Annotated in this window: 46 protein-coding genes and 1 pseudogene; 21 read left to right on the forward strand and 26 right to left on the reverse strand. The window is 63.4% G+C overall.

Annotated features, from left to right (window positions below):
• Positions 1-239: 239 nt before the first annotated feature.
• The 5 genes and pseudogenes from fdhD (at position 240) to NKJ01_RS27230 (ending at position 2,717) form a co-directional block, all read left to right on the forward strand.
• A complete protein-coding gene (gene fdhD, locus NKJ01_RS27210; protein WP_352604021.1) occupies positions 240-1,070 on the forward strand; it encodes a formate dehydrogenase accessory sulfurtransferase FdhD in 831 nt (276 codons plus the stop codon).
• On the forward strand, positions 1,060-1,371 hold the full coding sequence (locus NKJ01_RS27215; RefSeq protein ID WP_352604019.1) for a formate dehydrogenase subunit delta: 312 nt from the start codon (positions 1,060-1,062) through the stop codon (positions 1,369-1,371). The genes fdhD and NKJ01_RS27215 overlap by 11 nt, the downstream gene beginning before the upstream one ends.
• A gap of 332 nt (positions 1,372-1,703) precedes the next feature.
• A pseudogene (locus NKJ01_RS27220) lies at positions 1,704-1,832 on the forward strand (carboxymuconolactone decarboxylase family protein); the annotation flags it as partial.
• Between the two features lie 82 nt (positions 1,833-1,914).
• Positions 1,915-2,277 carry a nuclear transport factor 2 family protein gene (locus NKJ01_RS27225; protein WP_352732744.1) on the forward strand — a complete coding sequence of 121 codons (363 nt, stop codon included), beginning with the start codon at positions 1,915-1,917 and terminating at the stop codon, positions 2,275-2,277.
• 125 nt (positions 2,278-2,402) lie between these two features.
• Positions 2,403-2,717 (forward strand): hypothetical protein, encoded by a 315-nt coding sequence (locus NKJ01_RS27230; RefSeq protein WP_023758227.1) that lies wholly within the window; start codon positions 2,403-2,405, stop codon positions 2,715-2,717.
• A gap of 131 nt (positions 2,718-2,848) precedes the next feature.
• On the opposite strand, the gene NKJ01_RS27235 is transcribed toward NKJ01_RS27230, so the two are convergent.
• The 7 genes from NKJ01_RS27235 to NKJ01_RS27265 form a co-directional block, all read right to left on the reverse strand.
• A complete protein-coding gene (locus tag NKJ01_RS27235) occupies positions 2,849-3,334 on the reverse strand; it encodes an ester cyclase (RefSeq protein WP_031259802.1) in 486 nt (161 codons plus the stop codon).
• A gap of 37 nt (positions 3,335-3,371) precedes the next feature.
• Positions 3,372-4,799 carry a gamma-aminobutyraldehyde dehydrogenase gene (locus NKJ01_RS27240; protein ID WP_352732747.1) on the reverse strand — a complete coding sequence of 476 codons (1,428 nt, stop codon included), beginning with the start codon at positions 4,797-4,799 and terminating at the stop codon, positions 3,372-3,374.
• A gap of 103 nt (positions 4,800-4,902) precedes the next feature.
• A complete protein-coding gene (locus NKJ01_RS27245) occupies positions 4,903-5,718 on the reverse strand; it encodes an ABC transporter permease (RefSeq protein WP_352732749.1) in 816 nt (271 codons plus the stop codon).
• A complete protein-coding gene (locus NKJ01_RS27250) occupies positions 5,708-6,673 on the reverse strand; it encodes an ABC transporter permease (RefSeq protein WP_352732751.1) in 966 nt (321 codons plus the stop codon). The genes NKJ01_RS27245 and NKJ01_RS27250 overlap by 11 nt, the downstream gene beginning before the upstream one ends.
• A 223-nt stretch (positions 6,674-6,896) precedes the next feature.
• Positions 6,897-7,895, reverse strand: a complete 999-nt coding sequence (locus tag NKJ01_RS27255) for an ABC transporter ATP-binding protein (RefSeq protein WP_352732754.1) — start codon at positions 7,893-7,895, stop codon at positions 6,897-6,899.
• A 176-nt stretch (positions 7,896-8,071) separates the two neighbouring features.
• Positions 8,072-9,226: an ABC transporter substrate-binding protein gene (locus tag NKJ01_RS27260; RefSeq protein ID WP_352732757.1), complete on the reverse strand. Its 1,155-nt coding sequence runs from the start codon at positions 9,224-9,226 to the stop codon at positions 8,072-8,074.
• A gap of 217 nt (positions 9,227-9,443) precedes the next feature.
• Complete coding sequence (locus tag NKJ01_RS27265; RefSeq protein ID WP_352732760.1) at positions 9,444-10,289, reverse strand: class I SAM-dependent methyltransferase; 846 nt, start codon at positions 10,287-10,289, stop codon at positions 9,444-9,446.
• A 75-nt stretch (positions 10,290-10,364) separates the two neighbouring features.
• Between NKJ01_RS27265 and NKJ01_RS27270 the strand changes: the two genes are divergently transcribed.
• Positions 10,365-10,856 carry a helix-turn-helix domain-containing protein gene (locus NKJ01_RS27270; RefSeq protein WP_352732763.1) on the forward strand — a complete coding sequence of 164 codons (492 nt, stop codon included), beginning with the start codon at positions 10,365-10,367 and terminating at the stop codon, positions 10,854-10,856.
• Here NKJ01_RS27270 and NKJ01_RS27275 read toward each other — a convergent pair.
• Both NKJ01_RS27275 and NKJ01_RS27280 read right to left on the reverse strand, forming a co-directional pair.
• Positions 10,853-11,758: a LysR family transcriptional regulator gene (locus NKJ01_RS27275; RefSeq protein ID WP_352604124.1), complete on the reverse strand. Its 906-nt coding sequence runs from the start codon at positions 11,756-11,758 to the stop codon at positions 10,853-10,855. The two genes, NKJ01_RS27270 and NKJ01_RS27275, sit on opposite strands and share 4 nt — an antisense overlap.
• Before the next feature lie 69 nt (positions 11,759-11,827).
• Entirely contained in the window at positions 11,828-12,604 is a 777-nt protein-coding gene (locus tag NKJ01_RS27280; protein WP_352732765.1) for a DeoR/GlpR family DNA-binding transcription regulator, read from the reverse strand.
• 403 nt (positions 12,605-13,007) lie between these two features.
• Here NKJ01_RS27280 and NKJ01_RS27285 point away from each other — a divergent pair, with 403 nt between their 5' ends.
• Both NKJ01_RS27285 and NKJ01_RS27290 read left to right on the forward strand, forming a co-directional pair.
• On the forward strand, positions 13,008-13,895 hold the full coding sequence (locus tag NKJ01_RS27285; protein ID WP_023758238.1) for a phosphotransferase family protein: 888 nt from the start codon (positions 13,008-13,010) through the stop codon (positions 13,893-13,895).
• Positions 13,892-16,345: a GcvT family protein gene (locus NKJ01_RS27290; protein WP_352603995.1), complete on the forward strand. Its 2,454-nt coding sequence runs from the start codon at positions 13,892-13,894 to the stop codon at positions 16,343-16,345. Before NKJ01_RS27285 ends, NKJ01_RS27290 begins: the two co-directional genes overlap by 4 nt.
• A 1-nt stretch (position 16,346) precedes the next feature.
• Here NKJ01_RS27290 and NKJ01_RS27295 read toward each other — a convergent pair whose 3' ends face one another.
• A complete protein-coding gene (locus NKJ01_RS27295; RefSeq protein ID WP_352603993.1) occupies positions 16,347-16,979 on the reverse strand; it encodes a class I SAM-dependent DNA methyltransferase in 633 nt (210 codons plus the stop codon).
• A 103-nt stretch (positions 16,980-17,082) separates the two neighbouring features.
• Here NKJ01_RS27295 and NKJ01_RS27300 point away from each other — a divergent pair, with 103 nt between their 5' ends.
• Positions 17,083-17,985 (forward strand): phosphotransferase, encoded by a 903-nt coding sequence (locus NKJ01_RS27300; protein WP_352732770.1) that lies wholly within the window; start codon positions 17,083-17,085, stop codon positions 17,983-17,985.
• Positions 17,986-17,992: 7 nt separating this feature from the next.
• Here NKJ01_RS27300 and NKJ01_RS27305 read toward each other — a convergent pair whose 3' ends face one another.
• From NKJ01_RS27305 to ilvD, 3 genes are all read right to left on the reverse strand, one after another.
• Positions 17,993-18,916 carry a DMT family transporter gene (locus NKJ01_RS27305; protein ID WP_352732772.1) on the reverse strand — a complete coding sequence of 308 codons (924 nt, stop codon included), beginning with the start codon at positions 18,914-18,916 and terminating at the stop codon, positions 17,993-17,995.
• A gap of 211 nt (positions 18,917-19,127) precedes the next feature.
• Positions 19,128-20,408, reverse strand: coding sequence for an amidohydrolase family protein (locus NKJ01_RS27310; protein WP_352732775.1), 1,281 nt, complete (start codon positions 20,406-20,408; stop codon positions 19,128-19,130).
• A 69-nt stretch (positions 20,409-20,477) separates the two neighbouring features.
• The gene (ilvD, locus tag NKJ01_RS27315) at positions 20,478-22,322 is read right to left on the reverse strand and encodes a dihydroxy-acid dehydratase (protein ID WP_352732778.1); all 1,845 of its coding nucleotides are present in this window, start codon (positions 22,320-22,322) and stop codon (positions 20,478-20,480) included.
• Between the two features lie 273 nt (positions 22,323-22,595).
• On the opposite strand from ilvD, the gene NKJ01_RS27320 reads away from it, so the two are divergent.
• Positions 22,596-23,066 (forward strand): VOC family protein, encoded by a 471-nt coding sequence (locus NKJ01_RS27320; protein WP_352603983.1) that lies wholly within the window; start codon positions 22,596-22,598, stop codon positions 23,064-23,066.
• A gap of 174 nt (positions 23,067-23,240) precedes the next feature.
• Here NKJ01_RS27320 and NKJ01_RS27325 read toward each other — a convergent pair whose 3' ends face one another.
• Positions 23,241-24,833 carry a peptide chain release factor 3 gene (locus tag NKJ01_RS27325; RefSeq protein ID WP_352732780.1) on the reverse strand — a complete coding sequence of 531 codons (1,593 nt, stop codon included), beginning with the start codon at positions 24,831-24,833 and terminating at the stop codon, positions 23,241-23,243.
• 221 nt (positions 24,834-25,054) lie between these two features.
• On the opposite strand from NKJ01_RS27325, the gene NKJ01_RS27330 reads away from it, so the two are divergent.
• The gene (locus NKJ01_RS27330; protein WP_352732783.1) at positions 25,055-26,128 is read left to right on the forward strand and encodes an NAD(P)/FAD-dependent oxidoreductase; all 1,074 of its coding nucleotides are present in this window, start codon (positions 25,055-25,057) and stop codon (positions 26,126-26,128) included.
• Here the strand turns inward: NKJ01_RS27330 and NKJ01_RS27335 are convergent.
• The 3 genes from NKJ01_RS27335 to NKJ01_RS27345 form a co-directional block, all read right to left on the reverse strand.
• Entirely contained in the window at positions 26,122-27,495 is a 1,374-nt protein-coding gene (locus NKJ01_RS27335) for an amidase (protein WP_352732785.1), read from the reverse strand. The genes NKJ01_RS27330 and NKJ01_RS27335 overlap by 7 nt on opposite strands.
• Before the next feature lie 298 nt (positions 27,496-27,793).
• Complete coding sequence (locus NKJ01_RS27340; protein ID WP_352732787.1) at positions 27,794-28,018, reverse strand: hypothetical protein; 225 nt, start codon at positions 28,016-28,018, stop codon at positions 27,794-27,796.
• A 98-nt stretch (positions 28,019-28,116) separates the two neighbouring features.
• Complete coding sequence (locus NKJ01_RS27345) at positions 28,117-28,359, reverse strand: hypothetical protein (RefSeq protein WP_352732790.1); 243 nt, start codon at positions 28,357-28,359, stop codon at positions 28,117-28,119.
• Positions 28,360-28,680: 321 nt separating this feature from the next.
• On the opposite strand from NKJ01_RS27345, the gene NKJ01_RS27350 reads away from it, so the two are divergent.
• On the forward strand, positions 28,681-29,631 hold the full coding sequence (locus NKJ01_RS27350; RefSeq protein ID WP_352732793.1) for a hypothetical protein: 951 nt from the start codon (positions 28,681-28,683) through the stop codon (positions 29,629-29,631).
• Between the two features lie 141 nt (positions 29,632-29,772).
• Here NKJ01_RS27350 and NKJ01_RS27355 read toward each other — a convergent pair whose 3' ends face one another.
• Together NKJ01_RS27355 and NKJ01_RS27360 are read right to left on the reverse strand one after the other, a co-directional pair.
• On the reverse strand, positions 29,773-30,570 hold the full coding sequence (locus tag NKJ01_RS27355) for a class II glutamine amidotransferase (RefSeq protein WP_352732796.1): 798 nt from the start codon (positions 30,568-30,570) through the stop codon (positions 29,773-29,775).
• Positions 30,571-30,586: 16 nt separating this feature from the next.
• Entirely contained in the window at positions 30,587-30,835 is a 249-nt protein-coding gene (locus NKJ01_RS27360) for a DUF6356 family protein (RefSeq protein WP_023758252.1), read from the reverse strand.
• A 115-nt stretch (positions 30,836-30,950) separates the two neighbouring features.
• Here NKJ01_RS27360 and NKJ01_RS27365 point away from each other — a divergent pair, with 115 nt between their 5' ends.
• The 6 genes from NKJ01_RS27365 to NKJ01_RS27390 all read left to right on the forward strand — a co-directional run bounded on the left by NKJ01_RS27365 (position 30,951) and on the right by NKJ01_RS27390 (position 34,805).
• Positions 30,951-31,421 (forward strand): Lrp/AsnC family transcriptional regulator, encoded by a 471-nt coding sequence (locus NKJ01_RS27365; protein ID WP_023758253.1) that lies wholly within the window; start codon positions 30,951-30,953, stop codon positions 31,419-31,421.
• 78 nt (positions 31,422-31,499) lie between these two features.
• Positions 31,500-31,985 (forward strand): dUTP diphosphatase, encoded by a 486-nt coding sequence (gene dut / locus NKJ01_RS27370; RefSeq protein WP_023758254.1) that lies wholly within the window; start codon positions 31,500-31,502, stop codon positions 31,983-31,985.
• Positions 31,985-32,647 carry an HAD family hydrolase gene (locus NKJ01_RS27375; RefSeq protein ID WP_352732800.1) on the forward strand — a complete coding sequence of 221 codons (663 nt, stop codon included), beginning with the start codon at positions 31,985-31,987 and terminating at the stop codon, positions 32,645-32,647. The genes dut and NKJ01_RS27375 overlap by 1 nt, the downstream gene beginning before the upstream one ends.
• Before the next feature lie 70 nt (positions 32,648-32,717).
• A complete protein-coding gene (locus NKJ01_RS27380) occupies positions 32,718-32,912 on the forward strand; it encodes a hypothetical protein (RefSeq protein WP_352732802.1) in 195 nt (64 codons plus the stop codon).
• A gap of 76 nt (positions 32,913-32,988) precedes the next feature.
• A complete protein-coding gene (locus tag NKJ01_RS27385) occupies positions 32,989-33,792 on the forward strand; it encodes an isocitrate lyase/PEP mutase family protein (RefSeq protein WP_352732805.1) in 804 nt (267 codons plus the stop codon).
• 14 nt (positions 33,793-33,806) lie between these two features.
• Positions 33,807-34,805 carry a proline racemase family protein gene (locus NKJ01_RS27390; protein WP_352732808.1) on the forward strand — a complete coding sequence of 333 codons (999 nt, stop codon included), beginning with the start codon at positions 33,807-33,809 and terminating at the stop codon, positions 34,803-34,805.
• Between the two features lie 7 nt (positions 34,806-34,812).
• Here the strand turns inward: NKJ01_RS27390 and NKJ01_RS27395 are convergent, their stop codons facing one another.
• Positions 34,813-35,517, reverse strand: coding sequence for a sulfate transporter family protein (locus NKJ01_RS27395; protein WP_352732811.1), 705 nt, complete (start codon positions 35,515-35,517; stop codon positions 34,813-34,815).
• Positions 35,518-35,687: 170 nt separating this feature from the next.
• Positions 35,688-36,590 (reverse strand): DMT family transporter, encoded by a 903-nt coding sequence (locus NKJ01_RS27400; protein ID WP_352732814.1) that lies wholly within the window; start codon positions 36,588-36,590, stop codon positions 35,688-35,690.
• A gap of 237 nt (positions 36,591-36,827) precedes the next feature.
• On the opposite strand from NKJ01_RS27400, the gene NKJ01_RS27405 reads away from it, so the two are divergent.
• On the forward strand, positions 36,828-37,820 hold the full coding sequence (locus tag NKJ01_RS27405) for an adenosine kinase (protein WP_352732817.1): 993 nt from the start codon (positions 36,828-36,830) through the stop codon (positions 37,818-37,820).
• 277 nt (positions 37,821-38,097) lie between these two features.
• A complete protein-coding gene (locus tag NKJ01_RS27410) occupies positions 38,098-38,799 on the forward strand; it encodes an antitoxin Xre/MbcA/ParS-like domain-containing protein (protein WP_352732820.1) in 702 nt (233 codons plus the stop codon).
• Between the two features lie 30 nt (positions 38,800-38,829).
• On the opposite strand, the gene NKJ01_RS27415 is transcribed toward NKJ01_RS27410, so the two are convergent.
• Both NKJ01_RS27415 and NKJ01_RS27420 read right to left on the reverse strand, forming a co-directional pair.
• Positions 38,830-39,918: a diguanylate cyclase domain-containing protein gene (locus NKJ01_RS27415; RefSeq protein WP_352732823.1), complete on the reverse strand. Its 1,089-nt coding sequence runs from the start codon at positions 39,916-39,918 to the stop codon at positions 38,830-38,832.
• 182 nt (positions 39,919-40,100) lie between these two features.
• Positions 40,101-42,380, reverse strand: coding sequence for an NADP-dependent malic enzyme (locus NKJ01_RS27420; protein ID WP_352603945.1), 2,280 nt, complete (start codon positions 42,378-42,380; stop codon positions 40,101-40,103).
• Between the two features lie 213 nt (positions 42,381-42,593).
• Between NKJ01_RS27420 and mutS the strand changes: the two genes are divergently transcribed.
• Positions 42,594-45,320, forward strand: coding sequence for a DNA mismatch repair protein MutS (gene mutS, locus NKJ01_RS27425; RefSeq protein WP_352732826.1), 2,727 nt, complete (start codon positions 42,594-42,596; stop codon positions 45,318-45,320).
• On the opposite strand, the gene NKJ01_RS27430 is transcribed toward mutS, so the two are convergent.
• The 3 genes from NKJ01_RS27430 to NKJ01_RS27440 form a co-directional block, all read right to left on the reverse strand.
• Positions 45,321-46,166, reverse strand: coding sequence for an aldo/keto reductase (locus NKJ01_RS27430; RefSeq protein WP_352732828.1), 846 nt, complete (start codon positions 46,164-46,166; stop codon positions 45,321-45,323).
• An 86-nt stretch (positions 46,167-46,252) separates the two neighbouring features.
• Entirely contained in the window at positions 46,253-46,648 is a 396-nt protein-coding gene (gene copM, locus NKJ01_RS27435; protein WP_023762740.1) for a CopM family metallochaperone, read from the reverse strand.
• Between the two features lie 43 nt (positions 46,649-46,691).
• Positions 46,692-49,184, reverse strand: a 2,493-nt coding sequence (locus NKJ01_RS27440) for a heavy metal translocating P-type ATPase (protein WP_502905920.1), incomplete at its 5' end; no start/stop codon positions are given.

Consider the following 49,184-nt stretch of genomic DNA (forward strand, 5'->3'; position numbering starts at 1 on the left):
CGCGGCGGTTTAGCTGGGTCGAGGTTTTCCACAGCAAGAGCATCAATCGCCTCGGTTGGCCCACCCCCACCCCGCCGCGCTTCGCCCGCCACCTCTCCCCCGATCGACGGGGGAGAGGAAAGGCGCGAGCCTTTGCCGGGCGGCACCCTTCCTCTCCCTCCGGAGGGGGGAGAGGTGGCGCTGCGCAGCAGCGACGGAGTGGGGGACGGCTTTTCCGGCAGGCCAGAGGGGCGTGCTGCGTGACCCGCCAACGCCAGCCAATCAGCCAGATTTCCCGTCTCGCGCACCGCGCCAGCGGCACCGCCGCGGCCGACCGCATGGTGCCGGAAGAGACGCCGGTTGCGTTCTCCTTCGCCGGCACCACGCATGCGGTGATGATGGCGAGCCCAGCCGATTTCGAGGATTTCGCGCTCGGTTTCTCGCTAACCGAAGGCATCATTGCGCAGCCCGACGAGATCGAAGCGATCGAGGTCGAGGACCATGGTGCCGGCATCGACATCCAGATCCGGTTGAAGGACACCGCCAACACGCGTTTCGAGGCGCGGCGCAGGCGATTGGCCGGCCCGGTTGGCTGCGGGCTCTGCGGCATCGAATCCATCGAAGAAGCAATGCGCTCGGTCGACGCGGTTGGTGCGTCGAAACTTACACTTGATGCCGACGATATCGCCGCCTCGGTCAAGCTTCTGTCGAAAGTGCAGCCTCTGCACAGCGAGACCGGAGCGGTGCATGCCGCCGGCTTCTATGTGCCCGGCAAGGGCATCGTCATGGCGCGCGAAGATGTCGGCCGTCACAATGCGCTGGACAAGCTGGCTGGCGCGCTGGCCAAGGCCGGCATCGACGGCGCATCCGGTGCTGTCGTGGTGACGTCGCGCGTTTCGGTCGAAATGGTGCAGAAGGCGGCTTCTATCGGCTCGGCCTTCATCATCGCCGTCTCGGCGCCGACCGCATTGGCCATCCGCACGGCGCAAGAGGCTGGCATGACGCTGGTGGCGCTGGTTCGCGGCGACGATTTTGATATTTTCACCCACCCCGACCGGGTGGTTTGCGGAGTTGCCAAGCATGTCGCATGACGAAGAACACATCATGAGCACCAGCGAGAAGCTGGTGCGCATGGCGAACCAGATCGCCGATTTTTTCCATTCCAAGCCGCGCGAGGAAGGCATTGCCGGCGTCGCAGAGCACATCAACAAGTTCTGGGAGCCGAGAATGCGGCGGCAGTTCTTCGAGATGCTGGACGGCGGCGCCGCGGATTTCAACGAGTTGGTGGTTGCTGCCTCCGCCAGGATCAAACGACCGATCACACCAGCCGAGGCCGACATCAGGCTCGGGCTCAAGGCTTCTCCGGCCGACATCGCCGCCTCGCAAAAATAATCGTCGAGCCACGCCGGCGTATATTCCTTATCGCTAAGGTTTGGGCTGCCCCGATCGGCGTTGCTCTGCTATGGTTTACGATCAGAAATCGTCAGGCCGGGCGGAAAACCTCGTGAGGCCGATCGAGACCCGATACGCCCGCAGCGGCGATGTGCGGCTCGCCTATCAGGTGGTCGGGCAGGGGCCGTTCGATCTCGTCTTCGTGCCGGGCTTCATTTCCAACCTCGACCTGCAGTGGGAAGACGAAGGCTATAGCCGCCTCTTGAAACGGCTCTCGGCCTTCTCGCGGCTGATCCTGTTCGACAAGCGCCGTGACCGAGGTGGACCGCGTGGAGGCGGTGGCGATGGCGGCGATCGTGCGCCACTGGTCGACGATGCTCAATGGCAGCCAGGTCGATCTCGCCACCTTCAAGAAGCAGACCGACGACCTGTTCGCCGCCGTCAAGGCGAAGTCGCAGTGAAGAAATCACTGCCCGGCGATGAACGCCGGGCAGCACTTCGACCATCAACCGCCCGTCGGAAGACGGGCCAATGGAGCATGAAATGCTGACCAAGACCCAAACAGTGAATGGCGCGTCGATCAAGAAGGCTATCGAAGGCCGTGATGGCAGGATGCTGTCGAGCTTCTATGCCGACGACGCGCTGGTGCGGGTGATCGACCGCAACAACCCACCGAGCAAGCCGCGTGAAATTCGCGGGCGCGCGGCGATAAGCACGTTCTGGGACGACATCTGCAGCCATGCGATGACCCATAAGGTCGAAACCACCATCGCCGAGGGCGACAACCTCGCCTTCACGCAAGCCTGCGCCTATCCGGACGGCACCAAGGTGTTCTGCGCGGCGACGCTGGAGCTGAAGAATGGGCTGATTGCACGGCAGACCGTCGTGCAGGCATGGGACGAGTAGGTCAACGGCGAAGCTGCCCATCCCGATTGAATCGGGATGGGCTCTGTTTCAGTGCTGGTGCCTGATCCCGATCGGATTCCACTTTTCTGGATCATGCCCCGGCCGCAACCCCGGAGGAGAAGACAATGTTCAGCGCCAGATGGCAGATCGACGCCAAGTTCGGACACAAGCAGACCGTGCTCGACCTGTTGAAGAAATGGGAACGCGAGATCGGCTCGCAGGTCGGACTCGCCGACCTTGAGTTCAAGATTATGACCGGCTCGATCGGCGCCCGGGAAGCGACGGTCGAGTCGCACCACCAGGTCGAGAGCCTGGCCCAATTGGAGGCTTTCTTCGCCAAGATCGGCAAGATCGACGCGCACGCCAAGTGGGGCAAGGAGATGGAGCCCTACGTCGTGTCAGGCACCAGCCTGTGGAATATCTACCGCATCGTGGAGTAGTGCTCTCTTCTCGCCGCTTACGGGAAGAAGATGCCGGCAGACAGATCGGGGCAGAGGCCAGCTTTTAAAGGTTGGCCCTGCGTCATACCGGTCCTTCGAACCGTTCTTCCTGCTCCCCACGAACGGTGCCTCTACATCAGGCCAAGCTGCTTGTAGAAGCCGAGCGCGTCATAGTAGTCACTCTGGGTGGCTATCTTGCCGTCCTTGATCGAGAACATCGAAGCGCCGGTGAAGGAAAATTTCTTGCCGGTGGCGGCCGTGCCATCGGCCCAAGCGCCTGTGTTGGTGCCGGAAAACTCCCATTCGAAGGAGACGCGGTCGCCTTCCACCACAGGCGCGCCCTTCATCGTCCAGACGGCATCAGGAACGGCCTTGAGGAAGTTGTCGATGACGCCGGTCTTGGCGGTTTCCTTGCCTTTGACCGGGGTGCCGACCGAGGCATCGTAGTAGATGACGTCGTCGGCGAAATAGCTGGCGGCCTTGGTCGAATCATGGGCATTCCAGGCGGCGAGATAGGCTTCGACGACCGATTGGGCGGTGTCGGCAGCAAAGGATGGCCCAGTGGCCAACAGTGCTCCAGCGATGGCTGCGGATGACAGAAACTGGCGGCGATGCATGGTCATTCCTCCTTCTGAGTGCTTGCATTTCCAAGCGCTAGCTATGCGCAACCATCACGTGCCGGACGGCGGTGTAGTCCTCGAGCGCGTAGAGCGACATGTCCTTGCCGTAGCCGGACTGTTTCAGTCCGCCATGCGGCATCTCGTTGGTCAGCATGAAATGGGTGTTGATCCAGGTGCAGCCATATTGCAGGCGGGCAGCCGTCGCCATAGCGCGGGACACGTCCTTGGTCCACACCGAGGATGCAAGGCCATAGTCGCTGTCATTCGCCCAGTTTACCGCCTCGTCGACTTCGGTGAAACGGGTGATCGAGACGACCGGCCCGAACACTTCGCGTCGCACGATCTCGTCTTCCTGCAGGGCGCCGGCAACGACGGTCGGCTGGTAATAGAATCCGGAGCCCTCGCCCGGTTTGCCACCGGTGGTGATCTCGATGTGCTTCAGTTCCGAGGCACGCTCGACGAAGCTCGATACACGGTCGCGCTGGCGGCGCGAGATCAGCGGCCCGATCTCGTTTTCGGTGTCGTCTGGGCGATTGTACTTGATGGTCGAGACGGCTGAGGACAGATCGGCGACAAGCTTGTCGTAGATCTTCTTGCCGGCATAGATGCGGCAGGCGGCGGTGCAGTCCTGGCCGGCATTGTAGTAACCGAAGGCGCGCAGGCCGTTGACCACCGAGCGGAGGTCGGCATCGTCGAAGACGATGACCGGCGCCTTGCCGCCGAGTTCGAGATGGGTGCGCTTGACCGACTTGGCGGCCGCCTGCAGCACCTTCTTGCCGGTGGCGACGTCGCCGGTGATCGAGATCATGTTGACCTTGGGATGGTTGATCAGCGTGTTGCCGACGCTGTCGCCGCGGCCGAGCACGACATTGACCACGCCTTCCGGCAGGATCTCGGCAAGGATCTTCGCCAGTTTCAGGGCCGTCAGCGGCGTCTGCTCGGACGGCTTGAAGACGACGGTGTTGCCGCCGGCGATCGCCGGCGCCAGCTTCCAGGCCATCATCATCAGCGGGTAGTTCCACGGCGCGATGGAAGCGACGATGCCGATTGCGTCGCGGCGGACCATTGAGGTGTGGCCGGGAATGTATTCGCCGGCGACGACGCCCGGCATCGAGCGCACGGCGCCGGCAAAGAAGCGGTAGCAGTCGACGATCGCCGGGATTTCGTCATTGAGCACGGCATTGATCGGCTTGCCGCAATTGAGCGCCTCGAGCGTGGCGAACTCCTTGGCGTCGGCCTCGATGCGGTCGGCGATCTTAAGCAAATAGCCGGAGCGCTGCGCCGGCGTGGTGCGCGACCACAGGAAGAACGCCTTTTCGGCCGCCAGTACCGCCGCCTCGATCTGTGCCTGGCTGGCCTCGGGCAGGTTGAGGATGGTCGCCCCGGTCTTCGGATTGAGGATGGGTTCCTCGGTTTCGGTGCCCTTCTCGAATTTCGAGCCGATCAGCATCTGGGTTTCCATCGGGTTCTCCTTGAACAGGAGCGAGTAGCGAATAGCGAGCAGCGAGCAGGTCTTGGCAGTCGGTTTCCCTATTCGCTATTCGCTACTCCCTATTCGCTGTTTTTCATTTCCCGCTTCCAGCGATCTGGTCGCTGTCGCGGGTGAGGTAATAGGCGGCAAGGATCGGCAGCAGCGTCACCAGCACCACGACCATGGCGACGACGTTGGTGACCGGGCGCTGGCGCGGACGGATCAGCTCTTCAAGCATCCAGATCGGTAGCGTCTGCTGCTGGCCTGCGGTGAAGGTGGTGACGATGACCTCATCGAAAGACAAGGCAAAGGCCAGCATGCCGCCGGCCAGCAGTGCGGTGGCGATGTTGGGCAGCACGACATGGCGGAAGGTCTGGAAGCCGTCGGCACCAAGATCCATCGACGCCTCGATCATCGAGCCTGATGTGCGGCGAAAGCGGGCGACGGCGTTGTTGTAGACGACGACGACGCAGAAGGTGGCGTGGCCTAGCACGATCGTCCAAAACGAGAACGGGATGTCTGCCAGCGAAAAGGCCGAGCGCAGCGCGATGCCGGTGATGATGCCGGGCAGCGCGATCGGCAGGATGACCAGCAGCGAGATGGTTTCGCGGCCGAAGAATTTTGTCCGCGACACAGCCGCCGAACAGAGCGTGCCGAGGACGAGCGCTATCGCCGTCGAGATGGCCGCGACCCTGACCGACAGCGACAGTGCCTGCCAGACGTCGGGCCGGTTCCAGGTAACGGCGAACCATTGCGTCGTCAGCCCCGGCGGCGGCCAGACGAAACTCTTCTCTTCGGTGGTGAACGCGTAGACGAAGATCAGCAGGATTGGCAGGTGCAGGAACAGCAGCCCGCAGGCGGCGGCCACCTTCAGGCTGAGAGGCGCGGATTGCGAGCCATCAGAGCGCATCGAAGGCCCCCATGCGCTTGGCGCCCCAGAGATACAATCCCATGATGACGATCGGCACCACGGTGAAGGCGGCGGCGAGCGGGATGTTGCCGGCGGTGCCTTGCTGCGAATAGACCGCCTGGCCGATGAACAGCCGCGAGGTGCCGATGATCTGCGGGATGATGTAGTCGCCGAGCGTCAGCGAGAAGGTGAAGATCGAACCGGCGACGATGCCCGGCAACGCCAGTGGGAACAGCACGTTGCGGAAGGTCTGTCCCGGCGAAGCCCCCAAGTCGGACGATGCCTCGACCAGATTGCCGGGCACGCGCTCGAGCGCCGCCTGTACCGGCAGGATCATGAAAGGCAGCCAGACATAGACGAAGACGATGAAGGTGCCGGTGAACGACACCGACAGCGAATTGCCGCCAACGACCGGCAGCGACAGCCAGGCGTCGAGTACCCACGACAGATGCAGCTTGGCGAGCAGCCAGGTCAGGATTCCTTCCTTGGCCAGGATAAGCTTCCAGGCATAGATCTTGACCAGGTAGCTCGACCACAGCGGCAGCATGATGCCGAGGTAGAACAGCGCCTTCCAGCGGCCGCGCGCATAGCGCGCCGCGTAGTAGGCGATCGGGAAGGCGACGACGGCCGAGGCCAGCGTGACCAGAGCCGCCATCGTCACCGTCCGCAGGATGATGTCGAGATTGGCGGCCTGGAACAGGTCGGCATAGGTCTTCAACGTGAACTCTCGGTTGATGAGGCCGGAAAACTCGTCGATGGAGAAAAAACTCTGCGCCAGGAGGGCGAATAGCGAGCCGATATAGACGATCCCGAGCCACAGCACCGGCGGCAGCAGCATGAGCAGCAGCAGGACCTTCGGCTTGCGCCAGAAAAGATCCGACAGCGCGCCTCGCAAGCCGCCGCTGCCCGGCAGGATGGCGGGGGTGGGATTGGAGTTGAGCGCGGCGATTGTCATCGGGCCGCTCTGTATTGCGGGAGATCATGAGACAGGTAGCGCTCTACGGCGCCCCCCTCTGTCCTGCCGGACATCTCCCCCTCAAGGGGGGAGATTGGCTGTCCATTCGGGTTTCGCCAATCTCCTACGTGGCAGAATTGGCGAGGCCGGGAAGCTACTGATCTCCCCCCTTGAGGGGGAGATGTCCGGCAGGACAGAGGGGGGCGCTTCGCGCAAACCTTCATCATGCCGGCTCATCCATCAGGTGCAGATGCTCGCGGTTGAAGGTGAGCACGACCGTCTCGCCTTCCCCTGGCAAGGCCGTGCCGGCCGGCACGATGGCGTGCAACCGCAGCCCGTCGGCGTCGAGTGCCAGCTTCGTCGTGGCGCCGAGATAATTGGTCGAGACGAGGCGGGCGGACACGCCTTCACCACTGGCCGCTCGTCCGACGCGAATGGATTCAGGGCGCAGGCTGCCCCAGCGATGCTGGCCGGAATAACGCTGGACGAAATCCGGCGGCAGTACATTGGATGAGCCGACGAAATCGGCAACGAAGCGGGTCTTCGGCCGCTGGTAGATATCCTCCGGTGTACCGATTTGCATGATCTTGCCGTCATTGAAGACGGCGACGCGGTCGGCCATCGACAGCGCCTCGCCCTGATCGTGGGTGACGAAGACGAAGGTGATGCCGAGGGCCTTCTGCAGCGACTTCAGTTCCTCCTGCATGTTCTCGCGCAATTTGAGGTCGAGCGCGCCAAGCGGCTCGTCGAGCAACAGCACCCTGGGCTGGTTGACCAGCGCGCGGGCGAGTGCGACGCGCTGGCGCTGGCCGCCGGAAAGCTGGCCGGGGCGGCGAGCGCCATAGCCGGGCAGCCGCACCAGAGCCAGAGCCTCTTCCGCAGCCTTGTGCCGTTCAGCCTTGCCGGCGCCCTTGACCATCAGCCCGTAGGCGACGTTGTCGAGCACATTCAGATGCGGGAACAGCGCATAGTCCTGAAACACGGTATTGACGTTGCGTCGATAGGGCGGCACGCCTTCGGCGCGTTCGCCAAAGATCGAGATCGAACCGGAGGTCGGCTGCTCAAAACCGGCGATGAGGCGCAGACAGGTGGTCTTGCCGGAACCGGACGGCCCCAGCATGGCGAAGAATTCGGCCGGCGCGATCTCGAGATCGACCGCGTCGACGGCGCGAACGCTGCCGAAATGGCGCGAGGCTTTCTGGAAGGAAACGGCTGATGTCATGGTGCTGTCAGTCTGTTGCATGCTTGATGTGTTGATATCGCGCGACGTCCTACCTCCCCCTTGTGGGGAGGTCGCGGCGGAGCCGCGGGTGGGGGTGATCTGGCGCGAGCGGCCGAGCAGGCCCCCACCCCGACGCTACGCGTCGACCCTCCCCACAAGGGGGAGGGTAAGAGCGCTTAACGACCGCCGATGACGCCAATATAGTCCGACACCCAGCGGTAATAGGGCACGCACTGGTCGTTCTGGGTGGTGCATTTCGAGACCGGAGTCTTCCAGAACTTGATCTTGCCGAAATTGTCGTAGCCGTTGGTCTTGCAGCCTTCGTCGGTCAAAAGCTCATTGCCCTTACAGGCGGCTGGCACAACGGGCAGCGAACCAAACCAGGCCGAGACATCACCCTGCACCTTGGGCGACAGCGAATGTTCCATCCACATATAGGCGCAATTGGGATTGGCCGAATCGGCTTCCATCATCGTGGTGTCGGCCCAACCGGTGGCGCCCTCCTCCGGAATGGTCGAGGCGATCGGCTTCTTGGCGGCGATCAGCGTGTTGACCTGGAAAGGCCACGAACCGGAAGCGACGACGCCTTCGTTCTGGAAATCGTCGACCTGGATAGCTGCGTCATGCCAGTAGCGGCCGACCAGGGTGCGCTGGACGCGCAGCAGGTTGAGCGCTGCCTTGTACTGGTCCTCATTCAGTTCGTAAGGATCCTTGATGCCGAGTTCCGGCTTATGGAACATCAGATAGTTGGCCGCATCCGCAATGTGGATCGGCCCATCATAGGCCTGCACGCGCCCCTTGTTGGATTTGCCATCCGGCAGCTTCATTTCCTCGAAGACGACACTCCAGCTCTTGGGAGCCTCCTTGAATACGTCGGTGTTGTACATCAGGACGTTGGGACCCCACTGGTAGGGAACGCCGTAATGGACGCCGCCGACGGTAAACCACGGCGCGTCCTTGAGGCGCTCATCGACCGTTTTCCAGCTCGGGATGAGGTCGGTGTTGATTGGTTGCACGCGCTTGCCGGCAACGAGACGCAGCGAGGCATCGCCTGAGGCGGTGACAAGGTCGAAACCACCCTCGTTCATCAGCGAGACCATCTCGTCGGAAGTATTGGCCGTCTTGACGTTTACCTTGCAGCCGGTTTCCTCCTCGAAAGAGGTCACCCAGTCATAGCCCTTGTCGGTTTCGCCGCGTTCGATGTAGCCCGGCCACGCCACGATGTTGAGCTGGCCTTCGCCCTTGCCAAGTTCCTTGACCTGGGCGACGGCCTGGCCGGAGAAGGTCAGCGCGATCGTCAAGGCAGTGCATGACTTGAGGAATGAATTCATCGTCGATCTCCCATTTTGGCGCCTGACTGCGAAAGCCGGTTTTCGGTCCTCGCCAGGGGTCACGCGCAGCCTGAAAAGTCAGTTCGTCCATTTGGACTTGATGCCGCTCTGATGGCGGCTTGTCCCTGCAATCGGAAAGTGCTGTGAAAAACCCGGTTTCGCAAATTGATTTATCAGAAAGGCGATATCGGTTTTACCGATAGCCAGACGCCCCCCTTCAAGCCAGCGCCGTCACCAGCCAGCAGGCGGCATTGAAGCGAGCCTCACCGTCCTCTATGAAAGGCGCGAACGCGGCAGGCAACACCGTAGTGATTTTTTCGGCCGTTGCCCGGTCAACCTCGCGCAGCGCGGCGCCGACCGACCCTAGCCGGGTGACGTACGTCATCAGATCGTCTTGGGCGATCTGACACAGGACGTCCGCCTGTTCGACTTCGATTGATGCCCAGCCGCTCGCGTCAAGGATCCGCTTCACCTTGGCGCCGTCGGCAAAGGCAAACTGCCCCGGCGCATCGGGGTCTGGCGCGGGTGCGGGCGGCAGGAAAGGCGCAGCCGCTCGCGCAGCGGTCGTCATGAAATCATTCTCGACTGGACTGCGCCAAGCAACAAAGGCGAGTTTGCCACCGCGCCTTGCGGCCCGTCTTATGTTGGTGAACGCGGCCACGGGATCATCGAAGAACATGACACCAAAGCGCGAGACAACAGCGTCGAAGTGCCCAGATTCGAATGCATACGCCTGGGCATCGCCCACTTCAAAACTTGCGTTTGCTACCTCTTCCCGCCGCGTGCGCTCCGTCGCCAGGGCGACAAGCGGCTGCGAGATGTCAAGCCCAACACAACGTCCGTCGTTGCCCACGAGGCGCGCCATCGCCAGAGTTGTAGCGCCGGCGCCGCAGCCGATGTCCAGGACATTGCCCCCTTCCCCGGGATAGCCGGCATCGACTACCAGCCGCTCGAACGGCGCCAGTACCTCGTCGAGGATCGGCTGCATCTCGACCCAGGCCTTTCCGCTGACATCATTCCAGAGCGCGGCTTGCCGTGTGTTTGGCTGCGCGGATTGTGGCATAACGGACCTCACTTGCTGTTGCTCTCACCGCTCGTCGTGAGCACTCTACGAGTTCAAGCCGACTTGAGGTCAAGCATGAAAGATATGGATATTGCCGAAGTGTCACGCCGCACCGGCGTGCCCGCCTCGACACTTCGCTACTACGAGGAGAAGGGCCTCATTGCCTCGATCGGCCGTCGCGGCCAGCGCCGCTTGTTCGACCCGGCCGTCCTGGAACGGCTCGCCTTGATCGCGCTTGGACGCGCCGGTGGATTTGCACTGGACGAGATTTCCGCGATGCTGACGCCCGACGGCCTGCCGAAAATGGATCGAGGGCGCCTGGATGCCAAGGCGAACGAACTTGACCAAACCATCCAGCGCCTGACCGCGATCCGAGAGGCTTTGCGTCACGCCGCCCGATGTCCGGCAGCCCGGCCGATGGAGTGTCCGACGTTCCGCCGCGCCGTCAGGCTTGCCGGCGCCGGCCGCTTCGAGGTTGCTCCAATCGGGCCGTTCAAGGCGGAGGCGGTCTCTGTCACAAGGCGCGAGCGCAGGACTGGCGACGTCAACTGGAGTAGGCCACACTAGCGGCGGACCGTCCGTTGCGATTGGGCAAGGCCGATGAAATCACGCGCCGCCTGCGGCAGGCCGGAACCGCGCCGCCAGACCATGCCGACCTGCACCACCGGCAAGGAGCCCGAAATGTCGCGCGATTCGATGCGGTCGCCTTCGAGCGACCAGGGCCGGTAGACGAGGTCGGGCAACAGCGCCACGCCGGCACCGGTCGCGACCAGACTGCGCACGGCTTCGACGGAACGCGTGCGGAAGGCGACATGTGGCTTGGCGCCGATTGCCGTCAGCAGCTTGCCAGTATTTTCCTCGATCTCATCGACGGTCAGCATAATTAGCGTTTCGGAGGCAATGTCGCCAATGCTGATGATGTCTGCGCTGACGAGCGGGTGGCCGAGCGGCAGCCACAGCCGATAGGCCGAGACTTCGAGGATTTCCGACTGCAGCGCGGTGCGGTCGCGCAAATTGGAGGTGACCATGACGGCAATGTCGAGCTTGCCGCCGATCAAGAGATGCTCGAGGTAGTCGCCATTATCCTCGATTGCCGAGACCTCGACGCCGGGATAGGCGCGGCGGTAGCGGGCAAGCAGATCCGATAGCACGTAACCTGCGACGAGCGAGGTGACGCCCAGCTGCAGCCGACCGCCTGCCACCGTTTGCTCGCCGGAGAAAGAACGGCGCGCGTCGGACACATCGGCGAGGATCTTGGTGGCGTGGCGCAGGAACTGATGACCCTTGTGGGTTATGTTGAGGCCGCGCGGATGGCGTTCGAACAGTTCGACGCCGAGATCGCTTTCGAGTTCCTTGATCGCTTCGGTGACCGACGACTGTGAGATCGAGAGGTTCTGCGCGGCACCCGAGACCGTGCCTTGCTCGGCCACGGCGATGAAGAACTGCAACTGGCGGATGGTGAAGGCCATAGCCGGACTAAACACGGCGGAGGCGGCGGTGGGAAGTGCCGGCCAAACCGTCGGCATAAGTTGGCTGGATCAGAACCCGCTCTCCGCGCCGACGATGCTGAGCCGCGCGCCGGCCTGCGCCAAGGCCGCGGCGATGTCGTGCGGCGGCGACCGGTCGGTGGCGATCTCGGAAAAACTGTCGAAGCCGCAGACCTGGACCAGACCGAGGCGGCCGAACTTCGAGTGATCGGTGATGACGAGCGAACGCTGACCGCGCGACAGCACCATGCGCGCGAATTCGGCTTCTTCCAGGTCATAGTCCATGACCCCCATCACCGCATCGATGGCACCGGTGGAGATGATGGCGTGGCTGACCGAGAAGCGGCTGACGAAGTCAATGGCCGAGGCGCCGAAGGCGGCGCCGGAATCGCTGCGCAGCTCGCCGCCGGCCATGTAGACCTTATTGCCGTTGATGGTGGCCAGCGTGCGGGCGATATCCGATGAGTTGGTGACGACCGTCAGGCGCCGATGGCCGAGCAGCTCGCGGGCCAGGAACGAGGTTGTCGTGCCGGTGTCGAGCATGATCGATTCGCCATCGCGGATGGTGCCGGCGACCATGCGGGCAATGATGCGCTTGGCATCGGCATTCTCACGCATGCGCCGCTCGAACGGCGCTTCGCCTACCATCGACGGCAGGCCGATGGCGCCATGCATCTTGAGGACGGAGCCGTCGCCGGTGAGAGGCTTGACGTCGCGGCGCACGGTCTCGAGCGACACGCCCAGCCGGTCGGCCAGGCTGGCGATGGTGACAGTGCCTTCTTCCTGCAGCAGCCGCAGGATCTCGCCGTGGCGCTTGGATTGAGCCATTTGGTTCCCCGAACTGAGACTCTGACCGATTTTAAGGTAATTCAAGCGTTTTTAAAGGAGCCATCTTAGGTTTCGGGCAAAACACCCAAAAAAGGTCACATCTTTTTCTTGACAACCGAGCAACCCGGGCGTGAAGTCAAGACAGGGTTCGGAGCTGCAACGGGAGGGTGATGGCAGATCCGCAACTCACGCACCAGGCCGTTTGTAACGTGCCGGGCGCGAGGAAGTTTCAGATCCGCGGGGGCGGATGCCGGGCTCAAAGACCTGGCCAAGGGGCTCGTCGGTGCGGTGCGGGATACCGATCCTGGCATCCCGCACCGACGAGATTTTTTCCGTTTCTCCCCGCCATCGTCGCTCTGTCCATGGCACCTTATCGAACCCCCAGCAAACCAGGGATGATTCCGTGACCGCCGAAGAACGCATCCGCGACCTGCCCTGCTGGACCGGCGGCATCGAAATCGCACCCCTACCCGGCGGTCTGAGCAACGCCAACTATGTGGTCACGGATGCGGCCGGCAAACATGTCGTTCGCTTCGGCAAGGACTATCCGTTCCACCATGTCTTTCGTGAGCGCGAGGTGATGACCGCGCGGGCGGCCCATGCCGCTGGTTTCGCACCGGCCGTCCTCCATGCCGAGCCGGGCATCCTGGTGACGGAGTTTCTCGGCGCCAAAACCTTGCAGGCGGAGGATGTGCGCACCAGTCTCGGGCGTATCGCGGCGCTCATGCGCGCCTTCCATCGCGAGATGCCCAATCACGTCTCCGGCGCCGGCTTCATGTTCTGGGTGTTCCATGTCATCCGAGACTATGCGCGCACGCTTGAAGAAGGCGGCAGCCGCAAACGCAGCGACCTGCCGCGCCTGCTGACGCTGGCTGACGAGCTGGAGCGCGCACAGAAACTGCTGCCGATCGTCTTTGGCCACAACGATCTGCTGCCGGCCAACATTCTCGACGATGGCAACAGGCTGTGGCTGATCGACTTCGAATATGCCGGCTTCAATACGGCGATGTTCGATCTCGCCGGCGTAGCCTCCAACGCCGGGATGAGCGACGAGGAATCCTTCGCCTTCCTGACCGCCTATTTCATGAAGGAACCGGATGAGGCGATCCGCCGCTCGCACGCGGCTATGCAATGCGCTTCGCTGCTGCGCGAGGCGATGTGGAGCATGGTGTCCGAGCTCTACCTCGACGCGCCCGGCATCGACTACGTCGCCTACACCGAGGAAAACCTGACGCGGCTCGACGCCGCGCTGGAAAACTACAGAACGAAGTACGGGACACAGAAATCATGACATTGCCCAGCCAGGCCGCCATCGTCGTCATTGGCGGCGGCATCATCGGCTGTTCGACAGCGTATCACCTGGCGCGCGACCACAAGGCTGATGTCGTGTTGCTGGAGCAAGGCAAGCTGACCTCGGGCTCGACCTGGCACGCCGCCGGCCTTGTCGGCCAGCTGCGCTCGTCAGCGTCGATCACCCGTGTGCTAAAATACTCAGTCGACCTCTACAAGGGACTGGAGGCCGAGACCGGCCTCGCCACCGGCTGGAAGATGACCGGGTGCCTCAGGCTCGCCACCAATGCCGACCGCTGGACCGAGTACAAAAGGCTGGCGACGACGGCGAAAAGTTTCGGCATGGACATGCAATTGCTGTCCCCGGCGGAGATCAAATCCATGTGGCCGCTCATGGAAACTGGCGATCTCGTCGGAGCCTCCTGGCTGCCGACCGATGGCCAGGCGAGCCCCTCCGACATCACGCAGTCGCTGGCCAAGGGCGCGCGCATGCATGGCGCGAAATTGTTCGAGGATGTCCGCGTCACCGGTTTCGAGATGAAGGACGGCCGCATCACGATGGTAAAGACCAGCAAGGGCGACATCGCCTGCGACAAGGTGGTCAACTGCGCCGGGCAATGGGCACGGCAGGTCGGCGCGATGGCCGGCATCAACGTGCCGCTGCAGCCGGTGAAGCACCAGTACATCATCACCGAGAAGATCGATGGGCTGGCGACCGACGCGCCGACCATTCGTGACCCGGACCGGCGCACCTATTTCAAGGAGGAGGTCGGCGGGCTGGTGATGGGCGGCTACGAGCCGAATCCACAGGCCTGGACGACCGATCTCCCCGGGGGCGACGTACCCAATGATTGGGAGTTCAGACTGTTCGACGACGATTACGATCATTTCGAGCAACACATGATGCAGGCGATCGCGCGTATGCCGGCGCTGGAAACCGTCGGCGTCAAGCAGATGATCAACGGCCCGGAGAGTTTTACGCCGGACGGCAATTTCATCCTCGGCACTGCGCCCGAATGCGCCAACATGTTCGTCGGCGCCGGCTTCAACGCCTTCGGCATCGCATCGGGCGGCGGGGCCGGCTGGGTGCTGGCGCAGTGGGTTGTCGACGGCGAAGCGCCACTCGACCTGTGGGTCGTCGATATCAGGCGCTTTTCCAATTTGCACCGCGACCGGCAGTGGGTCCGCGACCGCACTCTGGAAGCCTATGGGAAACACTATACGATCGGCTTTCCGCATGAGGAGTACGTCAGCGGGCGGCCTCGTATCGTCTCGCCCCTTTACGACAGGCTGAAACAGCAGCGCGCCGTGTTCGGCTCGAAGCTCGGCTGGGAGCGGCCTAACTGGTTTGCGCCCGAAGGTGTCGAGCCCCAGGACATCTATTCGATGGGGCGGCAGAACTGGTTCGCCGCGGTCGGCGACGAACACCGGCACGTGCGCGAAAAGGTAAGCATCTTCGATCAATCGTCCTTCGCCAAATACGAGCTGAGCGGGGCTGACGCGCTCAAGGCGCTGGACTGGATCTGCGCCAACGACGTCGGCAAGCCGGCCGGCCGGCTGACCTATACGCAGCTTCTCAATACACGCGGCGGCATCGAGGCCGACCTGACGGTGGCGCGGCTGGCGGAGGAAAAGTTCTACATCGTCACAGGCACAGGTTTTCGCACACATGATCTGTCATGGATCAGCGACCATATCGGCCAAGGGCTCAGTGCCACGCTTGTCGACGTCACCGAGGATTTCGGCACGCTTTCGCTGATGGGCCCTCGGGCGCGCGACGTGCTTTCGGCGGTGACCGGCGCGGACGTGTCGAACGCGGCATTCCCATTCGGCCATGTGCGTGAGATTGCCGTCGCCGGTCACACGGTTCGGGCGCTGCGCGTCACCTATGTCGGCGAGCTCGGCTGGGAACTGCATGTGCCGATCGCGGCCACCGGCGAAGTCTTCGACTGCCTGATGGAGGCAGGAAAGACGTATGAGATCCGCCCGGTCGGCTATCGTGCGCTCGAATCGCTGCGGTTGGAAAAAGGCTATCGCGCCTGGGGCTCCGACATCACGCCCAATGACACGCCGCAGGAAGCAGGCCTCGGCTGGGCGGTCAAGCTGCGCAAGAATACCGATTTCATTGGGCGGCGAGCGCTCGAGACGGCCAGCGGCGCGGCGCTGAAGAAACGTTTCGCCGGCTTCACGGTCGATGACCCCGAGATCGTGTTGCTCGGACGCGAGACCATCCTACGCAATGGCGAGCTGGTCGGCTATCTCACCAGCGGTGGCTACGGCTACACGCTGGGCAAGAACATCGGCTACGGCTATGTGCGCAACGCCGATGGCGTCAGTGAAGATTTTCTCACCTCGGGCGACTACGAACTGGTGGTCGCGATGGAACGAACACCGGCCAATATCCATCTCGAGCCGATGTACGATCCGACAGCCGCCAAGGTCAAAGCGTAGATCAAATCACGCGCAAAGCGAGACCGCGGCTCGGCACGGTGTCGGCCTCGCCCGGCATGGAAATGTAAGGCCTCGTTTCCTCGACGCGGCTGACGAGACCTTGCGCCTCGAGCTCGGCGATGCGCGCGGCGAAGCCCGCTTCCCACAGCGTGTTCTTGACCGTCAGCACGATGATGCCGCCCGGCCTGCAGATGCGGATCAGTTCGTCCAGCCCCTCAGTGCCGACATGGCCGGAGGTGAAGACGCCGGCCGAGATGATCCCGGCATAGGCATCGTCGGCAAAGGGCAGATGACCGCCGAGAGCCAGGCAATGAAGCGCCGAATAGACGCCCTTGCGCGCGGCCTGAGCCAGCATGCCTTCCGAGATGTCCAGTGCCTCGACCTGGGGATAGCCGGCAATGTTCAACCATTCGCCGATCAGCCCAGTGCCGGCCCCGGCATCGAGCAGCGGTGCGGCACCGCGCGGCAGATGGCGGGCCAGCAGCGCAAGGCAGATCGTTGGGTGGCGATAGCCGGCGGCCGACATGTCGGCGTCATAGGTCTGCGACCAGCTGTTATAGAGTGCTGCGACCTCCTCCGGGCGCTTGGCCGCATAGACGGCGCCAAGTGCACCATGATGTTTGCTGTCCGCCACTTTTGTCCTGTCCACCATTCCTTGGGTCTCACATCGGATGATAGCCAAAGCACGAAAATTGTGGAACCGTCGCTGCGACAAATAACAGCGTGGGGGCGCAGGCATGGTGACAGACGAAGTGCGCGCGACATTGGCCGTCATTCCCGTGCTGGCCGGCTACACCGGGCCACTCGAACGGCTTGGCGGTCTCACCAATCTGGTATTCAGGGCCGGCCAATTCTGCCTGCGCATTCCCGGCAAAGGTACCGAAGAATACATCAACAGGGCCAACGAGGCGGTAGCGGCGCGCGAAGCGGCAAAGGCAGGGGTCAGCCCTGAGGTGCTGCATGTCGATCCCGCCACCGGAATCATGGTGACGCGCTTCATCGCCGGCGCCGAGACGATGTCGCCGGAAAAATTCAAGCTTCGGTCGGGCAGTCCCGCGCGGGCTGGCGAGGCTTTTCGCAAGCTGCACAATTCAGGCGCGGTGTTTCCCTTCCGCTTCGAATTGTTTGCGATGATCGACGATTATCTCAAGGTGCTGTCGACCAAGGATGTCGCCCTGCCCGCCGGCTATCATGACGTGGTGCACGAGGCCGAGACTGTGCGATCGGCGCTCGCCGCCCATCCGCTGCCCATCGTCGCCTGCCACTGCGATCCGCTGTGCGAGAACTTCCTCGACACGGGTGAGCGGATGTGGATCGTCGACTGGGAATATTCGGGCATGAACGACCCGCTCTGGGACCTTGGCGACCTCTCCGTGGAAGGCAGATTCGACGCAGCGCAGGACGAAGAGATGATGCGCGCCTATTTCTGCGGCGAGGCGAGGCCGGCCGAGCGCGGCCGCATCGTCATCTACAAGGCGATGTGCGATTTGTTGTGGACGCTGTGGGGACTGATCCAGCTCGCCAACAACAATCCGGTCGACGACTTTCGCACCTATGCCGATGGCCGCTTCGCCCGCTGCAAGGCGCTGATGGAGACGCCGGAGTTTTCACGGCATCTGGCGATTATACGTCAGGGCTGAGCCTGGACTAATTGACGCCCTTCGGCACGTTCTCCGGCGGCACCGTGGTCTCGACGACTTTCTGGCGGTGGAAGATGAACAGGCCGGCGAGAACGACGATGCCCGAGCCGATCAGAATGCGCGGGCCGGGAACGTCGCCGAAGAACACCAGCCCGAACACCACCGCCCACAGGAGCAGCGTGTAGTGCAGCGGAGCCAGTGTCGAGGCCGGAGCCAACTTGAGCGCCCTGGTGATCATCAGATGCGCGCCGCAGGAGACGATGCCGAGCAGCAGCATGGCACCAAAATCGAGTGCTGACGGCGTTTGCCAGGCACCTATGGTCAGCACACCGCCGACCAGCAGCGTGCCGATGGTCTGCCACGTCACCAGATTGGTGTCGCTGGTGCCGCGCAGCCGCCGGTTGAGGATGATGGCGGAAGCGAAGGCGATGCTGCCTGCCAGCGCGAAGCCAGATGACAGCGAGAATGCCGCCGAGGACGGTTTCAGCATGATCAGCACGCCGCAGAAGCCGAGCAGGATCGCCATCCAGCGGCGCCAGCCGACCTTTTCGCCAAGCAAGAGATGCGAGAGTGCCGCAACGTAGATCGGCCCGGCCATGTAGAAACTCATCACATCCGCGAGCGGCAGATAGACGACGGCGGCATAGAAGAGCGCGGTGTCGAGCGTGGTCATGACAATGCGCAGCAGCTGCAGCTCCAGGCGTTCCAAGCGGAACAGCTTGGCCGCGCCCTGATGGGCGATCATCGGGCCAAGCACGAAGAAGGCGCCAATGGACCGGATCAGCACCACCTGGCCGACGGAGAAGCTGGCGACCAGCCACTTGCCCATGGCGTCGTTCAGCGCAAACAGGAAGTCGCCGGCCAGCATCAGCAGAATGCCGGCCAGAAGCACGTTCCGAACTGTGGAATTCTGCGCCACGGGCTGCGTCATGCCGATCCCGATTCCTCCCCTGTGTAAGCGGCGTCGTAGACGGAAGCAGCGGCTTTGACGAGGAGAATTCGGGCAATGGGTAAGACCAGCGCCGGGAATCCGCTGTATCTAGAGCAATTCCAGGAAAAGTGTGAAACGGTTTTCTGTCCGGAATTGCGTCAAAACAAAGAGCTAGCAGTGGTTCGCCGTTTCAGCGAGACGGTGACCCGCTCTAGCTGGATATGTGCCGCCGGTTCACCATCCCCGGCCGCCCATCGATCGAAAGCCGGGTCTCCTGCTTCGTCCGCTGCGCCACCACTTTACCCCTGGCGATGACGCACAGGCGCTCGGCGCGCAGGCGCAGGGCCTCGACCGGATTGCCGGCGTCGAGGATGACGAGGCTGGCGCGCTTGCCCACCGCCAGGCCGAGATGATCGAGCCCCATGATCGACGCGTTGACATTGGTGACCATGTCGAAGCAACGCGCCATGTCGGCCGGGCTCGACATCTGGGCGACATGCAGACCCATGAAGGCGACGTCGAGCATGTCAGCGGTGCCCAGAGAATACCAGGGATCGAGCACGCAATCCTGGCCCCAGCCGACGCGAATGCCGAGCGCCAGCATCTCCTTGACCCGGGTCAGCCCTCGGCGCTTGGGGAAGGTGTCATGGCGGCCCTGCAGCATGATGTTGATCAGCGGATTGGGAATGACCGAGACGCCGGCCTCGGCGATCAGCGGCAGCAGCTTCGAGACATAGTAATTGTCCATCGAATGCATCGAGGTGAGGTGCGATCCGACCACCCGACCGTGAAGACCAAGGCGCTGCGTCTCATAGGCAAGCTGTTCGATGTGACGCGACAGCGGGTCGTCAGTCTCGTCGCAATGCAAGTCGACCATCAGGCCTCGCCTGGCCGCAATCTCGCACAGCTCCGTTACCGAGCGCGTGCCGTCGGCCATGGTGCGCTCGAAATGCGGGATGCCTCCGACAATGTCGACGCCCATGTCCAGCGCGCGGATGGTGTTCTCCCGTGCCGATGGCGAGCGATAAAACCCGTCCTGCGGGAAGGCGACCAGTTGCAGATCGATATAAGGCGCCACCGTCTTCTTGACGTCGAGGAGGGCCTCGACCGCCAGTAGCCTGTCGTCGCAGACGTCGACATGGGTGCGGATGGCGAGCAGACCCATCGACACAGCCCAGTCGCAATAGGCCAGCGCGCGGTCGCGCACCGCCTCATGCGTCAAAAGCGGCTTCAACTCGCCCCATAGTGAAATGCCTTCGAGCAGCGTGCCCGAAGCATTGATGCGCGGAACGCCGTAAGAGAGCGTTGCGTCCATGTGGAAATGCGGATCGACGAAGGGCGCGGAGACCAGGTTGCCTCGGGCGTCGATCTCGGTTTGCGCGGAACCACGCAGAGCGGGCTCGATCGCCGCGATGGTCTCACCGGAGATGCCAATGTCGGCAACCCTGCCATCAGGCAGCGTGCCGCCGCGTACGATAAGGTCGAAATCCATGTCGCCATCCCGCTTGAAGAATCATCCAGCGCGGCTCCTCCTTCTCCCTTGTGGAGAAGGAAAAACTCCCTACTCCGGCACGAACCTTACCGCGCCCTTGGCCGCGCTGGTGGCCATCGCGGCATAGGCGCGCAAGGCGGTCGTCACCTTGCGCTTGCGCTTTTCCTCGGGCTTCCAGGCCAAGGCGCCCTTTGCTTCCATCGCAGCGCGGCGGGCAGCGATTTCAGCGTCGCTAACGGCAAGGCGGATGCTGCGGTTGGGGATGTCGATCTCGATCGTATCGCCTTCCCGCACCAAGCCGATCAGGCCGCCTTCGGCGGCTTCCGGCGACGCATGGCCGATCGACAGGCCCGACGTGCCGCCAGAGAAGCGCCCATCGGTGACCAGGGCGCAGGCCTTGCCGAGCCCCTTCGACTTCAAATAGCTGGTCGGGTAGAGCATCTCCTGCATGCCGGGGCCGCCGCGCGGTCCCTCATAGCGGATGACGACGACATCGCCGGCCTTGATCTCGTTGGACAGGATCGCTTTGACGCTCGAATCCTGGCTTTCGAATACGCGGGCCGGGCCGGTGAACTTCAGTATCGATTCGTCGACGCCGGCCGTCTTCACGATGCAGCCGTCGAGCGCCAGATTGCCTTTCAGAACGGCGAGGCCGCCATCCTTGGAAAAGGGATGTTGCGCCGAGCGGATAGCACCCTTTTCGCGGTCGAGATCGAGCTCGTCCCAGCGACGGTCCTGGCTGAAAGCGACCTGCGTCGGCACGCCGCCAGGGGCAGCGAGGAAGAAATCGCGCACGCTCTGGCTGGTCGTACGGGAAATATCCCAATGGTCGAGTGCTTCACCGAGCGTGGACGTATGAACTGTCGGCAGGTCGCGGTTGATCAAGCCGGCATTGTCGAGCTGGCCGAGGATCGCCATGATGCCACCGGCGCGGTGGACGTCTTCCATATGGATGTCCGCCTTGGCGGGAGCCACCTTGCACAGCACCGGCACCTTGCGGGAAAGCGCGTCGATGTCATCCTGATCGAAGTCGATCTCACCCTCATGCGCGGCTGCGAGGATGTGCAGCACGGTGTTGGTCGAACCGCCCATGGCGATGTCGAGCGTCATGGCGTTCTCGAAGGCGCCCTTCGAGGCGATGTTGCGCGGCAGAGCGGTCTCATCATCCTGCTCGTAGTAGCGCTGCGCGAGATCGACGATCAGGTGACCGGCTTCGACGAACAGCCGCTTGCGGTCGGCATGTGTGGCCAGCGTCGAACCGTTGCCGGGCAGCGAAAGACCCAGCGCCTCGGTCAGACAATTCATCGAATTGGCGGTGAACATGCCCGAGCAGGAGCCGCAGGTCGGGCAGGCCGAGCGCTCGATGACCTTGACGTCCTCGTCGGAGATCTTGTCGTCGGCGGCCGCCACCATGGCGTCGACCAGATCGAGCGCCTGCGTCTTGCCGGCCAGCACCACCTTGCCGGCTTCCATCGGCCCGCCGGAAACGAAGACGGTCGGAATGTTGAGGCGCAACGAGGCCATCAGCATGCCGGGGGTGATCTTGTCGCAATTGGAGATGCAGACCATGGCGTCGGCGCAATGCGCATTGACCATGTATTCGACGGAATCGGCGATCAGTTCGCGCGACGGCAGCGAATAGAGCATGCCGTCGTGGCCCATGGCGATGCCGTCATCGACGGCGATGGTGTTGAATTCCTTGGCGACGCCGCCGGCCTTCTCGATCTCGCGCGCGACCAGCTGGCCGAGGTCCTTCAAATGGACATGGCCGGGCACGAACTGAGTGAAGGAGTTGACGACGGCGATAATCGGCTTGCCGAAGTCGCTGTCCTTCATGCCTGTGGCGCGCCACAGACCGCGGGCGCCGGCCATGTTGCGGCCATGAGTGGTGGTGCGGGAGCGATAGGCAGGCATGTTTTTTCCTTGGTGGCTGGCCGCAGCCGAAGATATGGCGCGGCGGCGCTGAATTCGGACCGCAGGCGTTATAGACGCGCAAACATGGTCTGGCCACAATTTTGCAATGCGCCAGATTCCCCTCAAAAATCAGATCTTCCAAAAAAATTGGACCCTGTTGTCGGATTGCGTGCCGCACGGCCGTCCTTAGGCAAACGGTATGGAAATGGCAGCACCATTCCCGGAGTCAGCCGTTTCGCCGTAACCGCAACCAAAACACCCGAGGAGCACGACATGCAAAAGATCACCACCTGCCTGTGGTTCGACGGCCAGGCCGAAGAGGCCATGAATTTCTACGTCTCCATCTTCAAGAGTTCGAAGGTGCTGAGCGTGATGCGTTGGCCCGAAGGCCACGCCGATGAAGGCAAGGTGTTGGTGACCACGTTCGAGCTCGACGGCGTGCAGTTCCAGGCGCTCAATGGTGGACCGCAGTTCAAGCACACCGAAGCGATGTCGCAGTCGATCGACTGCAAGACGCAGGAAGAGGTAGATTACTTCTGGGACAAGCTCATCGAAGGTGGCGGCCAACCGTCGCAATGCAGCTGGCTGAAGGATAAATTCGGCGTCTCCTGGCAGGTTGTGCCGGAGCAGCTGCCGCACCTGCTCCTGGATCCGGACCGGGCCAAGGCCGGCCGCGTGATGTCCGCGATGATGCAGATGAGCAAGATCGACGTCGCCAAGATCGAGGAAGCGGCGAAAGGGTGAGAAGCGGTCCGCGTAGCGGACGGAAAGCCAATTGCTTGGCTTTTCGAGCTTCGAACGCCTGGAGCCTGCGACGGGCGGGGAACGTTGGAATCTATTAGACCCAGGTCGACGCTGCCCCTCATCCGCCCTTCGGGCACCTTCTCCCCGTGAACGGGGAGAAGGAAAAACTGGCGCCTACGCCGCCTTGTCGCGAACCTGATAATCCTTGATCGTAGCGAAGCGGATCGCCTTCCAGCGCTCGGCTTCGTAGTTCAGCGAAAAGGCGTGCTGGGCCAGAAACACCGGATCATTGTCGAGGTCGCGGGCGATGTCGCCGCGATGCCCCTCGATGAAGCGGTGTACCTCGGCCTTGTCGTCGGCCGAGATCCAGCGGCAGACGGAAAAGCGCGACATCTCGAATTCGACGGGCAGTGTGTATTCGAAGTTCAGCCGTTCCTTCAGCACGTCGAGTTGCAGCGCGCCGACGACGCCGACTATCGCTGGTGAACCATCCTCGGGTGAAAACAGCTGCACGACGCCTTCCTCGGCCATCTGCTGCAGCGCCTCCTTGAGCTTCTTGGCCTTCATCGCATCGCCGAGGCGGACACGACGCAGGATTTCGGGCGCGAAATTCGGCACGCCGCGGAACAGGATCTCCTCGCCCTCGGTCAGCGTGTCGCCAATGCGTAGCGTGCCGTGGTTGGGAATGCCGACGACGTCGCCGGCGAAGGCCTCGTCGGCAGTGACGCGGGTGCGGGCAAAGAAGAATTGCGGTGCCGACAGCGACATCGGTTTTCCCGTGCGCACCAGCCTGGCCTTCATGCCGCGCTCGAGCTTGCCCGAGCAGACGCGGACGAAGGCGATACGGTCGCGGTGGTTGGGGTCCATATTAGCCTGGATCTTGAAGACGAAGGACGTCATCTTCTCTTCGGTCGCCTCGACCTTGCGGGTGTCGGCCTCCTGCGCGCGCGGCGGCGGCCCAAACGCGCCAAGCGCCTCGATCAGGTCGCGGACGCCATAATTGCGCAGCGCCGAGCCGAAATAGACCGGCGTCAGATGACCCTCGCGAAAGGCGTCAATATCAAGAGGTCGGCAAGCCTCCCGCGCGAGCTCCAGCTCCTCGATAAAGGCCTCGCGCTCGTTTTCCGGCAGCAGCCCGGCAACGCGGTTGGAATCGGGACCGTGGACCGGTGTGCGTTCCTTCTCGTCGTCGCCCTTGCGCACCGCGTTCAGCGCCAGATGATAGGTGCCGGAAAAGGTTCTTCCCCGACCAATCGGCCACGTGATGGGCGCGGTATCCAGTGCCAGCTTCTGCTCGATCTCGTCGAGAATCTCGAACGGGTCGCGACTTTCGCGGTCCATCTTGTTGACGAAGGTGATGATCGGGATGTCACGCAGCCGGCAGACCTCGAACAGTTTCAGCGTGCGCGGCTCGATGCCCTTGGCGGCGTCGATGACCATCACGGCCGAGTCGACCGCCGACAGCGTGCGGTAAGTGTCGTCGGCGAAATCCTCGTGACCGGGCGTGTCCAGCAGGTTGAAGACGGTGTTCTCGTACTCGAAGGTCATCACCGAAGTGACGACCGAAATGCCGCGCTCGCGCTCGATCTTCATCCAGTCGGACCGGGTCTGGATCCTGTCCTTCTTGGCCTTGACTTCGCCGGCAAGCTGGATGGCGCCGCCGAACAGCAGCAGCTTTTCGGTCAACGTCGTCTTGCCGGCGTCCGGGTGTGCGATGATCGCGAAGGTGCGGCGGCGCGCCACTTCTTCTTCTATTGCTTCGGGCATTCTCTGGGATTTCCGTGTGACAGGCCGGGCTTCTAGCAGCGCAGTGCCGGGCTGTCGACCGCTCCGGCGGCACGGATGCCGCTGCTCGCCCTCGGAATAAGGAACTTGATCACGTTGCGTGCGCATTGCGCATATTTCCTGCTGCGCGATGTTGGCAAGTGGGAAACAGGATGGCACTTGGGTGGATGTCCGTCAGGAATTGCGAGGCAGAGGGAGTCAGCATGAGCGCTGCGAAGCAAGTGATCGTCATCGGCGCCGGTATCGTCGGCGCCTCCATCGCCTGGCATCTGAGCAAGGGTGGTGCGCAGGTGACGGTTATCGCCGACAGTGCTGCCGGCGGGGTGGCGACGCCCAATTCCTTTGCCTGGATCAATGCCAGCTGGGGCAATCCGGAGCCATATTTCCGGCTGCGCACCCGCGCGATGGCCGAGTGGTCGCGGCTGGCGCAGGACCTGCCCGGCCTCCCGCTCAGCTGGTGCGGCGGCCTGTGCTGGGACCTACCGGCCGCCGCAATGGAAACTTACGCCACGGAGCATTCCGCCTGGGGCTACGGCATCAAGCGCGTCGACCGCGCCGGCGTGGCGCGCATCGAGCCAAATCTCGCCGAGCTTCCCGACTTTGCCCTGCATGTGGCTGAGGAAGGTGTCGTCGAGCCGGTGGCCGCCGCCAAAATGCTGCTGGCCGATGCCGAACGACAAGGCGCGCGCACCATCTCCAGCACCGCTACGGCGCTGGTCCAGACCGGCGGTCGGATTACTGGCGTGGACACATCGCATGGCCTGATTGCCGCCGACGAGGTCGTGATCGCGGCTGGCGTCGGCTCACCGGATATTGCCGCGACGGCCGGGATCAGACTGCCTATCGAGGCGCCGCCCGGGCTGATCGTCCACTCACGGCCCTACAAAAAGCTGCTCAACGGCCTGGTGCTGGCCGAGCGGCTGCACATGCGCCAGACAGCCGAAGGCCGGATCATTGCCGGCTCCGATTTCGGCGGTGCCGACCCGGGCATGGATCCGCAAGGCACCGCCCGCGGGCTTTTTGCGGCCATGAAAGCAATGCTGCACGGCAGCGACAGGCTGGAATTGGATTTCCACACGGTCGGCTATCGGCCGACGCCGATCGACGGCTTTCCGATCATCGGCCGCGCCGAGGGCATGGAAGGTGTCTATGTCGCGGTCATGCATTCGGGCATCACCCTGGCGCCGGCCGTCGGCCTATTCGTCGCGCGGGAGATACTGGAGGGCGAGCGTGACCCGCTGCTTGGCGCTTATGGATTGTCGCGCTTCGCTCAATAGCCAGGCGGACGGCGAAAGCCGCCAGCCAGAGGTACGATTGCCCTGGCGATGCCGAGCAAGCGCGACTCGGACCAGCGCTTGCCGACCAGTTGTAGGCCGATCGGCAGGCCGGCACTGTCTTGTCCGCGCGGCATCGAAAGCGCGGGATGGCCGCTGTAGTTGAACACCGCGCCATAGGCCGGCAGCATCCAATAGCTCTGCTCTTTGCCGTCGACCTCGATCGATGTGCCCGGCTCGCAATGCGGGAAGGCCGTGGCCATGGCGACCGGGCAGAGCAACGCGTCATAATTTTCGAAAAACCGGTCCCAGGCGAGAATGGATTTGTCGCGGCGGGCGAGCGCCTCGAACCAGCGAGAGACCGGAGTCGGCTCCTGTGGCGGCTCCGGCTGCGCGGCCTCCATCATCATGCCGATCAGGGCGCCGCCCTGCTCCAGATCGCCGTGCAGATTGAGTTTCGGCAGTTTCGCTTCTTCGACGACGGCGCCTGCGCCTTGCAGCTGCCTTGCGAGACTTTCGACCGCGGCACTGATGTCGCCGGCCACCGGAAATCCGGGAAAGGACGGCGCGAAGGCAATGCGCACTGTCTTGAGATCGAGCTTCGGCACGTCCTCGACCGGCACCGGCGCGAGATCGGTGTCGCTTTCATCCGGGCCGGAAATGATTTGATAGATCAGTGCCAGATCTTCCACACTGCGCGCCAGTGGTCCAAGACAGGACATCAGCCGCACACTGCGCGCAGCACCGCCTGGGTTCGGGAAGGCGCCGGCCAGCGAGACGCGATGCTCCGTCGGCTTTAGGCCATAGACACCGCAGAAGGCGGCCGGCAGCCGGATCGAATCCTGCATGTCGCTGCCGACGTCGAACGGCGTCATCCCTGCGCAAATCGCCGCTGCCGCACCGCCACTGGAGCCGCCGGCGGTGCGCTCGAGGTTCCATGGATTGCTGGTGCGGCCAAACAGCGGATTGTTCGACTGCCAGTCAGACAGCATGGTCGGGACATTGGTCTTGGCCATCAGCACGCCGCCGGCTGCCTTCAATCGCGCGACTACGGGGCTGTCCTGCCTGGCGACATAATCGGCGAAGGCCGGGAAGCCGACTGTGGTCTTCATGCCGGATGTCTCGTGCATGTCCTTCAGCGTGAAAGGTACGCCATGCAGCGGCCCAGGTACAGCGCCCCACGCCAGTGCCGCGTCGGCTTCTTTGGCTCGGCTGCGAGCCCCTTCCCTGTCGAGCGAGATGACGGCGTTGACCGCATCGTTGTGCGCATCGATCTGCGCCAAGTGCGCGTCGAGCGCTTCGACGGCGGAAATCTTGCGGTCAAGTATCGCGGCGGCCAGTTGGCCGGTTGAGGAAAAGATGCTGTCCATAACCCCATGCTCCGGCTTGACGCGCTCGCCCTGGTCAAGATGGCGGATGGCGTTGCAATTTCAAGCGAAATTGAGCAGTTGAGGATCGGCTGCGTTTGATCGAAGTCGCGCAGGCTGGAACTGTCCAAGTCTGCGCTCTACGGCGCCCCCTTTGTCCTGCCGGACATCTCCCCCACAAGTGTCCCACAAGTGGGGAGATCAGCAGCTTCGGCGCCGCGCTCGATCCTGTAACGGTGAGTCTCAGTGACGGCTCAAGATCGGCGCCGCACGGGTCGATCCGACGCCGGCAAGCAACCGCCTACAGGAAATTGAAATACAGCGCCGGCGGGTACTGCGGCCCGTCGGTGGCCAGCGCCTTTGGATTCGCTGCCGGCCTAATCCCGCCTGTCGATGCGTTGTCGAGCGGAGGCCGGGGCGCCTGTGCCTTGGCGACATTGTCCTGCGTCACCAAGACTTTCTTCTTCGCCTCCGCCACCTGCGACAAGGCAAGCAACACAAGCAACGCGGACAGAACGAGCCTCATGACTGTTTCCTCTCAGGTTCCAAAGCGCTGCGCATTTTCTGGATCAGCCATGCGTCGCGCCCAAATTCTTGTCTCATGCATTCAAAAGGGCCGGCGCTTCACTGCCTGAAACCGGACTGATCGAGCAAGGCGACCTGCTTGCCATCGACGTAGAAGCGTATGGCGTGCGCCTCATTGTCGACGTCGATGCGGGTCGGATTTGCGGCGCGTGCCACCGGTGCGACCTTGGTATATTTCGAGGGAAATTCACCGGCCGGCGCGTATCGGAAGAGCAGCGCCAGCGCGATACAGCCAGCGGTAAATACAATTAACGTCAGTCTGGAAGAGGCGTTCGAGGTCATCCGGTCGTTCCTTCAGGTTTAGATGGCATTACGGTTCGGTTGCCAGCAGGCTCCTTGAGCCTGGTTACCCGTTGCTCGATTGGAGTGTGTCACTGCTCTGCGAAGGAAGGGACGTGCTCAGCCCACGTTCAGCACGTTCTTGCGGATGATATGCCCCTAGCCCTCTGCGAGCTTAGCGCCGGCCCGCGACCGGAAAAGGCAGCGCGTATGGAATACCGTGGAATTCTCTGGAATTCCTGGAATATTAGCTAATGGAAATATATCATGGAAGGATAGGTGCGGCATGTTATGGCAGAACAACGAGCAGCAAGAGGCAGCCGAATGGCACAGCACATTGCGCAGAAATTGCGGTTGACGTCGGCATTGTTGGGGACCGTCACCCGCAAGGATCTGGCGGCCGCGTTCCGGGCCGTTAACCCCAAGACCGCGTTCGATCTCGGCCGCGCCGACAAATGGCTGCAGGGTCGCGCCCAGCCGCGCGAGCACAGTGTCTATGACGATTGGACGAAGCTGCTAGGCCTGGAGCAGCCCGGCTCATGGATCGCCGACTGCGACCTGCCGCACTTCACCGCCGCCATCGCAGCCCGCCACGGCGTCGACAGCGCGGTGCTCGAACGCCGCGCCGGCACTCAATTCGATGCCTCCTCCAACCATGATGAGCGCAGCGTCGTCTTCGCGCTGACTGGTACTTATGCATGTTATTCGCGCGCCTGGTCGCCTTACTATCGCGGCCAGATCATCAAGGGCATTCTGTCGATCGAGGCAGGGCCTGGCCTGCATGGCTTGACCGCCACATATCGCGAAGCCTTGCCGACCGGCCAGTTGGTGCTTGGCGGCCCGGTCACGCCAGCCAAGCGCGCTCTTTACGTGCATCTGAAGGAAGCTGGCGGCGACGCCCAGTTCTTCATCAGCCTGTTGCCGCAGTCGCAGCCGGGAAGTGTGCTTGGCGGGTATATGTGCGGAACCGCTATTATCGGCCCGGAGGCGCTGCCGTCATTGACCCGAATCCTCATGGTACGTCTGCGCGATCCGGCGCCTGGAACCACCTCGTGGGGCGGATACCTGCTGGGCGACCAGTCGATATCGGAGGATTTGGCATCGCTCGGCATATCCATCGACCAGCCGGAGCAGGTCGACCGACAACTCGTACGGTTCCTCGTGGGAGGCAGCGATGGCGGCGTCCACCAGATCCCGCCAGCCGAGTTCCGCGCCATTCTCGATGTCTTCGACCGCCATTGGCTGAGACAATCCAGCGCGCCGCAAAGCCCCTGAAAGTGACTGCCAGCCGATGCCCGCGACGACGCCGTGATTTGCGACTAAAGCGCGTCGCGTCGAAGTGGATTCATGCACCGCGCTTTAGGTCTCAATGCATGTCGTTGTCTTAAAACCGGGGCCACTTTTGAGCGACATGCATTAGACGGCCAGCGCCAGCTTCGCAGCCGGAGCAAAGGGACGAATAGCCATGCCATCCGTGGTCATGGTGACAAAGCTCGATGGCGGAATAGCCTGCCAATCGCCGCCCTCGCGGTCAAACGGTTCGGACATGATGCAGCGGCCGCCGCCCTTGCCTAAGGTGGAGGTGTAGAGCGTCGGCGCGTGCGCGTCGGTCGCATAACGCACCGCATGAAGTTCCTGCCCGTCCGAGAAGGCGGCGGTGAGTTTCAGTGACGGATCGAGACCGGCGCGGCGCGAAGCGTCGAGCACGCGGCTGGTGGCACGCGAGACGGCACCTTGCGGGTCGCCGGCCAACCCTTCATCGATCATCAGCAGGAAAAACAATTCGGAATCAGTGGTGCCCTCGCGCTGGTCGAAGACGGCGTCGGACAGCGAGTTCTCCAGCGCTCGGCGGATTTTTTCGAAGCCGCCGATCTGGCCGTTGTGCATGAACGACCAGGAGCTGGAGATGAACGGATGGCAGTTCATGCGGCTGGTGGCGCCGCCGGTGGAGGCGCGCACATGGGCCAGGAACAGGCCGGATTTGATCTGCCGGCACAGGCTCTTCAGATTGGGATCCGACCAGGCCGGCAGGATATCGCGATAGAGACCCGGCTCAGGGCGGTCGCCATACCAGGCAAGACCAAAGCCGTCGCCATTGGTCGGCGACTTTGCTTCCTGGGCGCAATGGCTCTGGGCGATCAGCGAGTGACAGGGCGCGGTAAGGATGTCTTCGAGAAAGACCGCTTCACCAAGATAGGCCGCCCATCGGCACATCGCTTTCTGTCGTCCTCTAGGCGCGATCCATAAGAGCCGCAGGCTCCTTGATCGGGTGTTTGCCTCTGTTGTGCGTCCGCTCGTAAAGCTCGCGAACGATTCGGCTGGCCGTAGTTTCAAACAGAAATGGCAAGAAAGCGTGAACGAGCGCAGCGGCCGCCGCCATCAGCAGACGCGACGAGAACCAGGCGGCAAAAGCCATGTGACCGAAATAGGTTTCGCCGACCTTGGCCGGATGAGAGGTGAAAATCCTTGCGATCGACATTCTGGTTCCCCTTCAGCGCTTGACGTTCCTGATATGAGTATCCTGACATGCTTCGCCGGTTCATCGGTCTCAAATTATCCTTGTATTTGGCCATCTCATGGGACAAACATCCCGCATGGCGTTGGAAATCGACGAAATCGACCGGAAATTGCTGGCAGAGTTGCAATGTGACGGCACGCTGTCGGTCGACCAACTGTCGGAACGCGTGGCGCTGTCGCGCAATGCCTGCTGGCGCCGCGTGAAGCGGCTGGAGGAGGATGGCGTCATCACCGGCCGGGTGGCCCTGGTCGATGCCGAAAAGCTCGGACTTGGCCTTTCCGTCTTCATCCTGATCCGCACGTCCAACCACGACCCGGAGTGGCTGCGGAAGTTCCGGGCGGCGGTGACAAGCTTTCCCGAGATCATCGGCGTCTACCGGATGTCCGGCGACCTCGACTATGTCTTGCGCGCCCGCGTCGCCGACGTGAAGGCCTATGACCGGCTCTACCAGCGGCTGATCGCCAAGGTGGCGCTGTCCGATGTATCGGCCTCCTTCGTGATGGAAGAGATCAAAGAGACGACCGTCGTTCCGATGGCCAGGTCATAGTGATGCCTGAAAGAAAGACGTTGATAGCATTGTTGTCGAGTTGACCGAATCGCCGTCCGCGCCGATAGGATCGATTTTATGCGCGCAGCCCTCCAAACTCCCTCCGTCATCGGTCCCACTGTCGGCTTCGTCAGGTTGCCGCATGCTGAAGGGCTGCCCTTTCCTGCCTATGAAAGCACAGGTGCGGCCGGCATGGATCTGCGCGCCGCGGTGCCCGAGGACCGGCCGCTGCTGATCCTGCCTGGCAAACGCGCTTTGGTGCCGACTGGGCTGATCCTGGAAATTCCGGAAGGCATGGAAGGTCAGGTCAGGCCTCGCTCGGGCCTTGCCTTCAAACATGGGTTGACCGTCCTCAACACGCCCGGCACCATCGACAGCGACTATCGCGGCGAGGTGAAGGTGCTGCTGATCAATCTCGGCGACGAGGATTTCGCGGTGACGCGCGGCATGCGCATCGCCCAGATCGTCTTCGCGGCGGTGACGCAGGCAAGCGTGGAAGAGCGTACATTGGCCGGCGGAACGGCGCGTGGCTCGGGCGGCTTCGGATCGACCGGCACCGCCTGATGCCTGAACTGCCTAAACTTGTCATCTTCGACTGCGACGGGATCCTGGTCGACACCGAGAACTTGGCCAATCGGCGCCTCGCCGAATGGCTGAGCGCTGCCGGCTATCCGACGAGCTTCGAATATTGCCGCAAGCATTTCTCCGGCCGTAGCATGGCGTCGGTGCAGAAAGAGATCGAAGGGGAGACCAGCGTCAGACTCGGCGCCGATTTCGTCGATCGCTGGAATGCCGGCCTTCCGGATCTGTTCGCCCATGGCGTCGAGGCAATCCCCTACGTCCGAGAGTTTGTCGAAGCCGTGCGTTCAGCCGGCATCGCCTATTGCGTCGCCACTTCGGCCAGGGTGTCGAAGATGCACATCACGCTCGGCCAGACCGGGCTGTTGCCGTTGTTCGAGCACGCGATGTTTTCTTCGACCATGGTCGCGCGCGGCAAGCCGTTCCCCGACCTGTTCCTGCATGCGGCCAAGACCATGGGCTTCGCGCCCGCCGACTGCATCGTCATCGAAGACAGCGTCGCCGGCACGCAGGCCGGCATCGCCGCCGGCATGCGGGTGTTTTCCTATCATGGCGACCCCTATTCCGACCGCGACGGCCTGATCCAGGCCGGCGGCATCCTGTTCGACGACATGCGCGAACTGGCCGGGCTGGTGCCGATCCACTGACCTGATCTCCAGCCGCGGCTGTACGCCTCGATCGGCCGTGCTAGCTTGGCCGGCAAACCCGAGGCCACGGATGAAACTCACCGCCATCAAAGGTGATCGTGACCGATGCTACGGCGCTGAGCGGCGAAATCTGCGACGATGGCGGCCCAAGCCTGGAACCCACGCGATTTCCGTCACCTATGACCGGGACAAGCAGACATCGCGCTACGCCAAGGATTCCGACGCGCTGGACAAATTGGCAGGAGAGAACGCCAAACGCTTCTGAGCCAACCGCATTCGTTTGCCCGGCCAAATGAGGCAGGATAAAATCCGTTTAGCCACACCGCACAGGGGGAACTACCATGGACAAGGGCAAGATCTTTCGCGACCTGCATGCCTCGACCTTCGTCATGCCCAATCCCTGGGATATCGGCACGACCAAGCTGCTGGCTTCTTTCGGTTTCACCGCGCTGGCGACGACCAGCGCCGGCTTTGCCTTTTCGCGCGGCCTGCCGGACGGCGCCGTGACCTTCGACCAGATGATCCATCATTGCCGCGAGGTGACGGCGGCGACCAGCCTGCCGGTCTCGGCCGATCTCGAGAAAGGCAAGGGCGACAGCCCGACCAGTGCCGCCGAAACCGTATTCGCGGCGGAGGCGGCCGGCCTTGCCGGCTGCTCGATCGAGGACCACACCGGCGACCCGGACAGACCGATCTATGATTTCTCGCACGCTGTCGAGCGCGTCGCGGCGGCCGTGGAGGCGGCGCGGGCGCTGAAGCGCGATTTTGTCTTCACCGCGCGCGCCGAGAATTTCCTGTGGGGCAAGTCCGACCTCGACGACACTATCAAGCGGCTTCAGGCCTTCGAAAAGGCCGGCGCCGACGTGCTTTATGCGCCGGGCATCGGTGACGTCGAGATGGTGCGTGCGATCTGCTCGGCGGTCGGCAAGCCGGTCAACGTCATGGCGAGGCCCGGCTTCACCATCGCCGATCTCGCCACGGCCGGGGTCAAGCGTATTTCGCTCGGGCCGTGGCTGACCAATTTCGCCTATGGCATGCTGGAGACGGCGGCGCGCGAGATCCAGCAGGATGGTACATTCGGCTTCACCCGCGCCGCCATGCCGTTCGGCAAGTTGCAGGCGCTGTTTGGCAAGTCTTCAGCTTAGATAGGGTCCGCGGCATGACGCTCACCGTCGTCGACATGCATACCGGCGGCGAACCGCTCCGGATCGTCACCGGCGGCTATCCGGATATCCCGAGAGGCACGATCCTGGAAAAGCGCGCCTATGTGCGCGACCATCTCGATCATCTCAGGAAAATCCTGATGTTCGAGCCGCGCGGCCACTACGATATGTATGGCGCCTTGCTGGTCGAGCCGGACCTTCCCCGCGCCGATCTCGCGGTGCTGTTCATGCACAATGAGGGCTATTCGACCATGTGCGGCCACGCCATCGTCGCGCTCGGCCGCTACGCCGTCGACGAAGGACTGGTGACGAAACGCGAGCCGGTGACGACGGTCAACATCGAGGCGCCATGCGGGTTGGTCGTCGCCTCGGTCGAGGTCAGGGACGGCAAGGCCGGCGCGGTGTCGTTCGAAAGCGTGCCGGCGTTCCTTTTCGCCGGCAGCCAGACGATAGGGCTGGCGGGCCATGGCACGATTGGCTTCGACATCGCCTATGGCGGCGCCTTCTACGCGCTGGCCGATTGCCACCAATTCGGGCTCGAATTCGGCCGCGACCGGGTACGCGATTTCGTCGATGCGGCGACTGCCCTGACAGGCAGGCTGAAGGCCGAATTTCCGCTGTCGCATCCCGACCACGCCGACCTTGCCTTTCTCTATGGCACCATCCTGACCGACGGAAAGGATGCCTTTTCCGGCGAGGTGACCAAAAACATCTGTGTCTTCGCCGAGGCCGAGGTCGACCGCTCGCCGACCGGCTCCGGTGTCACCGCGCGGCTGGCGGCCATGCAGGCCAAGGGCGAGATCGCGATCGGGCAGACGCGCATGTTCGAGAGCATCGCCGGCTCGCGTTTTTCCGGGTCCGTGGTGCGGACGGCGACGGCTGGCCCGCACGAGGCGATCATCGCCCGCGTCGGCGGCCGCGCCTATTATTCCGGGCGGGCTGAGTTCATCGTCGAGCCCGACGACGAACTGGGGTGCGGGTTCCTCCTACGCTGAATAGAGCTTAGCCGCGGCGGGTAACTTCCCGCGCGCTGATCGCCTTGTGCAGATGCACCATCATGGCGGCGGCGAACAGCGGCGTCACCAGATTGAGCAGCGGCACGGCGAGAAAGGCGGCGATGAGCAGCCCGGCGAGAAACACGGTGCCGGCATAGTGCCTGCGCAAGACCTTGGCCTCGTCTTCCCCGCGAAAGCGCATGGCGGCGAATTCGAAGAACTCGCGTCCGAGCAGATAGCCGTTGACGATGAAGAATGCGGCAATGTTGACGCCCGGCACCAGCAGAAGCAGCAAGGCGACGATGTTGCCAAGAATGACGACGCCGAGGAATCGCATCGACAGCACCAGCGAGCGCAGCGCCGGCATGGCGCGGCCGGGCGGATCGCTGGAATAGTCGGTGCGCTCGACCACTTCGGCGATATCGTCAAGAAACAGGCCGGCGATAACTGCCGTCACCGGCGCGATGAGCAACGCCATGCCGAAGGCGAGCGCGATGGCAGCGATGATGCCGCCGAGCCAGCCGGCCCAGGACGGCATGCCGGGCAACAGTGTCTGCAGCCAAGGCAGCGCCAGCCACTCGACGAGGCTGGTCAGGCCGAACCACAAGGCCACCAGCGCCAGCAAAGTCAGCCCGAGTGTCTTCACGAACACGGCACGAAACGGAGGCGAGAGCAGCTCAAGGGCCGCGGTGCGTGCTGCGTCGAAAATCACCGTGCTTCAACCCCAGGTCAGCGGACACCGCCGAGCGGCGGACGCTTTCGAGATAGGCAGCTTAGGTCGCGCGCACAAGCGGGCTGGTTCTTTGCTTTGACGCAATTCCCAAGGGAAAGCGCTATGCGCTTTTCCCGGGAAAACCGCTTCACACTTTTCCTGAAATTGCTCTACCGCGCAAACGCCGGCTTTCGAACCGGTATGGTCATGGCAGCGACGCCGGCGACGACGAAACCCATGCCCAGCCATGCCGTCGAACCCAGGCTTTCGCCGAGGAAGAGGGCGCCGATGCCGACGCCGATGGGCACGCGCAAATAGGCCTGCGAGGTGGTGCCGACCGAGCCCAGCGTGTGGATGAGGCGGAAATAGATGACGAAGGCCAGCGCGGTGGAAAACACCGACAGGCCGAGCAAAGCCAGGATCGACGCCGTCGACGGCGCCAGCGTCCATGGTTGGTCGAACACAAGGCCGAGCGGCACCAGAATGATGGCGCCGCTCAGCATCGAACCGGCGGCCGGCAGCATCGGGTCGAGGCCCTTGAAGCCACGGCCAAAGATCGCCGCACCGGCATAGCAGATCGTCGCCGCGACGATAGCCAACTGCGCCCACAACTGGTGACCGAGACCACCCAGGGCCTGCGTGCCGATGATGAGGCAGATGCCGGCAATGCCGGCGCCGACGCCAATCAGCTTGCGCAACGTGACCGGCTCGTGGCGGGTAACGAGCGCGGTCAAGAGGAAGGTGAAGATCGGTGAGGTCGCGTTCAGGATGGTGGCGAGGCCGGCATCCACCGAGCGCTCGGCCGCGGCGATCAGGGTGAACGGCACGACGCTGTTGAGGCAGGCCTGAAAGGCAAAGCGGCGCCAGCTTGCCGCATCCCCCGGCATTGCAAGCCCGCGCCAGCGGATGATCGCGAACAGGATACCGCCTGCGATCAGGGTGCGGGCGGCAATGAAAGTGACCGGCGGGATGGTCTCGACGCCGATCTTGATGAAGGTGTAAGAGGCGCCCCAGAGTAATGCCAGCACGGCGAGCAGCGCCAGGTCGGTCGTCATGTTGTTTTTTACAGGCATGAACTGGCTCGCTTCAAAACGTGATCGGCTGAGCCGGGCTTGTAAGCTGTGCGGCGACGAAATGCTTCGGCCACGGTCGAATTGTCATAGCGCCTCGCAGCTGCGGCACCTTTGGCCTGTTCCAGCCTGTTTCGCCAAAGTTCCGTATCACGCCCTAGGCAAACCGGTTTCAAATCGCTAGACCCGCGCCGGGCCGGCATGGCAAGAAGCCGGCTCGGGTTTTTGGCGGAGACATTGATGCCGAAATATGACGTGCTTTGCATCGGCAATGCCATTGTCGACATCATCGCCCAGTGCGACGAGGAATTCCTCGAAACCAACGGCATCATCAAGGGCGCGATGAACCTCATCGACACAAAGCGCGCCGAACTGCTCTACAGCCGCATGGGCCCGGCGATCGAAGCCTCCGGCGGCAGCGCCGGCAATACGGCGGCCGGCGTTGCCAGCTTCGGCGGCCGCGCCGCTTTCTTCGGCAAGGTCTCGAACGATACGCTGGGCGAAATCTACGCTCACGACATCCATGCGCAGGGCGTCGCCTTCGACACCAGGCCGCTCAAGGGCGAGCCGCCGACGGCGCGCTCGATGATCTTCGTCACCCCCGATGGCGAGCGTTCGATGAACACCTATCTCGGCGCCTGCGTAGAGCTCGGCCCGGAGGATGTCGAGGCCGACAAGGCATCTGGCGCCAAGGTCACCTATTTCGAAGGCTATCTGTGGGATCCGCCGCGCGCCAAGGAAGCAATCCGGCAGACAGCCAAGCTGGCGCATGCGGCGGGCCGCGAAGTCTCGATGACCTTGTCGGATTCGTTCTGCGTCGACCGCTACCGCGACGAATTCCTCGACCTCATGCGTTCGGGCACGGTCGACATCGTCTTTGCCAACAGCCACGAGATCAAGTCGCTCTACCAGACATCGTCGTTCGACGAGGCGCTGGCGCAGATCCGCAAGGACTGCCGGATCGCCGCTGTGACCCGTTCGGAAAAGGGCTCGGTTATCGTGCGCGGCGACGAGACCGTGATCATCAAGGCGACCGCGATCAAGGAGCTGGTCGACACGACGGGCGCCGGCGATCTCTATGCCGCCGGCTTCCTGCATGGATACACCCAAGGCCGCGACCTGCAGACCTGCGGCGACCTTGGCTCACTGGCGGCCGGATTGGTGATCCAGCAGATTGGCCCCAGGCCGCGGCAGAATTTGCGCCGCGAGGCTGAGCAGGCGGGGTTGCTGTAGCGGCCATCAAGCCGCCGATATCCCTCCTTGGGGGAGATCGGCAGCTTGGCCGTACGTGCGCTCACCGTCGCGCGGCTGTCACACATCGCACCTACACGCAATCGAGGCGCCCTGCGACTGACCTTTCGGGGCGCCAATAGCCAATTGGGGTGTCCAGAAAATGCAAGACAGCAAGCTGTCGGGCCGCTGTATCTTTTGCCGCCGCGATTTCCGCTTTCCGCTCTAGAAGTTCAACAACTCGCCGCTGGGAGGAGCGCGCGGTCCGGAAGACAGATGCATGAACAGATTTCAGATCCAGGACACCAAGCAGGACGACTTCGCGGAGATGGTCGCGGAGGACGTCGAACGCGCGCTTGCCCACTATGATGAGGCCATCAACAAGCCCACCATGGTCTCGGTCGGCAAGATCGCCGGCAGCATTGCGTCCGCCGTCACCTTGCTGTCGCCAAAACACCAGCGCGCCATCGATACCATCCGTGCCGACCTGCCCGGCCTGGCATCGAAATTCGTTCGCGCGCTGGCGGCGGAGGCCGCGCGCCGTAGCGAGGCAGGCATAGGCCGCGCGACAGGACTGGCATCCCCGGCCGATATCGATGGGCCTGTTTCTTCATCGCCGCGAGCCGACGACCTCGAATCGATGCTGATCGAGGACTGGGCGGGCCGCGTGGCCGGATCGACCTATCTGGAAGAAAACCTGCGCATCGCCCGCTCGACCCTGCATCGCTGGCAAAGGCGGGGCGAGGTCATCGCCTTGCGCAAGGGCGGCCGCAAACATGTCTTCCCGTTGGCGCAGTTCGTCGACGGCAGGCCGGTTGCGGGCATCCGCGCCGTGCTGTCCCTGATCAGCAATCCGAGGCTGCCGTGGCTGTGGCTGACGCGGCCCTCGGCCGACCTCGAAGGCCAAGTCCCAATCGACCTGCTTCGCCAGGATCAGGTCGAGGAGGTCGTCGAGGCCGCACGCGTGTTCGCACCGGCTTGAAAGCTTTGCTACACCCAGGTCGCTCCTGCTCTAGGCAGTCTTGCGAATCGGCTGGCGAGATCCGGACTGTTCTTGCGAAGTCAGTTCCCTGGCAGTGACCAATCGGTTGCGGCCATTTCTTTTGCCGATATACATCAGCCGGTCGGCGAGAGCGACCAGGGCATCCGAATCGGCGGCGTCCACAGGATACATGGCGATACCGACGGTGCAGCCGATCTGGATGGCGCTATCTGGCGCCGGGATTTTGATCTGCAGCCTTTCCAGGATGCGCTCGGCGACCCGCACCGCCTTTTGCCGCGCGAGATCCGGCTCTCCCGAAAACAGGAAGGCGAACTCATCGCCACCGAGCCGCGCCACGAAATCGTCACTGCGCAAGATGGAGCGAAGGTTCTTCGATACGCGCTGCAGCAGCGCGTCGCCGGCCTCGTGGCCGAGCGTGTCGTTGACTTGCTTGAACCGGTCGAGGTCGATGAACAGAAGACCGGCCGCCTCGCCGGTGGCGCCGCAGCGGGCGACCACCGATTTCAGTTCGTCGTGGAAGGCGCGCCGGTTGGGCAAGTCGGTCAATGCATCGTGGTTGGCCGAATGGTCGCTCTGCAGCTTCGCCAGCTCGATCTCCCGCTTTTGCGCGGACAGTTCCTCGTTGGCTGCCTTCAGATCCAGCAGCAGCTGGGAATTGAGGTCCTCGACAACCTTGCGGTCGCTGATGTCGACGACGAAGCCTTCCAGGAATTCGAGTTTCCCGGTGTCGTCCCAGACACCGCCGCCGATCTCGCGCACCCATAGCGGTTCGCCGACCTGCGGGACGATGCGATAGTCGACGTTCCAGTTGCAGCGCGCCTCGAGCGCGCCGTCGACGGCGGCATAGACGGCGGCGAGATCATCCGGATGGATGGCCGAGACATAGTCGCGCACCGCGTTGTGAATGAAATCGCTCGGCCAATAACCGCTGACGGTGAAGATGCCGTCGCTGATGTAGAGCATGGTGTAGGACGCATCATTGCGACAGCGGTAGAGATAGCCGTCCATGCGGCCGGTGATGCTGAGAAGCGCATCCAGGCGTTCGTCCTGATAGGCCCCCTCGCCGACCACCGATGCTGGAACTCGATCATGCTTCATGGCCGCACCCCCGTTTTGGCGGTCTGAGCGAGCCGTAGATGCCATCACGGCACGTCGGCAGGACATCCCCTATATCAGCTGAATCTTATCAATCTCTTATGGCTGAGCGTCGGCGGCCTTCTGGACGCCGTACGGTCAGAAAGCCAGGTCGTCGGCTTTTCGTCCGCGGCGCGGACCGTTCGTCAAGTCCCCGCCGTATACGCCGCGATCGCCGCCATGTTGACGATGTCTGAGTCCTTAGCGTTGAGAGACACGATCTGCACAGGCTTGTTCAGCCCGACCAGCAGCGGGCCGATTACCGTCGAGCCGCCGAGTTCCTGCAGCATCTTGGTCGAGATCGAGGCCGAGTGGAACGCCGGCATGATCAGCACATTGGCCGGGCCAGTCAGCCGGATGAACGGATATTGCGCCATGGCGCGGGCGTTGAGCGCGACATCGGCGGCCATTTCGCCGTCATATTCGAAATCGACACGACGCTTGTCGAGGATGCGCACGGCTTCCTGGACGCGTTCGGAGCGCTCGCCGTGCGGATGGCCGAAGGTCGAATAGGCAAGCATGGCAAGCCTCGGCTCGTAGCCCATGCGGCGGGCGAAGCCTGCCGCCTCCTCGGCGATGTCGGCGATCTGCTCGGCGTTCGGCATATCGTGCACGGCGGTATCGGCGACCAGCACGGTCCTGCCCCGCGCCAGCACGATCGAGACGCCGATGACGCGGTGGCCGGGCCTGGCATCGATGACGCGACGGATGTCGTCGAGCGCGGTGGAATAGTTGCGGGTCACGCCCGTGACGATACCGTCGGCATCGCCCAACGCCACCATGCAGGCGGCGAAGTGGTTGCGGTCGTTGTTGATCAGCCGCTGGCAGTCGCGGAACAGGAAGCCTTTGCGCTGCATGCGCTCGTAGAGGTAATCGGTGTAGACGCCGTTGCGGCGCGACAGCCGTGCATTGATGATCTCGATGCCTTGCTTGTTGAGGTCGATGCCGGCGAGCCTGGCGTTGTCCTTGATGACGTCGTCGCGACCAAGCAGGATGGCGGTGCCGAGCTTCTGGTTCACATAGGAGACGGCGGCGCGCATCACCTGTTCCTCCTCGCCCTCGGCGAAGACGATGCGCTTGGGCTGGCGGCGCACACGGTCGTAGATGCGCTGCAAGGTCGAGGCGATCGGGTCGCGGCGGGCTGACAGTTCCTGCGCGTAGCGGTCGAGATCGAGGATCGGCTTGCGAGCGACGCCTGAATCCATCGCCGCCTTGGCCACCGCTATCGGAATGGCCGAGATCAGGCGCGGGTCGAACGGCACCGGGATGATGTAGTTGGGGCCGAATTTCGGCCGGTTGCCCTGATAGGCGGCGGCGACGTCGTCGGGCACGTCCTGGCGCGCAAGTGCTGCAAGTGCCTGGGCGGCGGCGATCTTCATGTCGTCATTGATGGTGGTGGCCCTGACATCCAGCGCACCGCGGAAGATGTAGGGGAAGCCGAGCACGTTGTTGACCTGGTTAGGATAGTCGGAACGCCCGGTCGCCATGATGGCATCGGTCCGGATCTCGGCCACTTCCTCCGGCGTGATCTCCGGGTCGGGATTGGCCATGGCGAAAATGATCGGGTTCTTGGCCATGGACCGCAACATTGCGGTGGTCAGCGCACCCTTGGCGGAAAGGCCAAGGAAGACATCGGCGCCGTCGAGCGCCTCGGCGAGGCTGCGTGCCTCGGTCTTGACCGCATGCGCCGATTTCCACTGGTTCATGCCTTCGGTGCGGCCTTGAAAGACCACGCCCTTGGTGTCGCACAAAATGATGTTTTCGGGCGTGAAGCCCATCGCCTTCATCAATTCGATGCAAGCGATGCCGGCGGCACCGGCGCCGTTGCAGACCATCTTCGTGGTCTTCATGTCGCGGCCGGTGACCTCCAGCGCGTTGATCAGGCCGGCGGACGAGATGATGGCCGTGCCGTGCTGGTCGTCGTGAAAGACCGGGATGTCCATCAATTCGCGCAGCCGCTGCTCGATGATGAAGCATTCCGGCGCCTTGATGTCCTCGAGATTGATGCCGCCGAAGGACGGGCCGAGGAAGCGCACGCAGTTGATGAACTCCTCGGCATCCTCGGTATCGACCTCAAGATCGATGGAATCGACATCGGCGAAGCGCTTGAACAGCACCGCCTTGCCTTCCATCACCGGCTTGGAGGCCAGCGCGCCGAGATTACCGAGGCCGAGAATGGCGGTGCCGTTGGAGATGACGGCGACCATGTTGCCGCGCGTCGTGTAGTCGAAGGCGCGGCTGGGGTCCTCGGCGATAGCGAGAACCGGAACCGCGACGCCGGGCGAATAGGCGAGACTCAGATCGCGTTGCGTTGCCATCGGCTTGGTGGCGACGACTTCCAGCTTGCCGGGGCGCCCCATGGCGTGGAATTCGAGTGCTTCCTGCGCGCTGACGGACGGACCGCTGTTCTCGGTTTTCCTGGCCATGATGTGCTTGATTTCCTCGCCGGTGCAGCACCTCGTTGAAGCGGGTGCTTTGTTTCGATTCGAATTAAGACCACGCGCCGCCGCGTGTAAACCGCCAGCGCTTGGGAATCGCGGATCGTCCGGGAAATTGCGAACACCCGGCAGCCCGGTCGTCCCCTGTTTTTCGAAGCCCCGGCATTAAACCGCGCGATCACATCTGCTAGCGTGCCGTGCATGAACATGCATGCCCCGAACGAGCCGGACGCCCCCGAGGCCATGACGCCGTTGCCGACCGCCGGCGCCACGCCGATGATAGAGCAGTTCATCGAGATCAAGGCGGCGAACCCGGATTCGCTGCTGTTCTACCGCATGGGCGATTTCTACGAGCTGTTCTTCGACGACGCCGAGAAGGCGAGCCGGGCGCTGGGCATCGTGCTGACCAAGCGCGGCAAGTATCAAGGGCTCGACATTCCAATGTGTGGCGTGCCGGTGCATGCGGCCGACGATTATCTGCAGAAGCTGATCGGCCAGGGATTTCGCGTTGCCGTCTGCGAGCAGATCGAGGATCCGGCCGAGGCGAAGAAACGCGGCTCGAAATCCGTGGTGCGCCGCGACGTGGTGCGGTTGGTGACGCCTGGCACCATCACCGAGGACAAATTGCTGGCACCGTCGGAATCGAGCTTTCTGATGGCCCTGGGGCGGGTGAAGGGTGGCGGGACCGATCACGCCTTTGCGCTGGCCTGGATCGACATCTCGACCGGCGCCTTCCGCGTCACCGACACAACCGCCGACCGGCTGCTGGCCGACATCTTCCGTGTCGATCCGCGTGAGCTGATCGTCGCCGAACCAGTGTTTTACGATCCGGAACTGAAGCCTGTGTTCGACGTGCTCGGCCGCGTCGCCAGCCCGCAGCCGCCGTCGCTGTTCGATTCGGCCTCGGCCACCGGGCGCATCGCTCGCTTCTTCGACGTGGCGACGCCGGATTCCTTTGGCGCCTTTTCGCGCGCCGAACTGTCGGCGATCTCGGGCGCCATTGCCTATGTCGAAAAGACGCAGAAGGCCGAGCGTCCGCCGCTGTCTCGGCCGGAGCGTGAGGAGCAGGGTTCGACCCTGTTCATCGATCCGGCGACACGCGGCAATCTGGAACTGCTGCGCACGCTGTCCGGCAGCCGCGAGGGCTCGCTGTTCAAGGCGATCGACCGTACGGTGACCGGCGGCGGCGCAAGGCTGCTCGCCGACAGGCTGATGGCGCCTCTGACCGACCCCGCCGCGATCGGCGCCAGGCTGGATTCGGTGTCGTTCTTCCGTTCCGAGACGCGGCTCTGCCAGGCGGTGCGGTCGAGCCTGAAGAGCGTCGCTGACATGCCGCGCGCGCTGTCCAGGCTGGCGCTCAACCGCGGCGGCCCGCGCGATCTCGGCGCGCTGCGCGCCGGTTTCGAGGCGGCAGGCGCGATCGCCGAAATCTTTGCCACGACCGCCCTGCCCCTGGAACTCGCGGCCGCACTCGCCGCCATCCATGCGCTGCCTCAGGCGCTGGCTCAGCATTTGACGCAGGCGCTTGGCGAGGAACTGCCGCTGCTGAAGCGCGACGGCGGCTTCGTTCGCGGCGGCTATCACGCCGAACTCGACGAGACGCGGGCGCTGCGCGACGAATCGCGAAAGGTCATCGCCGGGCTGGAGCGCTCGCTGATCGACGAGACTGGCATCCGCTCGCTGAAGATCCGGCACAACAATGTGCTTGGCTACTACATCGAGGTGACCGCCAATCACCATGCGACCATGACCGGTAGCGACGGCGCCAAGGCGCGCTTCATCCACCGGCAGACCATGGCCAACGCCATGCGCTTCACCACGACCGAACTTGCCGGACTTGAGACCAAGATCGCCAATGCCGCAGACCGGGCGCTCAGCATCGAGCTAGCCGCCTTCGACGCGCTGACGGCGGAAGCGGTCGGCGAGGCGGAAAAGATCCGCGCCGGCGCCGATGCGCTGGCCGTGCTCGACGTGTCGGCGGCACTCGCGCTTTTGTCGGAAAGCGAAGCCTGGTGCCGGCCGGTGGTGGATTCGAGCTTGGCTTTCGAGATTACGGGCGGGCGGCATCCGGTGGTCGAGCAGGCGCTGCGCCGCTCCGGCGAAGGCCCGTTCGTCGCCAACGACTGCGATTTGTCGCCGGAAGGCAGTGCCAGGAACGGCGCGATCTGGCTTTTGACCGGCCCCAACATGGGCGGCAAGTCGACGTTCCTGAGGCAGAACGCGCTGATCGCCATCCTGGCCCAGACCGGCTCCTTCGTGCCGGCGACATCGGCACATGTGGGCGTCGTCGACCGGCTGTTCTCGCGCGTCGGCGCCTCGGACGATCTGGCGCGCGGCCGCTCGACCTTCATGGTCGAGATGGTCGAGACGGCGGCGATCCTCAACCAGGCCGGGGAGCGCGCGCTGGTCATCCTCGACGAGATCGGCCGCGGCACCGCCACTTTCGACGGCCTGTCGATCGCCTGGGCGGCCGTCGAATACCTGCACGAGAAAAACCGCTGCCGGGCAATCTTCGCCACCCATTTCCACGAGATGACGTCGCTCGCCGGCAAGCTGGCGCGATTGCACAACGTCACCATGCGGGTCAAGGAATGGGAAAACGACGTCGTCTTCCTGCACGAGGTCGGCAAGGGTGCGGCCGACCGTTCCTACGGCGTGCAGGTGGCGCGGCTGGCCGGCCTGCCGGAGGCGGTGGTAGACCGGGCCAAGGAAGTGCTGCACCAGTTGGAGGAAGGCGAGGTTTCCGGCAAGACCAACCGGCTGGTGGACGACCTGCCGCTGTTTTCGGTGGCGGTGAAGCGGGAAGCGCCCAAGCCGGTGAAGAACGACGCGCTGGGCGCGGCGCTGGGCGAGATCAATCCTGACGAGATGACGCCAAGGGAGGCGCTGGAAGCGCTTTACCGGCTGAAGGGGCTGGCGGGCAAGTAGTCAGATCATCTCCAGGCCGCGCTTGCGCGTCGGCGGCGGGAAGGCGCGGTCGAGATCGGCGAGATCTTCGCCCGTAAGCTTGATGTCGAGCGCAGCAGCATTCTGGCGGACATGCTGCTGGCTGCTGGCTTTCGGAATGGCGATGACGCCCTCCTGGTGCATCACCCAGGCCAAGGCGATCTGTGCGGCCGTGGCGTTGTGGCGGGCGGCAATTGCGTCGAGCCGGGCGTTGCGCGCCAGCGCGCCCTGCTCGACCGGCGAATAGGCCATCAAAGGGATGCCGCGCTGCCGACTCCAGGGGGCGAGATCGAATTCGAGGCCACGCCGGACCAGATTATAGAGCACCTGGTTTGTCTGGACGTTGCCGCCATCTGGCAAGCCGACCAGTTCTTCCATCTCGTCGGCGTCGAAATTGCTGACGCCCCAGTGGCGGATCTTGCCGTCCTCTTTCAAGGCCTCGAAGGCCGCGACCGTCTCGATCAACGGCACGCCGCCGGGCCAATGCAGCAAATAAAGATCGATGCGGTCGGTGCGCAGGTGTTTCAGGCTGTTTTCGCAGGCGCGCTGCACGCCCTCGCGCGAAGCGTTTGATGGTAGAACCTTTGAAACCAGGAAGGTCTCGTCCCGGCGCCCGGCAATAGCCTCGGCCACCACCTCCTCGGCGCGGCCGCCGGCATACATTTCAGCGGTGTCGATCAGTGTTATGCCGAGGTCGAGGCCGAGCTTGAGAGCATTCACTTCATCGGTGCGGCGGCTGATATCCTCACCCATCTTCCATGTCCCCTGACCAAGCACCTGAACGGCTTCGCCAGAGGGCAATCTGGTGGTTCTGATGATCGATGGCATGGCAGGCTCCAGTGGGGCCGGATCGCATCACAGGCTGGGCGAGAAATCCAGAGGCGCTCTCGATTGCCGTGGCGATTGCCTGAAGCTTACTTCACCGGGTGGGCGGCGAGCCATGCCTGCATCTGCTTGATCTCGGCTTGCTGAGCGGCGATGACGCCTTCGGCGAGCTTGCGGATTTCCGGATCCTTGCCATTGGCAAGCACGACCTTGGCCATGTCGATGGCACCTTGATGGTGCGGGATCATGCCCTTGACGAAATCGACGTCGGCATTGCCGGTGTACTCGGACGCCATCATGTCGGTGTGCATCTTGTCCATCGCCGCCTTGTAGCCTTCCGTCGAAGGGCTAGTCGCCGCGCCCGTCGCCATGGCGCCCATGTCGTGTTTCATCTCTTCGCTCTGCGCCGGAACGCTTTCGAGGAAGACGGCAACCAGCATTCCGGCCGCCATCAGCAAAAGCACGATTTTCTTAGCCAAGGTCATTCCTGGTCTCCTGTTGATTGGTTTTCGTATTTGGGGGCTTGGATCAGAGTTTCAATGTTCTGAGCCGCAGGGCGTTTGATATCACCGACACCGAGGACAGGCTCATCGCCGCCGCCGCCAGCATCGGCGACAACAGCGTGCCCGTGAGCGGATAGAGCACGCCGGCAGCGACCGGCACGCCAAGCACGTTGTAGAGGAAGGCAAAGAACAGGTTCTGGCGGATGTTGCGGATCGTCGCCTGGGCCAGCGTGCGGGCCCGCACGATGCCATTGAGGTCGCCCTTGACCAAGGTGATGCCGGCGCTTTCGACGGCGACATCGGCGCCGGTGCCCATGGCGATGCCGACATCGGCCGCGGCAAGCGCGGGTGCGTCGTTGACGCCGTCGCCGGCCATGGCGACGCCCGCGCCTTTTGCGCGCAATTCCTCAACGAGGCCCGCCTTCTGTTCCGGCAACAGGCCGGCGCGAACCTCGTCGATGCCGAGGCTCCTGGCAATGGCGTTGGCCGTACGCTCATTGTCGCCGGTCGCCATGATGATCCTCAGGCCGCTGCCATGCAGCGCCTTGATCGCCTCGGCGGTGGTCGCCTTGACCGGATCGGCGACAGCGACAATGCCGCCCAGTTTCTTGCCGACGGCGACGAACATCGCCGTCTTGCCTTCCGCCTGCAGCGTCTCGGCCTGAGCCGAGATGGATGCGGTGTCGATGCCGATATCGGCCATCATCGCGGCATTACCGAGCGCGACCTTCTTTCCCGATACGGTGCCGGAGACGCCCTTGCCGGTGACCGCCTCGAAGCCGCTGGCATCGGCGACGGCTATGCCGCGCGTAGCGGCGCCTTCGACGATGGCTTCGGCCAGCGGATGCTCCGACCCCTTCTCCAGGCCTGCGGCAAGCGCCAGCAATTCGTCTTCGGAAAAGCCCTTTGCCGCAACGACATCGGTTAGTTTCGGCCGGCCTTCGGTCAGCGTACCCGTCTTGTCGACAATCAGCGTGTCGACGGAGGCGAAGCGTTCGAGTGCCGCGGCTTCCTTGATCAGTACACCGGCGTGCGCCCCACGCCCGGTGGCTGTCATGATCGACATCGGCGTGGCGAGGCCGAGCGCACAGGGGCAAGCGATGATCAGCACCGACACCGCCGAGACGATGGCAAAGATCAGGCTGGGCTCGGGTCCAAACATGGCCCAGGCGCCGAAAGCGGCAATCGCGATGAGGACGACGGCCGGGACAAAGTAGAAGGAAACGCGATCGGCCAACCCCTGAATCGGGGCGCGCGAGCGTTGCGCCTTGGCGACGAGCTCGACGATGCGCGCCAGCGTCGTCTCGGAGCCGATCCGCTCGGCGCGCATGATCAGCGAACCGTTCTTGTTGAGCGTGCCGCCGGTCAAGGCATCGCCTTCAGTCTTTTCGACCGGCAACGGCTCGCCCGTGATCATCGATTCGTCTATCGAGGAACGGCCCTCCAGCACGATGCCGTCGACCGGCACCGCGTCGCCGGGACGAATGCGCAGGCGATCGCCGGCCTTGACCGCGTCAAGCGGCACATCGCTTTCGGAACCGTCGGCAGCGATCAGCCGCGCGGTCTTCGGCGCGAGATCGAGCAAAGCACGGATTGCCGAGCCGGTTTTTTCACGCGCACGCAGCTCCAATACCTGGCCGAGGAAGACCAGCGCGACGATGACGGCGGCAGCCTCGAAATAGACCGGCACGGCACCGCCATGGCCGCGGAACTGATGCGGAAAAATGTCCGGAAACAGCGCGGCGATGACGCTGTAGAGATAGGCAGCACCTACCCCTAGGGAGATGAGGGTCCACATGTTGGGGCTGCGGTTGAGGATCGAATCCCAGCCGCGATGAAAGAAAGGCAGCGCCGCCCACAGCACGACGGGACTGGCCAGTGCCAGCTCCAGCCAGACCATCGGCCGCTCATCGATAAAGGCTTGGAACGTCAGGCCGAGCATCGGCGCCATGGCGACGATCAGCAACGGCACGGACAGTGCGGCACTGACCCAGAACCGCCTGGTGAAATCGACCAGTTCGGGATTTGGCCCTTCATCGCCTGTCGGCACGCCCATCGGCTCCAGCGCCATGCCGCAGATCGGGCAGGAGCCGGGCTTGTCGCGGATGATTTCAGGGTGCATCGGGCAGGTGTATTGCGTGCCCTTGGGCATCGCCTGGGGCGCCGGCCTGTCGCCTAGATATTTTTGCGGCTCCGCTTCGAATTTCGCCTGGCAGCCGGCGGAGCAGAAGTAGAAGCCACGGCCTTCGTGGCGGACGAAGTGCCTGGCTGTCGCACGATCGACGCTCATGCCGCAGACCGGATCGGTGGCAGTCAGGAATTTTTCCGGCTCGGCGACGAACTTCGTGCGGCAGCCTTGACTGCAGAAATGATAGAGGTGGCCATCATGCCCGGGGGGGGGGGGGGGGGGGGCGGGGGGGGGCGGGGGGCGGGGGCGCGGGCGGGCGGGGGCCGCGCGGCGGGGGGGCGGGGGGGGCGGGGGGTGGGCGCCCGCGCGGCCGCCGGGGCGCGTGGGGTG

Source organism: Mesorhizobium sp. M0276, assembly GCF_040321755.1.
In the GTDB taxonomy this organism is placed as follows: Bacteria; Pseudomonadota; Alphaproteobacteria; order Rhizobiales; family Rhizobiaceae; genus Mesorhizobium.

Excerpts from the sequence above, each read along its gene's own strand:
- NKJ01_RS27430 (WP_352732828.1), bottom strand. The coding sequence starts at position 46,166 with ATGCCATCGATCATCAGAACCACCAGATTGCCCTCTGGCGAAGCCGTT.
- NKJ01_RS27345 (WP_352732790.1), bottom strand. The coding sequence starts at position 28,359 with ATGACCTCGAACGCCTCTTCCAGACTGACGTTAATTGTATTTACCGCT.
- NKJ01_RS27390 (WP_352732808.1), top strand. The coding sequence starts at position 33,807 with ATGACGCTCACCGTCGTCGACATGCATACCGGCGGCGAACCGCTCCGG.
- dut (WP_023758254.1), top strand. The coding sequence starts at position 31,500 with ATGCGCGCAGCCCTCCAAACTCCCTCCGTCATCGGTCCCACTGTCGGC.
- NKJ01_RS27340 (WP_352732787.1), bottom strand. The coding sequence starts at position 28,018 with ATGAGGCTCGTTCTGTCCGCGTTGCTTGTGTTGCTTGCCTTGTCGCAG.
- NKJ01_RS27335 (WP_352732785.1), bottom strand. The coding sequence starts at position 27,495 with ATGGACAGCATCTTTTCCTCAACCGGCCAACTGGCCGCCGCGATACTT.
- NKJ01_RS27225 (WP_352732744.1), top strand. The coding sequence starts at position 1,915 with ATGCTGACCAAGACCCAAACAGTGAATGGCGCGTCGATCAAGAAGGCT.
- NKJ01_RS27350 (WP_352732793.1), top strand. The coding sequence starts at position 28,681 with ATGGCACAGCACATTGCGCAGAAATTGCGGTTGACGTCGGCATTGTTG.
- NKJ01_RS27320 (WP_352603983.1), top strand. The coding sequence starts at position 22,596 with ATGCAAAAGATCACCACCTGCCTGTGGTTCGACGGCCAGGCCGAAGAG.
- NKJ01_RS27330 (WP_352732783.1), top strand. The coding sequence starts at position 25,055 with ATGAGCGCTGCGAAGCAAGTGATCGTCATCGGCGCCGGTATCGTCGGC.
- NKJ01_RS27230 (WP_023758227.1), top strand. The coding sequence starts at position 2,403 with ATGTTCAGCGCCAGATGGCAGATCGACGCCAAGTTCGGACACAAGCAG.
- NKJ01_RS27325 (WP_352732780.1), bottom strand. The coding sequence starts at position 24,833 with ATGCCCGAAGCAATAGAAGAAGAAGTGGCGCGCCGCCGCACCTTCGCG.
- copM (WP_023762740.1), bottom strand. The coding sequence starts at position 46,648 with ATGACCTTGGCTAAGAAAATCGTGCTTTTGCTGATGGCGGCCGGAATG.
- NKJ01_RS27260 (WP_352732757.1), bottom strand. The coding sequence starts at position 9,226 with ATGAATTCATTCCTCAAGTCATGCACTGCCTTGACGATCGCGCTGACC.
- ilvD (WP_352732778.1), bottom strand. The coding sequence starts at position 22,322 with ATGCCTGCCTATCGCTCCCGCACCACCACTCATGGCCGCAACATGGCC.
- NKJ01_RS27290 (WP_352603995.1), top strand. The coding sequence starts at position 13,892 with ATGACATTGCCCAGCCAGGCCGCCATCGTCGTCATTGGCGGCGGCATC.
- NKJ01_RS27255 (WP_352732754.1), bottom strand. The coding sequence starts at position 7,895 with ATGACATCAGCCGTTTCCTTCCAGAAAGCCTCGCGCCATTTCGGCAGC.
- NKJ01_RS27280 (WP_352732765.1), bottom strand. The coding sequence starts at position 12,604 with ATGGCTCAATCCAAGCGCCACGGCGAGATCCTGCGGCTGCTGCAGGAA.
- NKJ01_RS27235 (WP_031259802.1), bottom strand. The coding sequence starts at position 3,334 with ATGCATCGCCGCCAGTTTCTGTCATCCGCAGCCATCGCTGGAGCACTG.
- NKJ01_RS27310 (WP_352732775.1), bottom strand. The coding sequence starts at position 20,408 with ATGGATTTCGACCTTATCGTACGCGGCGGCACGCTGCCTGATGGCAGG.
- NKJ01_RS27385 (WP_352732805.1), top strand. The coding sequence starts at position 32,989 with ATGGACAAGGGCAAGATCTTTCGCGACCTGCATGCCTCGACCTTCGTC.
- NKJ01_RS27400 (WP_352732814.1), bottom strand. The coding sequence starts at position 36,590 with ATGCCTGTAAAAAACAACATGACGACCGACCTGGCGCTGCTCGCCGTG.
- NKJ01_RS27410 (WP_352732820.1), top strand. The coding sequence starts at position 38,098 with ATGAACAGATTTCAGATCCAGGACACCAAGCAGGACGACTTCGCGGAG.
- NKJ01_RS27405 (WP_352732817.1), top strand. The coding sequence starts at position 36,828 with ATGCCGAAATATGACGTGCTTTGCATCGGCAATGCCATTGTCGACATC.
- NKJ01_RS27275 (WP_352604124.1), bottom strand. The coding sequence starts at position 11,758 with ATGGCCTTCACCATCCGCCAGTTGCAGTTCTTCATCGCCGTGGCCGAG.
- NKJ01_RS27420 (WP_352603945.1), bottom strand. The coding sequence starts at position 42,380 with ATGGCCAGGAAAACCGAGAACAGCGGTCCGTCCGTCAGCGCGCAGGAA.
- NKJ01_RS27375 (WP_352732800.1), top strand. The coding sequence starts at position 31,985 with ATGCCTGAACTGCCTAAACTTGTCATCTTCGACTGCGACGGGATCCTG.
- NKJ01_RS27240 (WP_352732747.1), bottom strand. The coding sequence starts at position 4,799 with ATGGAAACCCAGATGCTGATCGGCTCGAAATTCGAGAAGGGCACCGAA.
- NKJ01_RS27380 (WP_352732802.1), top strand. The coding sequence starts at position 32,718 with ATGAAACTCACCGCCATCAAAGGTGATCGTGACCGATGCTACGGCGCT.
- NKJ01_RS27215 (WP_352604019.1), top strand. The coding sequence starts at position 1,060 with ATGTCGCATGACGAAGAACACATCATGAGCACCAGCGAGAAGCTGGTG.
- NKJ01_RS27415 (WP_352732823.1), bottom strand. The coding sequence starts at position 39,918 with ATGAAGCATGATCGAGTTCCAGCATCGGTGGTCGGCGAGGGGGCCTAT.
- NKJ01_RS27265 (WP_352732760.1), bottom strand. The coding sequence starts at position 10,289 with ATGCCACAATCCGCGCAGCCAAACACACGGCAAGCCGCGCTCTGGAAT.
- mutS (WP_352732826.1), top strand. The coding sequence starts at position 42,594 with ATGAACATGCATGCCCCGAACGAGCCGGACGCCCCCGAGGCCATGACG.
- NKJ01_RS27355 (WP_352732796.1), bottom strand. The coding sequence starts at position 30,570 with ATGTGCCGATGGGCGGCCTATCTTGGTGAAGCGGTCTTTCTCGAAGAC.
- NKJ01_RS27365 (WP_023758253.1), top strand. The coding sequence starts at position 30,951 with ATGGCGTTGGAAATCGACGAAATCGACCGGAAATTGCTGGCAGAGTTG.
- NKJ01_RS27305 (WP_352732772.1), bottom strand. The coding sequence starts at position 18,916 with ATGACGCAGCCCGTGGCGCAGAATTCCACAGTTCGGAACGTGCTTCTG.
- NKJ01_RS27250 (WP_352732751.1), bottom strand. The coding sequence starts at position 6,673 with ATGACAATCGCCGCGCTCAACTCCAATCCCACCCCCGCCATCCTGCCG.
- NKJ01_RS27300 (WP_352732770.1), top strand. The coding sequence starts at position 17,083 with ATGGTGACAGACGAAGTGCGCGCGACATTGGCCGTCATTCCCGTGCTG.
- NKJ01_RS27270 (WP_352732763.1), top strand. The coding sequence starts at position 10,365 with ATGAAAGATATGGATATTGCCGAAGTGTCACGCCGCACCGGCGTGCCC.
- NKJ01_RS27360 (WP_023758252.1), bottom strand. The coding sequence starts at position 30,835 with ATGTCGATCGCAAGGATTTTCACCTCTCATCCGGCCAAGGTCGGCGAA.
- NKJ01_RS27245 (WP_352732749.1), bottom strand. The coding sequence starts at position 5,718 with ATGCGCTCTGATGGCTCGCAATCCGCGCCTCTCAGCCTGAAGGTGGCC.